Raw genomic sequence first — 55,315 nt, 5'->3', positions numbered from 1 at the left:
GCCAGTCCACCTTCGCCAGCGGGTCGAGCGACCAGCCCAGCACGACCAGCGCGGTGCCGCCGCCGGCGAGGGCGCAGCGCGCGGTCTGGGCGATGCCGGGCTGTCCGGCGGCATTGCGCCCGGCGATGCCGCTCCGCTCCTCGACCGCAGCGCAGCGCAGGCGCGCCCGGCGGTAGAGCAGGTGCTGACCCACGCCGCGCCCGCTCCACGAGACCGGCCTGGTGTCTGCATTAGCGGCGGCATAGCGCGCCATTAGCGCCTCCTTTTCGTGCAGCCGGCGCAGCTGCCACACGCCGAGCGCGAGCATGACCGCGACGGCGGCCAGCACCAGCAGCGTGGGCAGGACGGGAACGCGGCGCATCAGTCTTCCCGCAAGCGGCCTTCGCCGGCCTGCCGGCGGTACTCGGTCCCCAGCAGCCAGGCCTTGGTGACCCTCAGCCCGCCCAGCGTCAGCGCGGTCGAGATCGGCACCCACAGCAGCGCATGCACCCAGAACGGCGGCGACACCGAGAGCTGCAGCCAGATGGCGAGGATGGCGATCAACGTGCCGATCACCAGCGTCAGGAACGCGGCCGGCCCGTCGCCCACGTTGAACTGCGAGAAGTCCAGCCCGCACGACGGGCAGCGCGGCGCAAAGCGGGCCACCCCGGCGAACAGCGTGCGGGCGCCGCAGCGCGGGCAGCAACCGAAAAGGGCAGCCGAAGCGGTGCTCGGCTGCCCCTTGGTGGTCTGGTCGTCGTCCTGCGGCATCAGTGCGTCGGGTAGCCCCAGCCGCCCCAGATGTAGACCGCGACGAAGAGGAACAGCCACACCACGTCGACGAAGTGCCAGTACCACGCCGCCGCTTCGAAGCCGAAGTGCTGGCGGGGGGTGAAGTCGCCGTTGTAGGCGCGCTTGAGGCACACGATCAGCATGATCGTGCCGACGATGACGTGGAAGCCGTGGAACCCGGTGGCCATGTAGAAGGCCGAGCCATAGGTGTTGCCACCGAAGCCGAAGGGCGCGTGGAGGTACTCGTAGCCCTGGATGAACGAGAACAGCACCCCCAGCAGCACGGTCGCCCAGAGGCCCTTCTTGAGGCCGTCACGGTCGCCATGGATCAGCGAATGGTGCGCCCAGGTGACGGTGGTGCCCGAGCACAGCAGGATCAGCGTGTTGAGCAGCGGCAGCGCGAACGGATCCATGACGGCTTCGATCGCCTTGGGCGGCCACTGCCCGGCCACCGTCTCGGCCAGTTCCGAGGGGAACAGCGAGAAGTCGAAGAAAGCCCAGAACCAGCCGACGAAGAACATCACTTCCGAAGCGATGAACAGGATCATGCCGTAGCGCTGGTGCAGCTGCACGACCGGCGTGTGGTCGCCGGCATGGGCCTCCTTGACGATCTTGGAGAACCACATGAACATCGAGGCGAGCAGGATCGCGAGGCCCGCCCAGGGCACGAAGGCGCCGCCGGGCATGTCGTGCATGTACAGGACCATGCCGGACGTGAACACGAAGGCGCCGATCGTGGTCGCCAGCGGCGCGATGTCCGGCGGAAGGATGTGGTAATCGTGGTGCTTCGTGCCTGCCATGGTGCCTTCGTCCCCGTTCATCCAATCTCAATCCCGTCTGCTGCCCCAAGGGTATTATTGCGCAGACGGTTCCCGTTCGGGCCTTAACCGCCCGCCCCGTTCCGGTCCAGTGCCTTTGCGCCGGCGCTTTCCTTGCCGCCCACCGCGGTCACGTGGAAGGTGTAGCTGAGCGTGATCTGCTCCACGTCCTTGTTGTCGGGATCGTCCAGGATCGCCGGATCGACGTAGTAGAGCACCGGCATGCGCACTTCCTCGCCGGGCTTGAGCGTCTGTTCGGTGAAGCAGAAGCACTGGATCTTGTTGAAGTAGCGCGCCGCCTGCTCGGGCTCGACGTTGAAGCTGGCGGTGCCCGTCACCGTCTGGGCCGAAGTGTTCTTCGCCCAGAACAGCGCCATGTCGCGCGCGCCGATGGAGACGGTATCGGTGTGCTGGAGCGGCTTGAACTGCCAGGGCATGCCCCGCTCGACATTGGCGTCGAAGCGGATCGAGATCGTCCGGCCGCTATCGCGCACGGTGGCGGCCTTCGCCTCGTCCGCGCGCTGGGTGGTGCCGCCGAAGCCGGTCACCTGGCAGAAGATGCGGTAGAGCGGCACCGAGGCGAAGCCCAGCCCCAGCATGGCGAGCGCGGCGGCCAGCGCCGTCAGCGCGACCTTGCGGTTGCGTCCCGACGCGGTGCGCGCGGCCATCAGCTCATCTTCGCGATGGAGATGAAGAACACGAGGATCACGAAGCCGGCCAGGCTCAGCGCCAGCACGCGGTTGCGGCTGCGGCGGATCTGCTCGACGGTCCGGGGGTCGTGGGGGTTGGGCATCGTGGTTCCGGTCAAAGGGCGATGAAGCGGTCGGCGACGAGGGCGGCGAACAGCGCGAAGAGGTAGAGCACCGAGTAGGCGAAGAGCTGCTTTTCCGGCTTCATCGTGTCGTCCAGGCCGGTCCGCTCCCGCAGGCCGACGCGGATCGAGAGAGCCAGGAACACGCTCGAGAGCACCAGGGCAGAGACGCCGTAGACAAGGCCCGCGTGCTCCTCCCCCGGCAGCCACCAGGGCAGCGCGCTCAGCGGCAGCAGCAGCACCGCGTAGGCCAGGATCTGGCGGCGGGTGGAGCGCTCGCCGGCGACCACCGGCATCATCGGGATGCCGACCTTGGCGTAGTCGGTCTTCACGAACAGCGCGAGCGCCCAGAAGTGCGGCGGGGTCCAGAAGAAGATGATCGCGAACAGCACGACCGGCATCAGCGAGATCTGCCCCGTCGCCGCGACCCATCCGATCAGCGGCGGGAACGCACCGGCGCCGCCGCCGATGACGATGTTCTGCGGCGTGCGCGGCTTGAGCCAGATCGTATAGACGACCGCGTAGTAGACGATCGAGACCGCCAGGATCGCCGCCGCGAGCCAGCTGATCGCGAAGCCCATCAGGAACACCGAGGCGGCGCAGAGCACGCCGGCGAAGTCGCGCGCGGTGGTGCGGTCGAGCCGGCCCTGCGGCAGCGGGCGCTGCGCGGTGCGCTTCATTCCGGCGTCGAGATCGGCCTCCCACCACTGGTTCAGCGCGGCGGCGCCGCCGGCGCCCATGGCGATGCACAGGATCGCGGTGAAGCCGAGGACGGGGTGGATGGCGACGGGCGCGGCGAGCAGGCCGCACAGGCCGGTGAAGATCACCAGGCTCATCACGCGCGGCTTGGTCAGCGCGAACAGGTCGCGCCAGTCGGCCGGCAGGGGCGCCGCTCCCGCCTGCGGGAGGGGTCGGGGAAGAACCTGGTCCATGTCGCGATCGTCAGCCAATGCAGTGCTTCAAACAAGGAAGGGAGGGCGCACGTGCCCTCCCCCGGCCCCACCCGCAAGCGGGAAGGGAGATCGTGGAGCCCGGCCCCCGGGGGGCGGGCCCCGCCATCAGTGGTGCGCCGTCTCGCCGATGACCGGCAGCGTTTCGAACTGGTGGAACGGCGGCGGGCTGGACAGCGTCCACTCCAGCGTGGTGGCGCCTTCACCCCAGTAGTTGTCCTCGGCGCGGCGACCCGCGGCGAAGGCGTAGATGATGTTGATGAACCAGATCACCAGGCTGGCCGCCATCACCATGTAGCCGACGGTGGCGACGTGGTTCCAGTGGGCATAGGCCTCGGCATAGTCCGGGTAGCGGCGCGGCATGCCCTGCAGCCCGAGGAAGTGCATCGGGAAGAAGATCATGTTCACGCCGACGAAGAACACCCAGAAGTGCAGGTGCGCGAGCAGCTCGGAGTGCATCTTGCCGCTCATCTTCGGGAACCAGTAGTAGAACCCGGCGAAGAGCGCCGTCACCGCGCCCAGCGAGAGCACGTAGTGGAAGTGCGCCACGACGTAGTAGGTGTCGTGCAGCACGTCGTCGATGCCGCCGTTCGCCAGCACGACGCCGGTGACGCCGCCCACGGTGAACAGGAAGATGAAGCCGAGCGCCCAGATCATGGGCGACTTGAACTCCACCGAGCCGCCCCACATCGTCGCGATCCACGAGAAGATCTTGATGCCGGTCGGCACCGCGATGACCATGGTGGCGGCGGTGAAGTACATCTTGGTGTTCACCGACAGGCCGGTGGCGTACATGTGGTGCGCCCACACGATGAAGCCGACGACGCCGATCGCGACCATGGCGTAGGCCATGCCGAGGTAGCCGAACACCGGCTTCTTCGAGAAGGTCGAGACGATCTGCGAGATGATGCCGAAGCCCGGCAGGATCATGATGTAGACTTCGGGATGGCCGAAGAACCAGAACAGGTGCTGGTAGAGCACCGGGTCGCCGCCGCCCGAGGGGTCGAAGAAGGTGGTGCCGAAGTTGCGGTCGGTCAGCAGCATGGTGATCGCCGCGGCGAGGACCGGGAGCGAGAGCAGCAGCAGGAAGGCGGTGACCAGCACCGACCACACGAACAGCGGCATCTTGTGCATGGTCATGCCAGGCGCGCGCATGTTGAAGATGGTGGTGATGAAGTTGATCGCGCCCATGATCGAGCCCGCGCCCGAGAGGTGCAGCGCGAAGATGCCGAAGTCCACCGCCGGCCCGGGCGAGCCGGTGGTCGAGAGCGGGGCGTAGACGGTCCAGCCGGTGCCGGCCCCAAGCCCCGTGCCGCCCGGCACGAAGGCGGAGCACAGCAGCGAGCAGAAGCCCGCCACGGTGAGCCAGAACGAGATGTTGTTCATGCGCGGGAACGCCATGTCCGGCGCGCCGATCATGAGCGGGACGAACCAGTTGCCGAAGCCGCCGATGATGGCGGGCATGACCATGAAGAACACCATGATCAGGCCGTGCGCGGTGATCAGCACGTTCCAGACGTGCAGCGTCGAGTTGAAGTCGGGGTTCACGGCGCCGAACCAGCGCGCGAAGGTGTCGAGGTACTGGATGCCCGGCTCGTTGAGCTCGACCCGCATCATGCCCGAGAAGATGCCCCCGATGACCCCCGCGAAGATCGCGAAGATCAGGTACATCGTGCCGATGTCCTTGTGGTTGGTGGACATGAACCAGCGGGCGAAGAACGCCGGCTTGTGATCGTGGTCGTGGTGGCCGTGGTCTTCCGAGTGTGCCTGGAAGTGGTCAGCGGTGGTTGCCATGGGGAGAACCCTGTCCTCTCGTGTTCTGTCTTATTCGGCTTCGGCGACGGCGTCGACGGCGGACTCGGTGGGAGCCGCCTCCGAGGTCGCCACGGCCGGGAGGGCATCGGAGGCCGGGCCGGTTGCCGCGGCGGCCGCCTTGGTGCCGTCGATGGCGCCGCCGGGATGGGTCAGCACCCAGGCATTGTACTGCGCGCGGGGCAGCGCCTCGACCGCGATCGGCATGTAGCCGTGCTTGGCGCCGCACAGCTCGGAGCACTGGCCGTAGTAGACGCCCGGCTTCTCGATGAAGAGCACCTTCTCGTTGATGCGGCCGGGCACCGCGTCGAGCTTGAACCACAGCGAGGGCACGGCGAACGAGTGGATGACGTCGGCCGCGGTGATCTGCAGCCGGATCGGCTCCCCTGCCGGCACGACCATGCGGTTGTCCACCTCGAGGTGCGAGGGGCCGTCCCAGGGCCGCGAACCCACTTCGCGCACGCCGTTGTTGATGGTGGGCTGGCCGGGCAGGTTGAGCATGTTCGAGATCACCTCGAAGTCGCCGTTGTCCGGATAGCCGTAAGTCCAGAACCACTGGTTTCCGGTGATCTTGATGGTCAGCGCGTTCTCCGGCGCCGGCTTGTACTGCTTGGCGATCAGGTCGATCGAGGGGACCGCGATGCCGATCAGGATCAGCACGGGAAGCAGCGTCCACACCACTTCGAGGATGGTGTTGTGGCTGGTCTTCGAGGCGATCGGGTTGGCGCGGCGGTTGAACTTGAGCGCGATGACGATCAGCAGCACCAGCACCAGGAGGCAGATCAGCGCGATGAGCGGCATCAGCACGCCGTCGTGGATCCAGTGCGCGTATTCGCCCAGCTTGGAGTACTGCTGCTGCAGGCCGATGCCGCCGTCGACCGGCATGCCCACGCCGGGGGTCGGCTTCATCGGAGTGTAGCTGCCGGCGGCGGGAGCGGAAGCGGCGGCATCCTGCGCGCTGGCCGGAGCCGCCGAGATCAGGACGCTGGCGAGGGTGAGCCCCAGGGCCGTAACGGCCCAGCCCGCGCCACGGAAAGTCTTGCCGGATGTCATGGTTGTTTGCGCTTCCACTTCCTTCGAACGCGCAGGCGATTCGACCCGCCTCGCGCGCACCCCTGTTATGAAGGCGTTCCTGCCCCCTTTGGGCGTGGCTATACGCATGCTTGCCGCCCGTCTCAAGCGCCTCTAGGGGAAATTTTGACGTTGGCGCCGCCCGAACCGCGCCATGGCCACGCAAATCGCACAGAGGTTATGTTCCGAATGCTCGAAGAAGAGGTCCTCGCCGAGTTCCGCGCCAGCAAGGCCTTGTTGGAAGGGCATTTCCTGCTCTCCTCCGGCCGCCACAGCGCGCACTACCTGCAGTGCGCGCGCGTGCTGATGAACCCGGACCGTGCCGCCCGCCTCGCGGTCGCGCTCGCCGCGCGGCTCCCGCACGACATCCGCAAGCAGATCGGCAAGGTGGTGTCGCCGGCGATGGGCGGCGTCATCATCGGCCAGGAGATGGGGCGTGCGCTGCACGTCGACGCGATGTTCGTCGAGCGTCCCACCGGCACCTTCGAGCTGCGCCGCGGGTTCGCCCTGGAGCCCGGCGACAAGGTGCTGATGGTCGAGGACGTGGTGACCACCGGCCTCTCCAGCCGCGAGGCGATCAAGGCCATCGAGGAGGCCGGCGGCACGGTGATCGCCGCCGCCGCGCTGGTCGACCGCTCGGCCGGGGCGGTGGACCTGGGCGTGCCGTTCTTCCCGCTGGTGGCGCTCAACTTCCCGACTTACGCGCCCGACGAGCTGCCGCCCGAGCTGGCCGCCACGACGGCGGTCAAGCCGGGCAGCCGCGCGCAGTAGCCCCTCCCCCAAGCTCCGGATAAACGGATGAGCGTCCTCAACCCGCCCCGCCTGCGCCTCGGCGTCAACATCGACCACGTGGCGACGATCCGCAACGCGCGCGGCGGCGAGCACCCCGACCCGGCCCGCGCCGCGCGCATCGTCGCGCAGGCCGGCGGCGACGGCATCACCGTCCACTTGCGCGAGGACCGCCGCCACATCCGCGACGAGGACCTCCAGCGCGTGGCAGACGCCACCGGCCTGCCGATCAACCTGGAGATGGCGGCGACGGACGAGATGCTCGACATCGCGCTGCGCCACCGCCCCCATGCCGCCTGCATCGTGCCCGAGCGGCGCGAGGAGCGCACGACCGAGGGCGGGCTCGACGCCGCCGGGCAGCACAACCGCCTCGCGCCGATCGTCGGGCGCCTGGTCGACGCGGGCATCCGCGTCAGCCTGTTCATCGCGCCCGAGCCGCGCCAGATCGAGGCGGCGATGAAGCTCGGCGCCCCGGTGGTCGAGTTCCACACCGGCGAATATGCCCACGCCCAGGGCGAACAGGTGGCGCATGAGCTGCGCCGCATCGTCGACATGGCGGCGCTCGCGGCCAAGAACGGGATCGAGCCGCACGCCGGGCACGGCCTCACGTACGAGAACGTGCAGCCGATCGCCGCCATCCCGCAGCTGGCGGAACTCAACATCGGGCACTACCTCATCGGCGAGGCCATCTTCATCGGGCTGGAGGCCAGCGTGAAGAAGATGCGCATGCTGATGGACGAGGTGCGGTGAATGGATAAGAGCGCGTGATCATCGGCCTCGGCTCCGACCTGTGCAACATCGAGCGGATCCAGAACTCGCTCGACCGCTTCGGCGACCGCTTCCTCCACCGCGTCTTCACCGAGGTCGAACAGGCCAAGGCGGCGCGCCGCCCGCACACCGTCGCCGGCACGCTCGCCAAGCGCTTCGCCGCCAAGGAGGCGTTCTCCAAGGCGGTCGGCACCGGCTTCAAGGCGGGCGTGTTCATGAAGGACATCGGCGTCGTCAACGCGCCCTCGGGTGCGCCGACGCTCGCGCTCACCGGCGGCGCGAAGGCCCGGCTCGACGCGATGACGCCGGCCGGGCACAAGGCGGCGATCCACCTGACGCTCACCGACGACCACCCCTGGGCCCAGGCCTTCGTGATTATCGAAGCCCTCCCGCTCTCCCCCGCCTGAACCCGAGTTCCCCGCCATGATGACCGAGCAGACTGCCCAGGCGCACACCGCGCCTGCCGACCGGGGCACCCCGGAGCGCGAGGGGACGAACTGGTGGCAGGAGCTGCGCGGGCTCGCACTGATGCTGCTCGGCGTGCTGGCGTTACACTCGCTGGTGGCCAAGCCGTTCTACATCCCGTCGATCTCGATGATGCCCGGGCTGCTCGTGGGCGACCGGCTGATCGTGTCCAAGTACCCTTACGGCTGGAACTGGTCGTCGCTGAGCTTCCACCTGCTGCCGCGCTCGGAGCACCGCATCCTCGGCCGCACGCCCGAATACGGCGACATCGTCATCGTCGTGCCGCGCAATCGCAAGGCGGACCTCATCAAGCGGGTGGTCGCCCTGCCCGGCGACCGCATCGCCGTGGTGGACGGGCGCATCCGGCTCAACGGCCGGTTCATCCCGCGCGAGATCGAGCCTCCCGTGCAGATCGCCGCCGACGACGCGCTCACCTGCGAGGGGCAGGAGAGCGGGCACTGCTACGATGGCTTTGCGGCCTACCGTACCCGCCTCCCCAGCGGGCGCGAGGTCTACGAGTTGCCGACCTATCGTGAAACCCTGCCCAACGGCGCGAGTTACCAGGTGATCGACTATTTCACCCAGAGCCTCGACAACTACGGGGAGATCACCGTGCCTGAAGGCCATGTCTTCCTGATGGGCGACGACCGGGACCGTTCGGCCGACAGCCGCGCGCCGTTCTACGTCAATGCCCGTGGCGAGGGCGACGGCGGACTGGGCGGGCCGGTGCCGCTCTCCGACATCGGCGGGCGGGCCGAGTTCATCACCTTCTCGCTCGACGGCACCCAGACCTGGAACCCGCTGAGCTGGTGGAGCGCGATGCGGGCCGGGCGGGCGTTCACCAGCCTGCGCCCGCGGATCGACCGGGACCGGGCGGCGGCTGGCCACTGATGGCCTCGGAACCGGATCCGGAAGAACCCGAGGCCGCCCCGCGCCGCGCCGGTCCGACCGACATCACCGATCCGCTGATCCGGCACGAGGCGCGCAAGGCCTTCGTGTGGCTGGGAATGGCGGCCCTCTTCGCGCTGGCGGTGATGCTGTCGCAGTCGCTGCTGGTGATCTTCGGCGGCGTCGTGTTCGGCGCGCTGATCGACGGCGGCGCCCGGATGCTCGCGCGGGTCCTGCCGGTCGGGCGCGGCTGGCGCGTGGCGGTGGTGCTGATCGCCTCGATCGCCTTTGTGCTGTGGCTGGGCAAGTTCGCCGGCAGCCAGATTGCCCAGCAGGCGGCCGAGCTGCCGGCCACGATCGAGAGCCAGTACCACCGGGGCCTCGCCTGGCTCCAGCGCCATGGCATGGACGTGCGCGTGCGCGACGTGCGCAGCATCGCGCAGGAGGCGATGGGCGGCATCGGCCAGGTCACCGCGATGCTGGGCGGCCTGTTCGGGGGCCTGACCACCCTGTTCCTGATCCTGGTACTGGGGATCTACTTCGCGATGGAGCCCCGGCTCTATCGCCGCGGCGTGGCCTGGATGCTTCCGGTGGACCGGCGCGACCACTTCCAGGGCACCGTCCAGGTCATGGGCCGGGGGCTGCGCCGCCTGCTGTTCGGCCGTGTGATCGGGATGACGGTGGAGGGATTCTTCACCTGGGCCATGCTGCAGTTCTTCGGCGTGCCGATGGCGGCGCTGCTGGGGCTCATCACCGGACTGCTGGCGTTCCTGCCCAACATCGGCGCGCCCATCTCCGGCGCGATCATGGTCGTGGTCGGGTTCTCTGTCAGCGGCGAGATGGGGCTCTACACGATCCTGGTCTACCTGCTCGTCCACCTCATCGACGGCTACCTGATCGTGCCCTACATCGCGCGCAAGACGGTGGACCTGCCTCCGGCCCTGGTACTGGCCGCCCAGCTCATCATGGGCGTGCTGTTCGGCCTGCTGGGGCTGGCCCTCGCGGACCCGCTGGTGGCGATGATCAAGATCTGGCTCGAGCGCGAGGCCGCCCGCAACGGCGGCGATCCCGGCGAGGACATCGAAAAGCTGGAGAACGCCTGAGGCATGGCGCGCAAGTTCCTGTACCTGATCTGCGGCGTGACGATCCTGCTCCTGCTGCTCCTCCTGGCGCTGCGGATCTGGTCGGAGGACCTGACCGAGATGGCCTTCGTGCCCGGCGTCGCCTTCGCCCCCCAGCAGGCGCTGCCGCCCGAGGCATGGGAGAAGCCGGGCATGTGGGTCTCGCGCCCCGGCCTGCGCAGCGACCCCGCGGCGTGGCGTCCCGCGGGCATGACGCCTGCGCCGGGCAAGCTGCCGGTCGCCGTGTTCTTCATCCACCCCACCAGCTACATCGCCCGCGACGCCTGGAACGCCTCGCTCGAGGACGCGACGAGCCGCAACCGCGCCGCGCTCTTCGTGCAGGGCATGGCGAGCCCGTTCAACGTGGCGGAGGCGATCTGGGCGCCGCGCTACCGGCAGGCGGCGGTGGGCGCCTTCCTGACCGCCAAGCCCGAGGCGGCGCGGGCCATCGACCTTGCCTATGGCGACGTCCTGTCCGCCTTCGACGTGTTCCTGCGCCATGTCCCGCCGGGCAAGGCGATCGCGCTGGCCGGGCACAGCCAGGGCGCCTTCCTGCTGCGGCGTCTACTGCGCGACCGGATCGCCGGGACGCCGCTGGCCGAGCGCGTGGTGGGCGCATGGGTGATCGGCTGGCCGGTGTCCTTGCAGCACGACCTGCCGCGCATGGGTCTTCCCGCCTGCCAGCGCGCCGACCAGCCGGGCTGCGTGGCGAGCTGGCTGAGCGTGGCCGATCCGGCGGATACCGACATGCTGGTGCAGGCCTACGGGCGCCGTACCGGGCTCAACGGCGGCTCGGTGGCGGGAAGCGCGTTCCTGTGCACCAACCCGCTGACCGGCACCCCCGGCTCCAGCGTCCCTGCCGCGGCTAATCTCGGCACCCTCGTCCCCGACGTCGAGGCCCGCAGCGGCACCCTCGCGCGCGGGGTGGTCCCCGCCTCCTGCGGGCCCGACGGCTTTCTCCACATCGGTCCGCCGCCCAAGCTCGATCTCGGGCCCTACGTGCTTCCCGGGAACAACTACCACCTCTATGACGTGACCCTGTTCTGGGCCAATCTGAGGGCCGATTTCGAAAGGCGGACCACGGCATGGCAGGCAAGGGCACAGGCGCAGGCCACGGCGCAGGCGACACCGCGCTGATCACCACCGGCGCGCTGGCGTTTCGCGACGCGCTGCCCGAGGCGGGCGCGCTGCTCGGGCTCGACCTCGGCACGCAGACGATCGGGACCGCCTTCTGCGACGCCGGATGGCGCTTCGCCTCGCCGGGCAAGACGCTCAGGCGCGGGAAGTTCGGCGCCGACAAGTCCCTGATGGAAGCGCTGATCCGCGAGCGCGCGATCCGCGGGATCGTGATCGGCCTTCCGCTCAACATGGACGGCTCGGAAGGCCCGCGCGCACAGTCGAGCCGCGCCTATGCGCGCAACCTCGCGGTGCTCGGGCTGCCGATCCTGCTGTGGGACGAGCGCTGGTCCACCACCGGCGCCGAGCGCGGCCTGATCGCGCAGGACATGAGCCGCGCCAAGCGCGCCGAGCGGATCGATTCGGCGGCCGCGGCGGTGATCCTGCAAGGCGCCATCGACGCGCTCGCCGGAGGCATGTTCTAAGGCCGGGCTGCCCGCGCCAGGACTACCACCAGACCCTCTGCCCCCTCGGCCTGCTCCGCACCCCCGAGCCGCCGGACGGCATCGGCGCGCGCGCGCTCGAGCACGGCCTCGGGCACGTCGGCGGCGTGGACCACCATGTCGGCGGTGCCGAGCAGCCGCGCCTCGCGCAGGGTCAGGTCGTCCGGGTCGTCGCTGCGCAGCGCGATCGCGACCATGCCGCCCCGGGGTGCGTCGGGACTGTCGAGCCAGCTCTCCACGCGGGCGGCGCTTGCCTCCGCCAGGGGATCGAGCACGCCCCCCGCCGCCAGTGCAGCGTCGAGGGCGCGGCGGCGGTCGCCGGCCTCGGGAAAGCGCCTGCGCAGCGCCGCGCGCGCCTGTGCCAGCCCTTGCGCAAGGCGGCCCAGCGATGGCGGCAGCAGCCCCTCCAGCCGCAGCCGCAGCTGCTTGGCGAGCCCGGCCGAAGCGCCCCCCGTCCCGATCGCCACCAGTACCGGCGAGCGGTCGAGGATCGAGGGCACCGTGAAGTCGCAGAGCGCCGGGCGGTCGGTGGCGTTGACCAGCAGCCCCGCGGCGCGGGCGCGGCCGACGTCCGCTTCCGCCGCGGCGGCGTCCTCGTGCGCCACGAAGGCGAGCCGGGCGCCTCGGGCGATGCCCGCGTCGAGCTCGGTCACGACCACGCCGCCGGCACGCTCGACCAGCCGCCGCTTGGCCTCGGCCGCCTCGCCCTCGCCCAGCACCACCACCGGCTGCCCGGCGACCCGATGGAACAGCGGCAGCGTCTCGATCATGCTCTCGGCCTTCCGCGGCGGGGGTTGGGGCGGGGGTTGGGGCGGGGGTTGGGGCGGGCGTTCAGGCGGCCGGCGTCACGCCAGCCAGTCGGGCACCTGCTCGGCCGCCAGGATCGTGGCCGGCTCGATGCGGTTGGCGACGATCGCCCAGCGCTCGCCGTCGACCATCACCTCGGGGACCAGCGGGCGGCTGTTGTAGGTGTTCGCCATCGTGGCACCATAGGCGCCGGCGGTGCGGAACACGGCGAGGTCGCCGGCCTTCACCGCGTCGATCTCGCGGCCCAGCGCGAAGGTGTCGGAGCTTTCGCAGATGGGACCGACGATGTTGGCGGTCATCGTCTCGCCGCCGGGCCTGACCGCCGCGAAATCGTGCCAGGCGTCGTACATCGCCGGCCGCGCGAGATCGTTCATCGCCGCGTCGACGACCACCCAGGGGCTCCCCGTCCCCTTCTTGACCCGCACCACTTCGGTGACCAGCACGCCCGAGTTGCCGGTGATGACCCGGCCCGGCTCGAACATCAGCGTGACGCCCCAGCCCTGCGCCACCTCGCTCACCATGCGGCCGTAGTCTGCCGGCGTCGGCAGGTCGTCGCCGGCCTTGTAGGGCACGCCGAGACCGCCGCCGAGGTCCATGTGCGAGACGGTGTAGCCCTGCACCCGCAGCGCGTTCATCAGCGCGCCCATCTTGAGGAACGCCTGGCGCGAGGGTTCGAGGTCGGTGATCTGGCTGCCGATGTGGACCGCAAGCCCGCGCATCTCCAAGCCCGGCAGCGCGGAGAGCCGCGCGTAGATGCCGGACGCGCGGTCATAGGCGACGCCGAACTTGTTCTCCGCCTTGCCGGTCGAGATCTTGGCGTGGGTGCGCGCATCGACATCCGGATTGACGCGGAGCGTGCAAGTCGCCCGGGTGCGCAGGGCGGCGGCGATCTCGGACAGCTCGACGCCCTCCTCCTCGCTCTCCAGGTTGAACTGGCCGATCCCGGCGCGCACCGCGGCGATCAGCTCGGCGCGGGTCTTGCCGACGCCCGAGAAGACGACGTCCTCCGGCTTGATCCCGGCGGCGAGCGCGCGGTTCATCTCGCCTTCCGAGACGACGTCGGCACCGTAGCCCTCGCGCGCCAGCACGCGCAGCACCGCCAAGTTCGGGTTCGACTTCACGGCGAAGGCGATGTGGACCTTTGGCAGCGCCGAAAGCGCCTCGCGGAAGACCTTGGCATGGCGCACCAGCGTGGCGCGCGAATAGACGTAGACCGGCGTGCCGACCTCGCGCGCGATGGCGGACAGGGGCACCTGTTCGGCGTGGAGTTCGCCGTCGACGATTTCGAAATGATCCATGGAGACTGCGGGCCTTACTCGGGCTGGGGCGCTTCGGGCGGGGGGAGGTCGAAGGGATCGTCCTCTCGCTGCTCGGAGCGGGTGCGCAGCTCGACGCTGCGCTCGGGAATGGCGATGGTCGGCGTCGTCAGCAGCTCCGTGGGCTCGGGCCGGTCGGAGCGGCCATAGGGTGCCGGCGGCAGCTGCTGCCCCGGTTTGAGCGCCAGGGCGGCGCGCTGCCCGCATGCCGCGAGCGCCAGGAGCATGACGAGAACTGCAGCCTTCTTCATGCCTCTACTCCAGACCCAGCGCTGCGCGCGCCTCGGCCACGCGCAGGCGCACCTGCTCGGGCGCGGTGCCGCCGTGCGACTTGCGCGCGGCGACCGAAGCCTCGACCGAGAGCGCCTTGAATACGCGCTCGTCGATGCGGCTGTCGACGGCCTTGAGGTCGTCCAGCGGCAGGGCGTCGAGCGCCACCCCGCGCTGCTCGGCCAGCTTCACCGCGGCGCCGGTGATGTGGTGCGCCTCGCGGAACGGGATGTCGCCCTCGCGCACCAGCCAGTCGGCGAGGTCGGTGGCGGTGGCGAAGCCGAGCTCGGCGGCGGCGCGCATCCGCTCGGTGCGGAACCGGGTCTCGGCGACCATGCCGGTCATCGCCGCGATCGACAGGGCGAGCAGACCCGCGGCCTCGAAGACCGGCGGCTTGTCGTCCTGCATGTCCTTCGAATAGGCGAGCGGCAGCCCCTTCATCGTCATCATCAGCGCCATCAGGCAGCCCGAGATCCGGCCCGCATGACCGCGCACCAGCTCCGCCGCGTCGGGGTTCTTCTTCTGCGGCATGATCGAGCTGCCGGTCGACAGCGCATCGGGCAGCGCGACGAAGCCGAAGGGCTGGCTCGCCCAGATGATGAACTCCTCGGCCAGGCGGGAGAGGTGCAGCGCGCACTGGCTGGCCGCCATCAGGTAGTCGAGCGCGAAGTCGCGATCGGACACGGCGTCGAGGCTGTTCGCCGTCGGGCCGTAGAACCCGAGCGCCTGCGCGGTCATCTCGCGGTCGATCGGGAACCCGGTGCCGGCCAGCGCCGCGGAGCCGAGCGGGCTGCGGTTCATGCGCTTGCGGGCGTCGTGGAAGCGCGAGCGGTCGCGCGCGATCATCTCGTAGTAGGCCATCAGGTGATGGCCCAGGGTCACCGGCTGGGCGGTCTGGAGGTGGGTGAAGCCGGGCATGATGCTGTCGGCATGTTCCCCGGCGCGGGTGACGAGCGCCGCTTGCAGCGCCTGAAGCCCGGCATCCACCTGGTCGATCGCATCGCGCACCCAGAGCCGGAAGTCGGTCGCCACCTGGTCGTTGCGCGAGCGTGCGGTGTGGAGACGCCCCGCGACAGGCCCGATCAGCTGCGCGAGGCGCGATTCGGTGGTCATGTGGATGTCCTCGAGGTCCCAGTCCTCGGGAACGCCGTCCGCCTCGTACTCGGCCGCGACCGCGTCGAGGCCATCGCGGATCGCCACCGCGTCCGCGTCGGAGACGATGCCGCAGGCACCCAGCATCGCGACGTGCGCCTTGCTCGCCGCGATGTCCTGCCGCCACAGCGCCTTGTCGAAGGGAATCGAGGCGTTTATCTCGCGCATGATCGCCGACGGTCCCTGCGCGAACCGTCCGCCCCACATCTGGTTGGAGCTCCCGCCCTTGCTGTCTTCCCGATCGCTCAAGTCGCTCATCCTGTATTCGCTGGCCGGGGCCTCGGCCCTGGTGATCGCCGGCTGCGATAGGCAAAGCGGCCAGGAGGCGCAACCGCAGGCTTCGCAGGACGCAGCACAGCCGAAGGCCTCGCCGGCGAAGGCCGACGACAAGCTCGACCGCTCGCACAAGGGCGAGCCGATGCCGGTGGTCAGCCTGGTCGACAACACCGGCGAAAGCCTGGAACTCTCCTCGTTCAAGGGCAAGCCGCTGCTCATCAACCTGTGGGCCACCTGGTGCGCGCCGTGCATCGCCGAGATGCCCACGCTCAACGCGCTGATCGACCGCGAGCAGGAGCTGGGCGTGACGATCCTGCCGATCTCGCAGGACACCGGCCAGGCCGACAAGGTGGTGGAGATCCTGCGGCGGCGCGAACTGGAGCAGATCCAGCCGTGGATCGACGAGCAGGGCGACCTCGGCTTCCAGTACGGCGGCAACCTGCCGGTGACGGTGCTGTTCGACCGGCAGGGGAAGGAAGTCTGGCGCTACACCGGCGGCAACGACTGGACGAGCCCGGAGGCACTGAAGCTGATCGCCGAAGCGAAGTAGAGCGAGCGAGAAGGCTCTCTACTCGGCGCGATCGTCAGCGCGCCGGCCCCGCGAACTCCGCCAGCTTGGAGCCGGCCTGCGGATAGCCCGCCGGCTGGTGCTGGGTCAGCCAGATCAGGCGCCCGTGCGCCGCCTCCGGCGCGATGGCGAAGCGGCCCGCGACGTCGCCCACCAGCGGCAGCCCCCTGCCCTGCAGGTACGACGCCGCGGCCGCCGCATCGCGCACCTTGAAGACGAGGTGGTAGATCCCCTTCACCGCCTGCGCGTGATGGGCGAGCGCGGAGTCCTCGGTGCCCTCCAGCGCCTCGATCACGGTGTCTCCCATGGCGAAGGCGGCGCAGCGCCCCTCGGCCAGGTCGCGCACGCCCAGTTCGGGCCACTCCAGCGTGTCCGCGAAGAGCGCGCGGGCCTCGGCCAGGGACGGCGCGCTGACGCCGACCGCCTGCAGCCCTTCGATGCCGAGCGGGTCCGTGCCGGACGGGCGCCACGCCGCATCCCGGCGCGGATCGTTGGGCATGTCCTGCCGCACGATCTCCAGGCGCATGCCCAGGACCTGGCCCCGGGGGACCAGGAAGTAGTGCGCCTCCATCCCCGGATCGTAGTGCCGCTTGAACCCGCGCCCGGCGAACCACGCATCGGCGGCGCCCAGGTCGTTCGCCTTGAGCGCCAGGCCGATCCAGCGCATCGGCGCAGCCGAGCGGCGCAGCATGTCGCCCAGCGGGTTGCCGGCCTGCGCGCCCCGCCCGGCAGGAGCGATCGGGATCACCATGGTGTCGCCGATCAGCAGCAGCGATTCCTCACGGTCGAGCCCCAGCCGCTCGGTCTCGGGCGTCACGAGGATCTCGTAGGCGGTCTGCGCGCCGAAGACGTCGCGGAAGAAGGCGTCGCAGGCGGGCCGCCCGGCGTTGTCGGCCAGGGCCCAGCTGACGTGGACGAGGGGGAACTGCATGGATCGGGTCATCCTCGCTGCGCGAACGGCGGTCCGCGCCGCGGATCAATACGTCTTGGGCGCGCCGGTCCCCATGTAGCGGGACAGGTTCATGTGCAGCGAGGCCACCGACCGCTCCATGTAGGGATTGGGCTGCGCGCCGCGGAAGCCGACGTTCTTCATGCCCTGCTGGACCGCCGCCATGTTGGCGAAGTCCTGCTGCAGCACCGGCGGCCAGTCGGCCGGCTCGGTGTACTCCCACTCGGTCTCCGGCGCCTCGCCCTCGGGATAGAGTTCGTAGACCGCGGCCTCGAAGATGCACTTGTCCGGGTCGGTGCCGTAGGGCCGCGCCTGGTAGCACAGCATGTTGTTGACCGCGTGGCCGATCTGGAAGTTCGGGAAGATCTGCCATGCGGTGCCCGCCCGGGCGGTGTGCTGCGGGTCCACCTGCGCCCAGAACACCCCCCGCTCGGCGTCTTCGCGGCGGGCGGTCTGGATCCAGTAGGCGGAGACTTCGGCCGGCGGCGTGCCTTCCGGCAATTCGTCTTTCAGCCGGTTCGCCACCGCCACCAGCGTGGTCGTGGTGTTGGTGTTGGCGTTGGCCCAGGTGAAGTTCTGCATCTCCGCCGTCGTCAGGCGCGGATCCTCGCCCGCGCCAAGGCGCAGCTTGCCCGAGTCCTCCTCCTGGCCCTTGGGCGCGTCGTAGCCGATGTTGGAGTGCAGGCCCTGGTTGCGCGCCCAGCCACGGAACTGGCCGAACTCCATGAACTCCGGATGGGTGGTGGAGACGTGGTAGGTCTCGCAGAAGGCCTCCATCGCGACCTTCCAGTTGCATTCGAACACCACCCACTTGCGCCAGCGCGGGCGCATGTTCTGGAGGCCGTAGGGCTCCAGCATGGTGGCGGCAGGATCGAGGTACTCCGCCAGCGGCGCCGCCTCGGGATCGAGGTTGATCCAGATCCAGCCGCCCCAGGTGTCCACCTTGACGGTGCCCAGGTCCGCGCGGCCGCTGCACAGGTGCCCCTGCCAGTCCTCCTCGTGCTCGACGTAGGTGTTGGCGCCGTCGAGCCCGAAGGTCCATCCGTGATAGCCGCAGATGAAGGTCTTGCGGCTGCCGCGCGCGTTGCGCTGGCCGGCCGGCACGTCCACGAGCTTGCGGCCGCGGTGCGGGCAGACATTGTGGAACGCGCGGATCTCGTCCGCGGAGACGCGCACGACGATCACCGAATCGTGGACGATGTCGAAGGTGATGAAGTCGCCCACCTCGGGAATGTCCTCCAGCCGGCCGGCCTGCAGCCAGACCTTGCGCCACAGGCGGTCCACCTCCGCACGGGCGTATTCGGGAGAGACGTAGGCCTCGGCCGGGACGTTGACCGGGACGACCAGTTCCTCGGGCGCCTGAACGATCTTGCCAAATTCGCCCATGGGTATCCTCGCTTGCTTGTTCCGATTTGCGGCGATTATCTCACTATCGGCATGGCAGGGCAAATCGCCGGTGCGGTTAGGCACCCTGCGCTCAGTGCGCCGCGTAGGCCTCGCGCCCGCGCGGGAGCGTGCCGATGGCAACGCTGCTCGCGGCCATGAAGGCCAGCGCGAGCCACAGGAACCCGGCGTAGCTGCCGGTCCGGTCATAGACCTGCGCCGCGGCCAGCGGCCCGATCGCGGTGCCGATCGACAGCGCCGCGAGCAGCCCGCCGTAGAGCCCGCCAAAGTTGCGCAGGCCGAAGTGCCGGGTCAGCAGGTACACGACGACGTCGATCTCCGCCCCCAGCGTCAGGCCGATCAGCGCCGAGGCCAGCCCCATCACCACGAGCGAACCGCTGCCCAGCAGGAGCAGCAGGCAGCCGATCACCGGCAGCATGAACACCGCCGCTCCTACCAGCGAGGCGGGCAGGCGGTCGAGCAGCGCCCCCGTCCCCAGGCGCCCCGCGAGCGAGAACCAGCCCACGAAGGAGGCGATGGCGGCGGCGGTCATCGGGCTCGCGCCCGCATCGCCGAGGATGGCGGTGAAATGGACGACCAGCGCGATCACGGTGAACGTGAACAGCAGGCTGGCGACGAACAGGCGGTGGTAGACGCTGGAGGTCAGCCCTTCGCGCAAAGTAGCGCCCGGCAGGTCGGCCCGCTTCGCGCCCGCGTCCTGCGCCTTCTGCCTGCGTCCCTTGTCGTAGCGGCCGTGGAAGAAGAGGACGATCACCGGAAAGGCCACCGCTAGCCAGATGGCGGCCTGCACCGGGAAGGCCGCCCGCCAGCCGAGCTCGCCGATCAGCCAGGTCGCCATCGGCGGGAACACGCCGGCGGCGATCGACGCGCCGCACAGCGTTACGGCGAAAGCCATCCCGCGCGAGGCGGTGAAGCGCGAGGCGACCGCGCTCGTCCAGACCGAGGCCTGCACCGGCAGCGCCGCCAGCGCGACCAGGCCCCACAGCAGGTACCAGTTGAGCAGCGAGCCCTCCGTGCTGCCCAGCAGCGCGAAGGCGATGCCCAGCAGCACGAGGCCCAGCACGCCGAACCGGCGCGGGCCCCAGCGATCGACGGCCAGGCCGATGAAGACGCCGCCCACAGCCTGCACCAGCGTCGCCAGCGTCAGGCCGAAGGTGACCTCGGTGCGGCTCCAGCCGAACTCCTGCGCCACCGGGCCGTAGAACGGGCCGATGCCGTAGATGTGGATCACGCTGGTGGCATAGCCCAGCCCGGCGGCCACCGGCAGCAGCGGGCTCGCCCGCCACTCGTCACGCGCGGTGGGCGGGGGAGCCGAGAGCGGCGCGGGCGCGTGCATGCTCAGATCAGCCCCGGCGTCGTGGTCTCACGCCCCATAGCGCAGCTCCACGTGCGTCGCCTCGCCGTTCGGCCCCATCGGCGAATCGTATTCGATGCAGGTGGCGACCGGATTGTCGTGGCTGGCGAAGAGCCGCTCCTCGTCCGCCTTGGTCATCGGCAGGCGCTCGGGCGAGGCGATGATCGCCTGCGAGCGCTCGAAGTCCTCGCGGCTGTTCCACCAGATCTCCATGATGCAGTCGTAGCCGCAATCGTGGACCTGCCCGGTCACCGGGTTCTTCTCCGGCACGAGATAGCGCCGCACGTAGCGCACCGCGCCCGGGATCGCCGGCGACGCGCCCATCTTCTTGGCCAGCTGCGAATGCTGGTTCTCGTAGTAGTCCATGAACGCGTCCATGGTCATGTCCGGGCGCTTCCTGAAGAAGCAGATCTGCTTGAGCATCGCGGGAGCTTTCCTGTCAGAGTCGGCGCAGGGCGAGGACGGAGCCCTCGGCGTCGGCGGAAAGGTAGACGGTGCCGTCGGGCGCGACGGCGACCCCGGTGAAGGTGTTCATCGGGCCGCACATGTCGCCCACCCCGCCCAGCTGGACCGGCTGGAGCCCACCGGGCCCGCCCATCGGCAGGTCGCTGGCGACCGTCTCGCGCGCGCCGCTCGCCAGGTCGCAGGCGACCAGCGCGTTGGCACCCGGGTCGGCGACGAACAGCGTGCCCTCGGAAATCGCCAGACCCTCCGGCCGCGCCATGCCGTCGAGCACGGTCTCCTTGCGCCCGCCGGCGAGCCGGACGATGCGCCCGGCGCCGCTCTCCGCCACGTAGACGGGGCCGTCCGCGGCGACCGCGACCCCCGTCGGCCGGTCGAGCCCGGACGCGAGCTGCGTGGGGCCTGCGCCCTCGATCGCGTGGACCTTGCCGGTGCCGAACTCGGCGAAGACGACGCCCCCGCTCGTCGCGGCGACGCCCATCAGCCGGTCGTAGCCGCTCGCCAGCACCTCGCTCTCGGCGGCGGCGGGCTTCCAGCGGGCGACATCGCCGTTGGCGGTGGTGACGATCCATTCGTCCGGTCCGCTCGCGGCGACGTCGCGGATCCAGCCGGGGAAGCCGGGCGAGAACAGCATGCCCGCCAGCTGCAGCGCTTCGCCGGGACGCAGCAGGTAGGAGAACCCGCCGTCCGCGACGAGGACGTGGCCGTTCGCGTCGACCGCCAGGCCCAGCGGCCACTGCAGCCCCTTGTCGACCAGCGGACGGGTCTGCCCCGGCGCGACGATCTCCGTGATCGAGCCGTTGATATGGCTGACGAACGTGCGCCCGTTCACGAAGGCGACGTTGTCGAGCCCCGGGCCGATGTCGGCGAGCACCGACTTTTCCCCGGTGCGCGGGTCGATCCGGAGCACCTGCCCGGAATAGACCTGCGTCGAGACGATGTAGCCGTCGGGGTGGAACTTGACCGAATCCGGCACGCCGAGGTCCTTGGCCACCACTTCCGGCTCCCCGCCGTCGAGGGCGATGCGCCAGATCTCGTTCGCACCCTGCGCCGGGAAGTAGAGCTTGCCGTCGGGGCCCACCTCGAAGGCGTTGGCCATCGGCACGCCTTCGTAGATCACGCGGGGGGCGCCGCCGTCGCGGTCCAGTTCCAGGATGCGCCCGCCGATGCGCAGCTCGCCCGCGATCAGCCGTCCCTGGTGATAGGTGATGGGGTTGGCGACGGGCATGTCGCCGTGGATCACGCGGTACGCGCCGGACGGCGTCATCATCGACACCCGGCCTTCGGTGATCTCGGTGCAGTAGAGGTTGCCCGCCTCGTCGAAGGCAAGGTCGTCGGGCCCGACGATGCCGCCGCCGTTGGGGCTAATCGTTGCGATCGCGCCGCTCTCGACGTCGATGGCGCTGACCTTGCTGCCCGCCACCTGCGCCACGTAGATGCGCCCGTCGGCGCCGGTGCGGATGCCGTTGGCGCCGTTGAGACGGCTGGCCGGCGTCATCCGGTGGAGGGCCCAGCCTTCTCCCGGCTTGGCGGTTACGGCATTGGCGTTCCGGCCTGCGGCTTCGAGCATGTATACATCCCTCTCCCCGACGGCGCCGGGCCTTTTGCCCGTGGTATCGTCGCGAGGGAGCAGGTGCAACGGCATGCGCGGCATCCGCAGCCACCCCCCGCCCGCCATCGCCCCGGCGACGGGCCCGGCGTTGCCAAGCGGGTCGGCGTGCGGATATCCGTGCGCCAGACGAATAAGCAATCCAGCAGCGCCGAAGGCCGGACGTTCGGAGGCGGCAAGCCGCCGATTTCCGGCAGGCCGGGCGCTCGCCTGCAAGAGGATGCCTGCCCATGTCAGACCCTGAGATGCGTTTCGACGGCCGCGTGGCCGTGATTACCGGCGCCGGCCGGGGCCTGGGGCGCTCCTATGCCCTGCTGCTGGCCTCGCGCGGGTGCAAGGTGGTCGTCAACGATCTCGGCGGGGCGATCCGGGGCGACGGACCGGATACAAGCGTGGCGCAGGGCGTGGTGGACGAGATCGTCGCCGCCGGGGGCGAGGCGATCGCCAATGCCGACAGCGTCGCGACGCCCGAGGGCGGGCGCGCCATCGTCCAGGCCGCGCTCGACACCTGGGGCCGCATCGACGTGCTGGTCCACAACGCCGGAAACGTGCGCTACGGCGCGATCCGCGAGCTTTCCTACGAGGATTTCCGCGCGGTGGTGGACGTCCACCTGCTCGGCGCCTTCCACGTCGTCCAGGCCGCCTTCGGGCCGATGTGCGACGCCGGCTACGGCCGCATCGTGCTGACCAGCTCGGTCGGCGGGCTCTACGGCAACGCGCAATGCGTCAACTACGGCATGTCCAAGGCGGGCATGGTCGGCCTCAACAACATCGCCGCGCTCGAGGGCGAGGCGTTCGACGTCAAGTGCAACACCATCGTCCCCGGCGCGGTGACCCGCATGGCCGAGGGGCTGGACATCTCGCGGTACCCGCCGATGGAGCCCGAGCTGGTCGCGCCCGTGGTCGGCTGGCTGGCGCACGAGAGCTGCGCGGTGACCGGAGAGCTGATCGCGTCGATGGCGGGCCGCGTGGCGCGCATGTTCGTGGCCGAGACCCGCGGCGTCTATCGCCCCGAGTGGACGATCGAGGACGTCGCTGCCGCCAGCGCCGCCTTCCACGACAAGGGTCCGGAGAACCCGCAGGTGCTCGACTTCGGCCTTCACGGCCACGTCGACCACATCGGCTACAGCTTCGCCATGGCGCGATCGGACTCCTTAATCAACAACACTGTTGACAACTAATCCGGTGCGATCCAGAGCCGCTCACAAGATCAGCGCTGCCGAAACGCGTCGCTTGCGCGACAGAAAGTGGGATAGGAAATGACCTGCCTTAAGACCGACGTCCCCGCGCCCGAGGAACTCGACATCCCGGCGCTCAAGGCCAAGTACCTGGCCGAGCGCGACAAGCGCCTGCGCCGCGAGGGCGGCGAGCAGTACGTGCGCCCGACGGGCGACTTCTCGGACAACTACGCCCACGATCCCTTCACCCCCGTCGCCGCGCGCGACGCCCTGGTGGAGGAGATCGACGTCGCCATCCTGGGTGCCGGCTTCTCCGGCATCCTCGCGGGCTATCACCTGCGCGAGCAGGGCGTGACGGACGTGCGCAACATCGACCACGCGGGCGGCTTCGGCGGCGTGTGGTACTGGAACCGCTACCCTGGCGTGCAGTGCGACAACGACGCCTACTGCTACCTTCCGCTGCTGGAGCAGACCGGCTTCATGCCGAGCAAGAAGTTCTCCGACGGCTGGGAGATCCAGGCCTATTGCCAGAAGATGGCGGAAGACTTCGGGCTGGCCGACAAGGCGCTGTTCCACACCCTCGTCGAAAGCATCACCTGGGACGAGGGGATCAAGCGCTGGCACGTGAAGACGAACCGCGGCGACGACATCCGCGCGCGCTTCGTGGTCATGGCGGGCGGCGTGATGAACATGCCCAAGCTGCCCGGCATCCCGGGCATCCACGACTTCAAGGGCAAGATGTTCCACACCAGCCGCTGGGAGCATGACTATACCGGCGGTTCGTGGACCGATCCCGTGCTCGACAAGCTGAAGGACAAGCGCGTCGCCATCGTCGGCACCGGCGCCACCTCGGTGCAGGCCGTGCCCTTCCTCGGCAAGTACGCCAAGCAGCTCTACGTCCTGCAGCGCACGCCTTCCAACATCGACGAGCGGCCGAACCCGCCCACCGATCCCGACTGGGCGGCGTCGCTCCAGCCCGGCTGGCAGCAGGAGCGCATGGCCAACTTCCACCGCGGCGCGCAGCAGTTCTTCCTGCCCGGCGAGCCCGACCTCATCTGCGACATCTGGACCGAGATCAGCCGCAACCTCAACCTCGAACTGGAGGCCGACGGCTTCCCGCAGCTCGGCATCGAGGAGCTCATGGCGCGCCGCGAGGTGGTCGATTTCCAGGTGATGGAGCGCCTGCGCCGCCGCGTCGATTCGATCGTCGAGGACAAGCGGACGGCCGAGATCCTGAAGCCGTGGTTCCGCTTCATGTGCAAGCGGCCGCTCTCGAACAACGACTACTATCCCACCTTCAACCAGCCCAACGTCAAGGTCATCGACGTCTCCCCCACCCAGGGGGTCGAGCGCATGACCGAGAAGGGCTTCATCGCCGACGGCGTCGAGTACGAGGTCGATCTGATGATCTTCGCCTCGGGCTTCGAGGTGACCTCGGATCTCAAGCGCCGCTGGGGCATCGACACGGTCGAGGGCGAGAACGGCCTGTCGATCTACGCGCACTGGGCCAACGGCCCCTCGACGCTCCATGGCGTGACCACCGACCAGTTCCCCGGCATGTTCTACATGGGCTACATCCAGGGCGCCACGAACTCGAGCACCACCGAGCAGTTCTCCCGCCAGGCCGAGCACCTCGCGTTCATGATCGGCGAGACCCTGCGCCGCGGCGCCGACAAGTTCTCCGCCACCCGCGAGGGGGTGGAGGCCTATGTCCGCCACTGCCGCGAGAACGAGGTCGACATGTCGGAGTTCCAGCAGGGCTGCACGCCCAGCTACTTCAACAACGAGGGCGACAAGGAACTCAAGTGGGCCCTGTTCAAGGGCTACCTGCCCGGCTGGGACGCCTGGCGCGACATGCTGGCGGACTGGCGCCGGTCGCCCGAGCTGCCGGGCGTGGCGTTCGAGACGCGCGAAACGGTGAGCTGACCGACGCCATCCTCCCCGTTGGCCAAGCCGATGGGGAGGATCGCGGCCTCAGCCGCCGCCGAAGCGCTCCGCCTGCTCCGCGGTCAGGTTTTCCGAGAAGGCGGGAGAGAGCTTGCGCTCGATCTTGCGGCAGCGATCGGCGTGGTCGATCAGCGCGCGGGCGATGTCGCGCAGGATCGTGCTGTCGAGCGCCTCCTCCCCCGCCAGCCGCCTGCGCAGCGCCGATTCCTCGATGCCGAGGATGCGGGCAGTGCCGCGCTGCCCACCCAGCGCCTCGACCGCCTGGGTGAAGAGGGTGAGCTGGACCATCGGATCTTGCGGCATCGTAGCGGGGGCTTTCAGGAGATCGGGAGCCGCATAGGACCCGGTGGGGATGCGCCGTCAAGGGGCGCGCGGGTTCCGTCCCCGGCCGGTTGCGCCCCGGAACTTTTCCCTGCACCGCTCATCCTGAGCTTGTCGAACCATCCCGCCCCACGGCGCCACGCCGCCGGGCCTTCGACAAGTTCAGGCTGAGCCGCGTGGCCTACCGCCCCTGCCACTCCGGCTTGCGCTTTTCCGCGAAGGCGCGGGGGCCTTCCTGCGCGTCGTGCGAGTTGTAGGCGTGCTCGTGCGCCGCGCGGGCCGCCGCGAGCGCGGCGGTGCGGCCCATCTCGGTGGAGAGCATCACCGTCTCGCGCGCGGCCTTGACCGACAGCGGGGCGCCTTCCAGCACCTCGTGCGCCAGCGCGATGGCGGCGTCCAGCACCGTGCCCGGCTCGGCAAGGCGGTTGACCAGGCCGATCTCGTAGGCGCGGCTCGCGGTGATCGGCTTGCCGGTGAGCACGATTTCCATGAACACGCGCTGGGGGATCATGTGGATCAGCGGCGCGGCCCAGGGGCTGCCGCGCCCCACCTTGACCTCGGTGATGGCGAACTTGGCCTCGGTGGAGGCGACGCACAGATCGCAGGCCTGTGCGATCATCCAGCCGCCCGCGAAGGCGACGCCGTTGACCGCCGCGATCGTCGGCTTGGACAGCTCGATCGTGTCGTACGGCAGCGCGTACATGTCGCGCGGCGGCACGGCCATGCCGGTCTCGACCATCTCCTTGAGGTCGCCGCCGGCGCAGAACGCCTTGTCGCCGCTGCCCGTCAGGATCGCGATGCGCAGGGCCGGGTCGCCCTCGAACCGCGCCCACGCGGCGCGCAGGCCTTCGCGCACCTCCCGCGTCAGCGCGTTGCGCTGCTCCGGGCGGTCGATGGTGATGACGGCGATCCCGTCCTCGCGGGCGTCGAAGCGGACGGCGGTCATGGTCAGAACCCTCTCCTGGCGATCTCGAACGCGGCGCGGTCGAGCTCCTCGCGGAAATCCGGATGCGCGATGGCGACGAGGCGGCGGGCGCGCTCGGCGAGCGTCTGGCCCTTGAGGCGGGCGGCGCCGAACTCGGTCACCACCACGTCCACCTCGCTGCGCGCGCTGGTGACGGGGCCGGAGAGCGCGGGCACGATCTTGCTGACCGCCCCGCCCTTGGCCGTCGAGGCAAGCACCATCAGCGAGGCCCCGCCCGGCGAGCGGGCGCCGGCGCGCACGAAGTCCACCTGCCCGCCGGTCCCGCCGAGATAGGCGGCGCCCGACTGCTCGGCATTGACCTGCCCGGTCAGGTCCACTTCCAGCGCCGAGTTGATCGTCACGAGCCGCGAGAGCCGCTCCAGCACGCCCGCGTGGTGGGTGTAGTGGGTCGGCGTCATGCGGATCGCCGGGTTCCGGTCCGCCCATGCGTAGAGCCGCCGCGTGCCGATCAGCGCGCCGTTGATCGAGACGCCCCGGTCGATCTCCTTGCGCGCGTTGGTGAGCACGCCCGCTTCGGCGAGGTCCACGAGGCCATCGCCCAGCATGCCCGAGTGGACGCCGAGGTCGCGGCGGTCGTGCAGCAGGCGCAGGATCGCGTCCGGAACGGCGCCGACGCCGGTCTGGATCACCGATCCGTCCTCGATGAATTCGGCGCAGAGGCGGGCGATGGCCTCGTCGGTGGGTCCGATCGCGGCGGGCGCGACCTCCACCGGCGGGCGCGAGACCTGCACGGCCACGTCGATGGCGCTCGCCGGGATCATCTCTCCAGGCACGTAGGGCACCTGGTCGTTGACCTCGGCGATCACGACGCGGGCCTTGTCCACGGCGGCGCGCACGTAGTCGGAGATGAGGCCGCAGGAATGGTTGCCCTCTGCGTCCGGAGGGCTGACCTGGATCATCGCGACGTCGCAGGGCATCACGCCCGCAGTGATGAGCGGCGCCACCTGGCTGACGTGGACCGGGATCACGTCGAGCAGGTTGGCCTTGGTCATCGAGCGCAGCGCTCCGATCGCGCCCATGGAGGAGAGCCGGAAGGCCGGCGCGCTCTGCGGCGTGAACAGGCCCGAGAAGCTGGTGGCGATGAAGGCGCGCAGATCGCCGATGGCCGCCCCTTGCGCGACCAGCGCCGCGACCAGCGTGGTCGGCTCGCCGCAGGCCTGGCCGAACACGACGTGGTCGCCGGGGCGCAGGCAGGCGGTGAGGTCGAGCGCTTCGGGAGTGGTGTGGATCATGGGGTGGCGCCTGCGTGCTTCGACAGGCTCAGGACGAGCGGACTGGGTGCTGCTTCCATGGAGGAACAGCATGCTGCGCTCCCCTTCCGCGCATCCCGAGCCCGTCGAAGGATGACCGCCACCGCCCCCTCCACCTAGAGCTTCCCGGCCTGCCGCAGCAGCCGCTGCGCTCGCGCCAGGTAGGGCCGGTCGAGCATGCCGCCCTTCCAGCCGATGGCGCCGACGCCCGGGTTGGCGGCGAAGACGTCGACGATCTCCTGCGCCTCCGCGATTTCGTCCTCCGTCGGCGTGAACGCCGCGTTGATGACCGGCACTTGCGCGGGATGGATCGCCATCATGCCGCGGAAGCCGTCGCGGCGGACCTTCTCGGCGCGGGTGCGCAGCGCTTCCAGGTCCTTGAAGTCGGCGCTGATCGTCTCGATCGCGGTCACGCCCGCGGTCGCCGCGCCGAGCACGGTAAGGCTGCGCGCGAGCTCATAGGTGAACGAATAGGAGCCGTCCGGATTGCGGTTGGACGACGCGCCGATCGAATCGGCCAGGTCCTCCGCTCCCCAGGTCAGCGCCACCACGCGCGGGGCGCCCTTGTAGGTGCCGGTGTGGAACATGCCCTCGGCCGTCTCGGTGATGAGCACGATGACGGGGGTGGAGCCCTCCTCGATGCCGTTGGCCACCTCCAGCGCCGAGAGGCAGTGGTCGAGCTTCTCGACCTCGGCGCGGCTGTAAACCTTGGGCAGCATGATCCCGCCGGGATGCGCCGGCATCACCGCGGCAAGGTCGTGCAGGGTGTGCGGGCCGTCGAACGGGTTGATGCGCACCCAGAGGCGTTGGCGCTGACCGGGGTTGGCGTTGATGAAGTCATGCACCAGCGGGCGCGCGGCGGCCTTGGCGTCCGGCGCCACGGCGTCTTCCAGGTCGATGAGCACGATGTCGGCCTCGCCCTCCATCGCCTTGGTCATCTTCTTCTCGCTGTCGCCCGGAGCGAAGAGCCAGGAGCGGGCGGCGATGGCTTCGTGCTGGAACGGCATTGTCTCTCCAATCGTCGTCCCGGACCTGATCCGGGACCACTGGCCGTGAAGGGCCAAGCTATCTTCATGCCCCAAAGGCCGAAAAACCACCTAATCCAGAAACCTCCTCAATAGGATCGCGGCAGCTCCAATACCCTCTCGGCGATGTAGTTCATGATCTGGTGCGGGCTGACCGGTGCGATGCGCGGGATCATCACTTCGCGCAGGTAGCGCTCGACATGGTATTCCTGCGCGTAGCCCATGCCGCCCATCGACATGACGGCGGTCTGGCACGCCTCGAACCCGGCCTCCGCGGCCAGGTACTTGGCCGCGTTCGCCTCGGTGCCGCAGTCCAGGCCCTGGTCGAACATGGTCGCGGCCTTGAACACCATGAGGCTCGCCGCCTCCACCTGCATCCAGGCCTTGGCGAGCGGATGCTGGATGCCCTGGTTCTGCCCGATCGGCCGCCCGAACACCACGCGCTCCTGCGCGTACTTCGAGGCCTTCTTGATCGCCACGCGCCCCAGCCCCGTCGCTTCGGCGCCGAGCAGCACGCGCTCGGGATTGAGGCCCTGGAGCAGGATCTTGAAGCCCTGCCCCTCGGCACCGATGCGGTCCTCCTCGGGAATGAACAGGTCGGTGATGAACAGCATGTTCGAGCCCACCGCGTGCCGGCCCATCTTGGGAATCAGCTGATGCTCGATATGGGCCCGGTCGAGCCGGGTGTAGAACAGCGTCAGCCCCTCGGTCTTCTTCCTCACCGCCTCCAGCGGCGTGGTGCGCGCGATCAGGAGCATGCGGTCGGCGACATGGGCGTTGGTGATCCAGATCTTCTCGCCGTTGACGCGGTAGCCGCCCGGCACCTTGTCCGCGCGGGTCTTGAGGCTGGTGGTGTCGAGCCCGGTGTTCGGCTCCGTCACCGCGAAGCACATCTTCTCCTCGCCCGAGAGGATCGGCGGGATCATCCGCTGCTGCTGCTCCGCGGTGCCGAAGAGGTGGACCGGCTCCAGCCCGAAGACCGGGCCGTGGATGGCGGACGCCGCCGTCATGCCGCCGCCGCTCTCGGCCACGGCCTGCATCATCACCGCGGCCTCGGTGATGCCGAGTCCGGCACCGCCCACCGCTTCGGGCATGGCGACGCCCAGCCAGCCGGCCTGCGCCATCGACCGGTGGAACTCGAACGGAAATTCGCCGCTGCGATCCTTTTCGAGCCAGTACTCGTCCGAGAACTGCGAGCAGTGCTTGAGGACCGCCTCGCGGATGTCCTGCTGGTCTTGGCTGAGTGCGAAGTCCACCTGAGTGTCGAGTCCTCTTCCCGTCCCGGCGCCGTGCCGGGCACCGGGCGGAACTAGCAGCCGGCGCGGGTGGAGACAACGGCGCCGTGCCGATATCGGACCAGCGAACGTAAATCCGCATGGCTTTGCCCGTCCCCTTGCGCTAACGCTGGTGCAGAGAAGCGAGAGGGAACGGAGAGCATGTCGCACGAGACATCCCACGCGGCACCCCGGGCGGAGCCCCCACCCAGCGCGGGTCCGCTGGCAGGCGTGCGCGTGATCGACCTGACCAGCGTGGTCTTCGGCCCCTACGCCACGCAGATCATGGCGGACATGGGCGCCGAGGTCATCAAGGTGGAGCCGCCGGAAGGCGACAACACCCGCTGGATCACCGCCGGCCCGGTGCCGGGCATGGGCGGCATCTACGTCAACGTGAACCGCGGCAAGCGGGGGTTGATGCTCGATCTGCGGCAGGACGCCGACCGCGAAAGCCTGCGCCGCCTGATCGCCACCGCCGACGTCTTCATCCACTCCATGCGCGGCAGCGCGATCCGCAAGCTGGGCTTCGACTACCAGGCGGTGCGGGCGATCCGCCCCGACATCGTCTATACCAGTTGCTACGGCTATTCGCGCCGCGGGCCCGAGGCGGACAAGCCCGCCTACGACGACACCATCCAGGCCGAGTGCGGCATCCCCCACGTCCAGGGTCTGATGAACGGCGAGCCGGGCTACGTCGCCACGATCATGGCCGACAAGGTGGCGGGCCTCCACGCGCTCTACGCCACGATGATGGCGCTGTTCCACCGCGAGCGGACCGGAGAGGGCCAGGAGGTCGAGGTCACCATGTTCGAGGCGATGTCCTCGTTCATGCTCGTCGAGCACGCCAACGGCGCGATGTTCTCGCCCCCGACGACGCCGGCGCACTACCACCGCGCGGTCGAGCCGAACCGGCGCCCTTACCGCACCCGCGACGGCCACGTCGCCGCGCTGGTCTACAACGACAAGCACTGGAACGCCTTCGTCGCGGCGGTGAACCCGCCCTGGGCGAGCGAGGAGTTCTCCACGCTGGAGAAGCGGGCCCGGCAGATCGGCCGCGTCTACGGCCTGCTGGGCGAGACCTTCCTCACCCGCACCACGCAGGAATGGCTCGACACGCTGTCGGCGCTGAACATCCCCTGCGCGCCGCTCCGCTCCACCGACGAGCTGTTCGACAACGCCCACCTCGATGCCATCGGCTTCTTCGAGGAGGTCGAGACGCCGCAGGGCCCGGTGCGCTTCCCGGGCGTGCCGACCTGGTTCTCCGCCACTCCCGGCCGCGTGCGCGGACCGGCGCCGATGCTCGGGCAGCACAACGAGGAGGTGCTCGCCAGCGTCGCCCCGGCGATGGCAGGCGAGTCGAAGTGAACAGCGCTGTTGATTTCACCTGACAGCGCCGGAAGGCTTGGGCTAACCACCTGCCCAAGCCGAACCTGGGGAGGGTGACCGGCGAGAGAGCGACCGCCCTCCCTCGCAGAATTCGCGAACGCAACGGATCGAGAAGAAAGGCACTACGATGTACGACGACCAGCCGCAGGCTGAAGCGCCGGCGACCGCCAGGAAGGGCACGCCCGTTTACAAGCGCATCCTCGACCTGTTCGAGGCCGAGGGCATCCGCACCCTGTTCGGCATCCCCGATCCGAACTTCGTGCATCTGTTCCTGGAGGCGGAGACGCGCGGCTGGACCGTCGTCTCGCCGCACCACGAGGCCTCTGCCGGCCACATGGCCGCCGCCGCCGCGCGCATCACCGGCAAGCCGGCGCTGTGCATCGGCACGCTCGGGCCGGGCATGGCGAACATGATGCCCGCGATCCAGTGCGCCAAGGTCGAGAACGACCCGGTCATCTTCATGGGCGGCCAGCGCGCCCGCATCACCGAGCGCCGCGTGCGCCGGGGCCGCATCCAGTTCGTCCGGCAGGAGCCGATGATCGAGGATTCGGTGAAGTTCTCCAGCTCGATCGAGTACGCCGACCAGACCGACGAGATCGTGCGCGAGGCGATCCGCGTCGCCATGTCGGGTACGCCCGGGCCGGCCTACATCGAGTACCCGGCGCACGTCATCCTCGAAGAGCTCGACCTGCCGCCGGTGCTGCCGCCGCACCGCTATCGCCTGACCAACCAGGGCGCCGACGGCGACCGCATCGCCGAAGCGGCCGAGATCATCCGCAACGCCAAGAACCCGGTGCTGCTGGTCGGCCACGGCGTCCACACCTCGAAGTCGGGCGCGGCGGTCAAGGAACTGGCCGACCTCATGCAGTGCCCGGTGATCCAGACCTCGGGCGGCACCTCGTTCATCGAGGGGCTGGAGGACCGCACCTTCCCCTACGGCTTCTCCGAAGCCTCGATCGACGCCGTGGTCGAGAGCGACTGCTGCGTGGCGCTCGCCACCGAGCTGGGCGAGCCGAGCCACTACGGCCGCTGGCGCCACTGGGTCGACAACGAGGCGAACCGCAAGTGGATCTACGTGCAACAGGACCCGACCGCCATCGGCGTCAACCGCCCGATCGACGTGCCGCTGGTCGGCGACGTGCGCGCGGTGGTGCCGCAGCTGGTCCGCGCGCTCAAGGACACGCCGCGCAAGGCTTCGCAGTCGCTGTCCGAGTACATCCAGCGCGACGCCCAGCAGCTTGAGGAGCTGGCCGAGGAGGCCGCCTCCAAGTCCGACGGCTCGAGCGCCAAGATGCACACTAGCCAGTTCGTCACCGAGGCGACCAAGGCCTTCCCCAAGGACGGCATCCTGATCCGCGACGGCGGCGCCACGGTGATCTTCCAGTGGACGTACTCGCAGGCCAAGCCCCGCGACGTCATCTGGAACCAGAACTACGGCCACATCGGCACCGGCCTGCCCTACGCCACCGGCGCCATGCTCGCCGACCAGGCCGAGACCGGCAAGCAGCGCCCCGGCATGCTCATCACCTCCGACTCCTCGTTCCTGTTCCACGTGGGCGAGCTGGAAGTGGCGGTGCGCAAGAACCTGCCGCTGGTGGTGATCGTCGGCGTCGATTTCCAGTGGGGCCTCGAAGTGGGCGTCTACAAGCGCACCTTCGGCCACGGCACCAAGGAGACCGGCGTCCACTGGTCCGACAAGGTCCGCTTCGACAAGATCGCCGAGGGCTTCGGCGCCGCCGGCGAATACGTCGAGAAGGCGGCCGACATTGGCCCGGCCATCGCCCGCGCCTACGAGCGTGGCGGCTGCACCGTCATCCACGTGCCGATCGACCCCGCCGCCAACTCGGAGGAGATGCCCAACTACTCCGAATTCCGCACCTGGTACGCCGAGGGCACGCAGTAACACGAAGCATTCCTCCCCCAGCTTGCTGGGGGAGGGGGACCGGCGAAGCTGGTGGAGGGGCACCCTCCCGATACCGTGACATCTCGTCATGCGAGAGTGCCCCCTCCACCACCCTGCGGGTGGTCCCCCTCCCCGCCATGGGGAGGAATTGGGAGAGGCATCATGCGCAACTACACGCAGTTCTACATCGACGGCCGCTGGGTCGATCCCGTCTCGCCGAAGACCGCCGAGGTCATCAACCCCGCCACCGAGGCGGTCTCGGGAGAGATTTCGCTCGGCTCCCCGGCCGACGTCGACAAGGCGGTCACCGCCGCCCGCCGCGCCTTCGCCACCTACGGCGAGAGCAGCGTGCAGGAGCGCGTGGACCTGCTCGAATCGATCCAGGCCGAGTACCTCCGGCGCGAGACCGAGCTGGGCGAGGCGGTGATGGAGGAGATGGGCGCGCCGCGTTCGCTCGCCTGCGGCTTCCACACCCTGCTCGGCAAGGGCCACCTCGGCACCGCGATCGAGGTGCTCAAGGCCTTCCCGTTCGAGGAACAGCGCGGCCCCACCCTGATCCGCAAGGAGCCGATCGGCGTCTGCGGGCTCATCACGCCGTGGAACTGGCCGATGAACCAGACCTGCGTGAAGATCTTCCCCGCGCTCGCGGCGGGCTGCACGATGATCCTCAAGCCGCCGCAACTGGCCCCGTATTCGGCCCAGATCCTGGCCGAGATCCTGCACGAGGCGGGCGTTCCCGCCGGCGTGTTCAACATGGTGCAGGGCCAGGGATCGGTGATCGGCGCGGCGCTGTCCAAGCACGAGGACGTCGACATGATCTCGTTCACCGGGTCCGAGACGGTGGGCGTGCAGATCCAGAAGGACGCCGCCGACACCGTCAAGCGCGTCGGGCTGGAACTGGGCGGCAAGAGCGCCTGGATCGTGCTCGACGACGCCTCGCTGCCCGCCAACGTGGCCGGCGCCACGGCGGGCATGATGGGCAACTCGGGCCAGACCTGCTCGGCCGGCTCGCGCCTGCTGGTGCCCTCCTCGCGCATGGACGAGGTCAAGGCGATCGCCGCCGAGGCGGCCAACGGCGTCACCGTGGGCGACCCGACCGGCAACTTCGCGATGGGCCCGGTGGTCTCCAAGAGCCAGTACGACGTGATCCAGGACTACATCGAGAAGGGCCTTGCCGAAGGCGCCGAGCTCGTGGCCGGCGGCGCCGGTCGTCCCGAGGGGCTGGACAAGGGCTGGTACGTGAAGCCGACCGTGTTCGTGGGCACCAACGACATGGTCATCGCGCGCGAGGAGATCTTCGGCCCGGTGCTCGTCATCATCGGCTACGACGACGTCGACGATGCGGTCCGGATCGCCAACGATTCGAACTTCGGCCTCGGCGGCTACGTCTCGGGCGAGGACGTGGAGCAATGCCGCGCCGTCGCGCGCAAGATGCGCACCGGCGCGATCTGGGTCAACGGCGGGTTCGACTTCCACGCGCCCTTCGGCGGCTACAAGCGCTCGGGCAACGGGCGGGAGTGGGGCGAGTACGGGTTCCACGAGTACCTGGAGGTCAAGTCGATCATCGGCTGAGCGACCTCCGCCACGTCCCGTCGCCTGCCCCTGTCGAACGCCGGGGGAGGCGACAGGGACGCGATCGGACAGACCGTGACACGCCCTTCCCGACGCGCTAAGCCCCCCTGCGTGGGCACGATCAGGCACTTCTTCCGGGACCGCCCGGCGCTGGCGGCGCTGCTGCTGGCGGCGGTGCTGTGCCTCAAGGCGCTGGTGCCGCAGGGCACCATGCCCGCCGCTCCGGAGACCGGGCTGATCGTCGCGCTGTGCTCGGGCACGATGCCCGCCGGGACGGCGATGACGATCGTCATTCCGACCAAGGGCGGCCACCAGGAGCACGGCGCCGCGACCGCCGACCACCCCTGCGCCTTCGCCCCGCTGGGCGCGGCGATGACGGGAGCGGACCTGGCGCCGCTGCTGGTCGTGGCGCTGGCCTTCGTCTTCGTCGCGGCGATCCTGCGCCGACCGCTGGCGCTTCCGGCCACCGGCGCGCAGATCCGACCGCCCAGCCAGGGCCCGCCCCCCTTCTCCTGAACTCTCGGCAACGCCGCGGAACAAAGTTCCCGCGGCACCCTTGTGCTTGCTCGCCAGGAGGCCGCCACGGCCGCCGCGGGCCGTTCAGGTGTTCTCCATGACCCGTATCCTGCTTGCGATCGGCGCAGCCCCGATCGCCCTGTTCCCCCTTCATGCCTGGGCCGATGAGGCCCCCGACCGCACCGTCTCCGACCCGACCATCCTCGTCGTCGGCCAGCGCGACCGCGACATCAGCCTCGATGCCCGGGGCCTGTCGGTCAGCCTGGGTGACGAGCAGTTCGAAGGCGTCAACGCACGCAACGTCGAAGACCTGATGAAGTACGCGCCCGACTTCTTCGTGCGCACCCGCTTCGCCGGCGATTCGAACGGCGTGCCGGGCTTTCGCGGCACCCACTCGACCCAGAGCGCCCGCACGCTGGTGATGGTGGACGGCTTCCCGGTTTCCAACTTCCTCGGCAACTCCTTCGCCTACGCCCCGAAGTGGGGCGTCGTCGGCCCGGGCGAGGTCGCGCAGTTCGACATCGTCTACGGCCCCTACTCGGCCCGCTACGCCGGGAACTCGATGGGCGGCGTGGTCAACGTCACCACCCGTTCGCCCGAGCGCACCGAGGCCTTCGCGACCGTGCAGGGCATGGTTCAGCCCTACGACCAGTACGACACCCAGGACAGCTACTGGGGCTATTCGGCCGAGGCGGGGTTCGGGCTGCGCCAGAAGGAGGGGCCCTGGTCGCTGCGCCTCTCGGGCCGCCACTTCCGCAACACCGGGCATCCGCAGATGGTCTTCGGCCTCTCCCCCGTGACCGGCGGCGCGGCGGGACTGGCGGTGACCGGCGGCGTGGTCGATCCGAAGCAGGCCATCGCCAATGCTCCCGGCACCGCCGGCAACCCGATCTTCGCGGCGCAGAGCCCGGCCGAGATCACGCAGGACCAGGCCAAGCTGCGCCTAGGCTACGACGGCGCCTCGGGCGTCAGCGGGGAACTGCTCGTCGCCTACTGGCACAATCTCGACAGCCAGACCGCGCCGGACTGCTACTTGCGCGACGGCGCCGGCAATCGGGTGTGCGACGGCCGCGTCTCGCTGGGCGGACGCACCTATACCGCCAGCGGGGCCAACTGGTCGCGCACCGTGCGCGACGAGCTGCTGGCCGGCCTCAAGCTGGCCGCGCCGTTGTCCGATGTGGCGACGGTGCAGGCGAACGTCTCGACCTACCAGATCCTGCGTGCGGACGGCTTCACCTCCACCGGCTACGCCCATGGCCGCGACCGGGGCCCGGGCACACTGGCACGGCAGGGCCCCACCTCGTGGTGGACGGGGGAGCTGGCGCTGACCGCCGCGCTGGGCGGCATCACGCTGGCGGGAGGCGGCAGCGCCAATCTCTACCGCACCGATCTCACCAACTCCGCGCTGCCGAGCTGGCGCAGCGACGAGGGCCTTACCTTCTCCAGCCGCACCTTCGGCAAGACCCGCAATCTCGCCGCCTGGGCCGAGCTGCGCGTGCCCCTCGATCCGGTCACGCTGACGCTGGGCGCCCGCTACGAGGACTGGCGCGCGTTTGACGGCGGCCTCGCCCGCGTGGGCAACGCGGGAACGCCGGTCGAGAACCGCTACGCGAGCCGCCAGGCCGACGGTTTCCAGCCGAAGGCCTCGCTGGAGTGGGCCGTCGATCCCGACACCCGCGTCCAGCTCAGCCTGGCCAAGGCGACCCGCTTCCCGACGGTGGGAGAGCTGTTCCAGGGCAGCCTCGACGGGAACGGCAGCTTCAACCCGAACAGCTTCGATCCCGACCTCAGGCCGGAGCGCTCCACCGACGCCAACCTGCTCGTGGCGCACGACTTCGGCCCGGTGAAGCTGACCGCCTCCGCCTTCTGGCAGCGCGTGCGCGACACGATCTTCTCGTTCACCGGGTTCAACCAGAACGGGGTGAGCACCTCCAGCTTCAAGAACATCGACGTGACGCGCCAGTACGGCTTCGAGCTGATCGCCGAGGCGCGCGACGTGCTGGTGCCGGGGCTGGACCTCGATGCCAACGCCGCCTGGATCGATTCGGTCACCGTGCGCAACGATGCCGCGCCCGCAGCCGAAGGCGTGCAGTTCCCGCGCATCCCGCGCTGGCGGCTCAACGCGAACCTGCGCTACCGCGTCGCGGAGCCGGTGCTGCTGTCGGTCGGCGTGCGCTATGCCAGCCGGCCCAACACCGATCTCTTCGGGCTCCAGCGCGGCGACACCTATGGCTACACCTCCGAGCTGTTCGCCCTCGACGCGCGGGTGAGCTGGGAGGTGACGGAGCAGCTGCGCCTCAGCGCCGGGGTGGACAACATCACCAACGACAGGGCCTGGGTCTACCACCCCTACCCGCAGCGCAGCGTCCTGGTGGAAGCGGGGTGGCGGCTGTGAGCGCGCCGCGCGCGGAGCGCTGGTATCGCGCGGTGTGGCGCTGGCACTTCTACGCCGGGCTGCTGTGCGTGCCCTTCGTGCTGTGGCTGTCGGTGACGGGAGGGCTGTACCTGTTCAAGCCGCAGATCGAGGCGGCGCTATATGCCCCTTATCGCGGCGTTAGCACGGCGCTAATGCCGCGTCTGGCGCCCGACGCGATCGCCGCGCGGGCCGTGGCGGCGGTGCCGGGCGCGGTGCTGCACAAGTACGTCCTGCCGCAAGACCCCGGCGATGCCGTGGAAGTCCTGGTCGGCCAGGGCAGCCGGGACGTTCGCGTCTGGGTCCACCCGGGAACCGGCGCGGTGCTCCACCAGGTGCCCGAGGAAGACCGCCTGATGCGCCTCGTCTTCCGCCTCCACGGCGAACTGCTGGCCGGGCGCTGGGGCTCGGCCCTCGTCGAGACGGCGGCCTGCTGGACCGTGGTCATGCTGCTGACCGGCCTGTTCCTGTGGTGGCCGCGCGGCTCCCTGCGGCTTGCGGGCGTGCTCTATCCGCGGCTGCGCCGGGGCCGCGCGCTGTTCTGGCGCGACATCCACGCGGTCACCGGCCTGTGGATCGCGCTGGCGGCGCTGTTCCTCATCGCAACCGGATTGCCCTGGGCCGTCGCCTGGGGCGACTACTTCCGCGAAGTGCGCGCGGTGACAGGGACCGCCTCGCCCCGCCAGGACTGGTCGGCCGGCGCCGGCGCCGATGCGGCGCTGCGCGCCCGCGAGGACGCCGGCATGCGCGCGATGATGTCCGAGCATGCCGAGCACCACGGCATGGCGATGGCGCATACCGCGCCCCCGGCGGCCGCGCTCGACGCCGTGGTCGCCCGGGCGGCGCAGCTGGGATTTGCCGGCCCGGTGGAGGTCAGCCCTCCGACCGCGGCAAACGGGCCATGGCAGGTCCGCAGCCAGGCCGACAACCGCCCCCGCCGCGACAGTGCCGAGATCGCCGCCGACGGCCGGCTGGTGGGCGTGCAGCGCTTCGCGGACCGCCACTGGATCGACCGCGTGGTGGGCACCGGCGTCGCCATCCACGAAGGCGCGTGGATGGGGCTGGCGAACCAGCTGGTCAACCTGGCGGTCCTGCTCGGGCTGGTGCTGCTGTGCCTCTCCAGCGTGGTGCTGTGGTGGCGAAGGCGCCCGACCGACGCGCTGGGCGCCCCGCCGAGCCTGGCGCCGCTGCGACACTCCTGGGCGCTCGTCCTCCTGGTGCTCGTCCTCGCGCTCGCCATGCCGCTGTTCGGCGTGTCGCTGGCGGCGGCGGTGGCGACCGAAGCCGCCCTCAAGCGCCTTTCGCCCCGCCTGCGCCGTTGGGCCGGCTGGCGCGCTCGGTCGCAGGAGGCGTGACCCCAAGCGGGCAGGTAGCAGCGCGTCGGACGGTCAGACCCCGGCGCGCATGTCTGCGGCGAGCGCTCAGTTCGGTGGAGCGAGGAACGCGCCGACGAGATCCAGGACGGCCTCATGACCGGCAGAGACCCCCAGCTGACGCTCGCGGCTCAGCGCCAGGGCGACGCTGCTGGCAAGCACCGCCAGCGCCGGAGCCGGAACGCTGCCCGACACGTCCCGTCGTGCGATCGCGGCCTCGATCGCCGCGATCTCGAGGGCGCGCGAATCCTCGATGAAGCGGATGACTTCGGACCGGAGGTCATCCATGCGGTTGGCCAGCGCCATGAATTCGGAGATCAGGCGCGCGTCGGTGCTGCCGACGTGGGCATCCCAAATCTCGCGAAGCGGATGCGGAGACTGCAGCGCCGCGCGCAGCCGGTTCATTTCACGTTCCGACAGGCGCTTGAACAACGCGACGACGAGGTCGTCCATCGTGTGGAAGTAGTAGTAGACGAGCCGCTGCTTGACGCCGATCCGCTCGGCGATGCGGCGCGAGGTCAATGCGGCGTGGCCCTCTTCGCGCAGAATCTCTTCCGCGCCGTCGAGCATCGTGTGCCAGACTTCCGACCCTGGCGGCCCCATGCGTCTGGCTGGTCCCGGCTTTGTCGTCGTCACGCGGCCCTCATCCTTACCCCTCCGCCTATCGTGCCGACAACCGCGCGTAAAGGCCACGGCGATCACCGCTCTTGACTTCACGCGGGGCTTGCTAACATCAAGACGAACACGTTGGGAGAGTGCAATGGGCAGTGAGTCGCAGCGCCTTGCGGGCAAGGTCGCGATCGTCACCGGCGCGGGCCAGGGCATCGGCGAGGCGATTGCGACCGGCTATGCAGCGGAAGGCGCAAGGGTGCTCATAACCGGCCGCACCCGGAGCAAGCTGGACGAGGTGGTCAGCAAGATCGAGGCAGCCGGCGGCACCGCCATCGCCCTCGAGGCGTTGGCCGGCAACCGGGAACACGCCGTCGCCACGGTCGGCCGCGCGATCACCGAATGGGGCCGCGTCGACGTGCTGGTGAACAACGCGCATACCTTTACCGACTACCTCCCCATCGAAGACCCGAAGATGGAGGAGAACTGCATGATCGACATGCAATCGGCCTTCTTCGGGTCGCTTCATCTCATGCAGCTTTGCCAGCCGCACATGGTGAGGCAGGGCGGCGGCTCGATCATCAACATGGGCACCGGCTTCTCGATCCGCTGCGAGCCGGGCTTCCTCGCCTATGCGGCCACCAAGGAAGCGATCCGCGTGCTGACCAAGACTGCGGCCAAGGAGTGGGGCCAGCACAAGATCCGCGTGAACACCATCCTGCCTTCGGCACTGACGCCCAAGTCGATCTGGTACCTGGAAGACAGCGGCACCTACGACCAGGAGCTGGCCAAGGTGGCGATGGGCCGCTTCGGCGAGCCCAAGGACATCGCGCCGACTGCGGTGTTCCTCGCCAGCGACGATTCCGACTTCGTCACCGGTCAGACGATCGGCGTCGAAGGCGGGACGACGATGCTGTGATGCGCCCCGACTCCAGAACCGCCATCATCACCGGAGGCGCCTCCGGCATGGGCAAGGCGACGGCGCTGCGTTTCGCGCGCGACGGGCACACCATTGGCGTGCTCGACATCGACGGCGCCGGGGCCGAAGCGGTCGCGGCGGACATCGTAGCCGGCGGCGGCAAGGCCATCGCGCTGAAGGCCGACCTGGGCGTTCGTGCCCAGATCGAGGCCGCCGTCGCCAAGGCCCGCGCCGATCTCGGCCCGGTGACCATCGTCGTCAACAACGCGGCGCTGGAAAGCTTCGCCCCGGTGGCCGAAGTGACCGAGGCGGACTGGGACCGGCTGATGGACGTCAACGTCAAGGGCGCCTTCGTGCTGATCCAGGCTGCCCTGCCCGACATGGTCGCGGCGGGCTGGGGCCGGATCGTCAACATCTCGTCCTTCGGCGCGCAGACCGGCGCGCCCAACATGGCGCTGTACACCGCGAGCAAGGGCGGCGTGATCTCCATGACGCGCTCGATGGCGGTCGAGCTGGGCCGCCACGGGATCACGGTCAATTCGGTCTCGCCCGGCTTCATCGACACGCCGATGGCGCGCCGCGCGATCGACGGTGACCTGTTCCCCGTGCCCTGGGAGCAGATCATCGCCAGCTACCCGATCCCCCGCCTCGGCCGCCCCGAGGAAATCGCGGCGGCCTGCGCCTACTTCGCCTCCGAAGACGCCGGCTACGTCACCGGCCAGCTGCTCGGCGTGAACGGCGGCACGGCCTTCTGAGAGGATATTCCGTGCCGAACGTCATCGGTCATGTCGCCTGGAACGGATCGTAGACCGCACCCCAGGGAGTATCGATCTACGCCGACAGTTCGCGAGCGCGCGGCGCAAGGCGGGACCAGGGGTCTCCGCCGACCAGGTTGATGTGCCGCCACCCGGAAGAGGTTCGTTTCACTCCAGGTAGGTCGAGCGCAGGCTGGCGAGGTCGGCGTCGTTGAGGCCGATCTCCTGCTTCAGATAACCCTCGGCCGAGCCGTAGCGGCTGTCGATCTCGGCGAAGGCATTCGCCAGGAACGGCGTGCCGTCCGCGGTCACCAGCGGATTGGGCTTGGCGTGCGCGGGATCGTTCTGGAAGCGCGCGAACATGCCGGCAATGGGGTTGCCCTTCGCCTGCGCCTCGGTAATCGGCGGCAGCTCCCACTGCGGGCGGCGCGACGGGGTGGAGAGGAGGTAATCCGCGTAGATCGTCTCCCGCTGCACGCCGAGCGCGCTCAGCACCATGGCCGAGACGAAGCCGGTGCGGTCCTGCCCGGCCGAGCAGTTGTAGAGCACCGGGCCCTCCTTGCCGAGCAGGCGGTCGAACACGAGCCGGACCTGCGGCGCAAGCTGGACGGGGAAGCGGCGATAGCCTTCCGCCAGGCCCTTCAGGGCGTCGCTCGGGGCTGCCTTGGCGGCGGGAGCTTGGCTGACGCCCTGCCCTATCCCCGCGAGCATCGGCGCCATCGAATAACCCACGGCGTTGTAGCGAATGCCGTCTAGCCTGGTCGGCGCGAGCACGCGCTCCTCGTCCGACCGCAGGTCGATCAGGTTGACGATGCCCAGCGCCTTGATCTCGGACACATCGGCCTCGGTCAGCATCGGTTGGCCGCCCGAGCGAAAGATCACGCCCCAGCGCACGTGCTTGCCGCCCGCTGCGGGGTAGCCGCCGATGTCGCGAAAGTTGGAGCCCTGCTCCAGCGGCAGGACGCGCTCGGCGACGCGCGAGACGGTTCCGGTGCGGCTGTCGCGCAGCAGGAAGTAGGGCCGCGTGCCGGGCGTGACGGTCGCCTCGAAGCGGCCGTCGGCGTCCTTGCCGGAGACCAGGCGCGCCTCGCCGGGGGCGGCATCGGGCCGATCCGCCTGCAACACGTCGACCGGGTCGGCGTCGCTCCAGCGCACGACCAGCTTGTCGGGCGCGGCGCGCTCCACCTTCATGTCCGTCACGGTGCCCGCCCAGGCGCTGACCGAGGTCAGTGCCGCCAGGGGAAGCCCGGCCAGCAATCGATAGTGCTTCATTGTGCTCTCTCCTCTTTGTCTTGTCGTCAGAACTGGACGGTGGCTTCGACGCCGTACGTGCGCGGCTCGTTGAAGATACCGCTGATCAGGGTCTCGGGCGTACCGGTCTTGAAGAAGGTATGCGCCTCGTTGAACAGGTTGCGCGACCACAGCGAGACCTGCAGCGCCGCCTTCGAGGCAAGGTCGATGTCGGCAAGCGAGAGCCGCGCGTTCACCAGGAAGGCGCTGTCGGTCAGGATCGTGTCGCTCGATTGCGAATGGTAGCCGTCGCCGCCATTGGCGTCGACGTGCGCGCGCAAGGTCGCGCCGGCGAAGGTCGCTTCGGGCAGCGGCAGGCTGTAGTCGATCGCGCCGCTGAAGGCGTTCTTCGGGGTATAGACCAGGAACACGTTCTGCGGCGGGGCGCTCGGGTTGAACGGATTGACCGCCTTTTCTAGGTCACCCTTGGTATAGGCGTAGGCGGCGGTGAGGGTCAGGCCGGCCACCGGAGCGATCGTCAGGTCCGCCTCGAAGCCCTTGATGGTGCCGTTGCCCTCTGCGTTCACGGTCTCGATCGTCGTGCGCGTCGGCCCGCCGGGCACCGCCGAAAGCCGTGCGTTGAAGTCGATCTGCTGGTTCTTGTAGATCGTGCGATAGGCGGCCAGGTTCAGGCGGACGTGGCGGTCCAGAAACTCGCCCTTGAAGCCCGCTTCCGCCGTCTCGACTTCCTCCGGATCGTAGGCGCGGTACGTCACCGATCGCGAATTGGCGCCACCTGCGCGATAGGCCGTGCCCCACTTGGCGTAGAGATGGACGGTGTCGCTGGCGTCGAAGGCGAGCGTGAAGGTCGGATCGACACGGCTGCTCGAGAAGCGGAAGCTGAAGTCGGTGTCGGCGCCGTTCACCTTGAACAGGTCGCCGTGCTTCTTGTCGCGGGTGTAGCGCGCGCCGGCGGTCAGGTGAAGCGCGTCGGCCAGCAGCGGAGGAGTCCAGGTCGCCTGACCGTAGAGCGCGAAGCTCTCCGCCACGGCGTCACTGGCGCGGTCGGGGAACGGCGTGACCTGCCCGGCCTCCAGCGAGGGCAACCGCGTCGGCAGCGCCGCGGCATTCGCCCCCCAGCGCATGGTATAGGGCGCCCAGGCCCAGTCGTCGCCCTTTTCGTGATAGTAGTAGGCGCCGGCCACGAACTCGATCCGCGGCAACGAGCCGACCGCCTGCAGTTCCTGGCTGTACTGCTCCTGGTGCATGTCGGCGAGGCTGTAGCGGCCGAAGTTGGTGTTGGGGGCGTAGGAGCCCTGGTGCGCGCCGCCGTTGTCGTACTGGCTCTGGCTGAGCTTGCGGTAGGAGGAGATCGAGCGCAGCACCACGCCGTCCACGACCGTCCAGTCCAGGTGCAGCGCATGGCCGTGCGTCTTGCCGATGCTCTCCTGCTCGGGCACGCCGACGTCGGCGGTTCCCACGCGGTCGGGCTGGACCTTGGTCACGTCGGCGAAGACGATGCTGGCCGACTTGGTCAGCACCTGCATGTAGTACGGCGTGCTCGCATCGCGCGAGATGTCGAAGTCGTAGCGCGCGCTGAAGCTGCCGCTCGGCTCCCACAGAACGCCGGCGTGCAGGCCCCGCTGGTCGAGCTGGTTGTAGTCCTCCTCGCCGTCGAGCGGATTGTCGAGCGTGCCGCCGCGCTTCACGACGATTCCGTCCAGCTTGACGCTGACGTTGGCGAAGCTGGGCAGGTCGAGGTGTGTCTCGGACTTGTAGCCACCGAAATTGCTGATCCCGCCGGTCTGGGCGAGGTGGAACTCGCCGCTGGGCTTGCGGGTGACGATGCTGACGGCGCCGCCCGTCGCGTTGCGGCCGAAGAGCGTTCCTTGCGGGCCCTTCAGCACCTCGATGCGCTCCACGTCATAGAGCGCGGCGCCCAGCCCTTGCGAGCGACCGAGATAGATGCCGTCGATATAGATGCCCACGCCCGCATCACGGCTGGGCTGGTTGGAATCGAACGGCACGATGCCGCGAATGCCGACCGCCAGCGCCGAGTTGCGCGAGGCGAACGGAGCGATCCGCAGCGACGGCACGGCCCCGTCCTGCAGGTCCTTGAGGCTGACGACGCCGCGGTTCTTGAGGTCGGTTGCATCGAGCACGGAAATCGCCACCGGGGTCTTCTGCAGATCGGTCTCCCGCTTCTGCGCGGTGACGGTGATCTCCCCCAGGCCGGCGCCTGCATCCTCGGCCTCCTCCGCATGGGCCAAAGAGGGCCAGGCGAGCAGGCTCAAGAGCGATGACCCGGCAAGGGCGATGGTACGCGCACGGCGCAGCGAATTGGTCGACATGAAACCCCCAAGTGATGGAATGGGGGCGAACTAGAACGGTTGTATGTACATTGAGTGGCGTTTGTATCTCACTTTGGTGACATTGCGAATGCCCTGGAACAGGCTCCGGAATTGAGAGCAAAGTCCCACTTGCCTTAAGCCGCGCGCTGCGCCATCGCGAAACGCGATGCCGCGCACACGCAAGACGCAAGACGGACCCGGGATTTCCACCAGCGATCGGCTGATCGAGGCGGTGATCGAAGCCTGCTGGACATGCGGGAGCAGCAACGCTTCGGTGCGTTCGCTGGCGGCACGGGCGGATGCCCCCATCTCCAGCATCTATCATCACTTCGGAAGCATGGAACAGTTGTATGTGAGCGCGCAAGAGCATGCGCTGGCTCTCGCCCGAGCGTGGTGCGATCAGCAGCGCACCGCTCTGGCGGCCCTGCCCCGATTCTCTGCGCACGCTTTCGCGCCGCTGATGGCCGCCCTCATCGACGACTTCTGCGAAGCGCAGCGCGCCGTCGCGTTCGCCTGGCGCGATTGCGAACTGATGGCCGCGCGTTCGCCGCGCCACGCCCCCCTGGCGCGCCGCTGGGCGATGCTCTGGACCGAGTTCTGGAGCGACCTCAGCGCGCGGGCGGGACTGGGCGACCATTCCGCCCTGACGACGCACTTCTTCCAGGGCGAAAGCCTGCTGCACCTCATGCAGTGGCAGCGTACCATCGACCGCCCTTGCCTTGAGGAGACCTGCGCCGGATGGGTGCTTTGGCTTGAGGGCCGACTGGCACCGGGCGGTGAGTGGCGCCGCTTCGGTGCCGAGCAGGCGCACCGGGAGATGCCACCGCTCACCGCGTTCAGCGGGACGATGGAACGGATCGCCGACACCGCCGCCGACATCGTCGCCGAACAGGGCATCAGCGGCCTGACCCATCGCGCGGTGGCGGCACGGGCGAACCTGACGCTCGGCGTGATCTCGCACAACTGCCACTCCAGCGCCGACCTCGTGCGCGCAGCCTTCGAGACGATCTACCGCCGAACGGTGGCGTCGAGCGCACCGGGCGATCTCGCGCAGGAAGGGCCGGACCAGCCCTCCGAGTTCGACCCACTGCCGCCCCATAGTCCCGAGGCGCTCCTCTGTGCGATGGACGAACTGCTGCTCGCGGTCGCGCGCAACCCATCGCTGCGCCCCTTCGCGCCGCAGCTGCGCTACTGGCGCGGACGCACCAGCGGAAAGGTGCTCGAAGCCATGCTCGCACCGGACCGGGTCGTATCGCCACGCGACGCAGCGCTGTTCTCGGCCATGGTCGCGGGCATGCGCAAGTGGTCCCTGGGCCTGGACGAAGGAGCAGCGACGGATCACCGCAAGCGCTGCATGGCACAAGTCGCGGCACTGCTGAGGGACGGCAAGGATCGCATGTAGAGCCTCGCACGGGACGCAGGGATCGATTCCGATAGGCTTGGACTGCTATGCGCGGGTCGAGCACCCGCACCAGCTCAAACGCGCTTCAGCCTTGACCCAAGCGCTTCCCACGCTGGAAAGCCTGTCCCGTGGGAAACCGCCGATGTGTGGGTGGAAGTGCCTTAAGGTAGGTGGTGCCCCATAGAGGCAAAAGACGGGCACTCAGAACATTGGGAAATTCTGGTGCCACGGACATGAGCAGCCGAATGTCAGAGGCGTTCCAGCCGTGAATTTCAAATCTCAAGCCTTTCAGAATCCCCTTTGAGCCATTCGGCAATCAATGCGGCCACGCCACGTCCTCCAAGCCGTTTGATCGAGCATTTCCAAGCGATTGCGACCCGCCATGATGCAGCTTTCAATTCCATGAGACTGAGACTGTCGCGCTCCTTGCTGCAAGGCTTCCATCGAGAAGACGTGACTCAAAGCTCTTCCTCTTGGTCCCGAGGCGCTTCTGTGCCACCGCGATCGAACATCTTCAGCCAAGCCCTTACGCGCAGATCGCCGTCGGCCGCCAGGCGGCGCAGTTCGATCCGCGCCTTGATGCGGCCGCGCCGACTGTCGGGCCAGTCGGCGAATTCCGGCGCAGCACCGATTTCGATCATGGAACGAACCGCGTTCGCCGTGCGCCGATCTTCGTCCAGTCCGAAACGTTCCAGCAGCGGGGCGAAGGCACGGTCGAGCGCAGCGTCGAACGGCTTGCGCTCGCCCAGCGGCGTACGCCATGGCGAGGCGGGATGGACGTTCAGCGCCGATTGCCAGCCTTCAGGGATGGGCACGTTCGCCGAATGTCCGCGATCCTGGGAAATCAGCTTTGGCAGCAGATGGGTATGCGGGCCTTCGGGCGACTTGCCGTCCGGCGGCGGGATCGGCTGAAACACCTCTACCCGGCCCGCCGGAGACAGCAGCACGCGATGCGGCTGTGCGCGCAGCACTTCCGCCATGACCGTCCCATCGCTAAACACCGACTGACCCTGCGTTGCTTCCATCGCGGCGATCAGGCCCGCGTCCTGCGTGCGAAGGCACATGGTAACGACACCCGACCCGACACCCAGATCGAACAGGCGGTCACTCCGCTCGGTGATCCGGATTGCCTGTTCGTCTATCCCAAGGTCGCGGACGACGCGCGGGCCGCTTGGCTTGCACGGTACGCAGAAGGCCAGTGCGTGCCCCCAGCTTTCCCCATCTGCCGAGAGACTGTCCCAGGCGATCGGGGTCAACGCCGCACCACGCTGGACCCGGATGGCGCCGCGCGCCGTGCAGGCTTCCAGCCGATCCGATGTGTGGACCAAATCCACGGGCTCATCGGGGTCTCGGATGAACTCGCCGATGGCGCCGAAACTGCCGATGCTCCAGCCATGCGCGGGATCACCCAGCAGATCAGCTATCAGGTCGAAGGGATCGTGCGGCAGGCTCATCCAGATCTCCGGTCATCAAGGAAGCGGACGGCCACTCCATCGGCGTCGCGCAGGATACGAATGCGCACATCATAGAGCGTGGCCAGCAGGTCTTCGGTCACCACCTCCGCTACGGGCCCTTGCGTCAGCAGGCGGCCGTCCCTGATGGCGACGATGTTGTCCGCGTGATTCAGCGCCAGATCGAGGTCGTGGATGGCGACGATTACCGTCCGCCCAGCGTCGGCTCGTGCCCGCAGCCGCCGCATGGCATCGATTGCGTGACGGGGATCGAGGCCGGCAGTGGGTTCGTCCACGATGAGCAATTCGGGATCGCCGACGATCGCGCGCGCGAGCATGGTCCGCGCGAGTTCACCACCCGAGAGCGCCGTGGCGGGGCGATCGCGCAAGGCAAGCAAGTCGCAGGCGGCCAGTGCCTCCTCCACTGCAGGGACAAGTCTATCCGGCAACACTCCGAAAGCTGGAAGGCTGGGCGTCAGGCCAAGCGCCACGACCCGCTCGACGCTGATTGGCCACTCCACGCCTGCCCGCTGTGGAAGATAGGCGCGGCGCTGCGCCAGCAGCTTGCGACCGATCGTTGCCAGGGCGATATCGCCCAGTCGAACCGTACCCGCATCAGGCACGAGCAGACCTGCCGCTAGGTCCAGCATCGTGCTCTTGCCTGCGCCGTTGGGGCCGATGACGGCGGTCAGCCCCCCGGCGGTGAATCGCAGTGAAATGTCATGGAGGATGGTCCGTTCGCCGCGCCGCACGCGGATATGATCGAGAATGAGATCGCTCATGCCGTCATCCTCCGCACATGCAGGATCAGCCAGAGGAAGAAAGGCGTACCCAAAAGGCTGGTGAACACGCCGATGTTGAGCGGCGCACCACCCAGCACTATCGTCCGCGTCGCCACGTCGGCAAGGGTCACAAGCAGTGCGCCAGCCAGCATCGCCGGCAGCAGCACCCGGCCCGGTTGATGGCCGACGAGCGGGCGGACCAGATGGGGCGCGATCAGGCCGACGAAGCCGATCGATCCAGCGATCGACGTCGCCGCCCCGACGCTGAGTGCCGTCCCCGCGAGCGCCAGCAGACGAATGCGAGCAACCGGGATGCCCAGACTTTCGGCCTGAACATCGCCGAGCGTCAGCGCATCGAGCGCCCGCCCGGTGAGCAGCAGCATGAGAAGACCAGGCACCACGAACGGCAGGGCGAGCGTGACGTGGTCCCAGCTACGATCGCTGAGCGATCCCATCAGCCAGGTCATGATCTCATAGGCGGCATAGGGATTGGGGGCGAGGTTGAGAGCCAGCATGACCAGCGCCATGGTGATGCTGCTGATCGCAACGCCGGTCAGGATCAGGGCCAAGGTACCGCCGCTCCGCGCGAGCATGAGCGCGATGCCCGCCGTTACGAAAGCACCCGTTAGCGCGAACAGCGGAGTCGCCAAACCGAAGCTGGAGGCAAATCCGAAATAGATGGCGATGACCGCACCCAATGAGGCCCCCGACGTCACGCCCAGCAGCCCCGGTTCGGCGAGCGGATTGCGCAGCAGCCCCTGAAGCGTAGCGCCGGACAAGCCCAGGCTCGCACCGATTGCCATTGCAAGGATGATACGTGGCAGGCGAATCTCCCGCACGATCAAGCCGGGCAGATCGGGCGTCGCGGAAAACAGCGCGTTCGACGCCTGCCCCGGCGTCAGCCACACCGTACCGGCAAGAATCGAGAGCAATGCGGCTCCGACAAGCAGCAGCGTCAGGACGGGCGTGAGCCAGCGGTTCATAACGATCTCGCGGGTGCGAAGGGCAAAGGCGTCTTCACCCGCGCTGCGGCGTTCCGCAGTTCGGTGCGCAAGGCCATTGCGGCGTCACCGACCATTGGTGTGCCGCACTGATAATAGGCCTGCCGGATCGTCAGCGTGCGCGCGCCGTCCCAAAAGCGGCGTACCAATGGATGCCGCTCGGTATTGTCGCGCAGCCCGGGCTTGCGGCCGAGCCCAGCGCCCTTCACCAACAGGGCTGGCGCGGTTGCCAGCAGCACTTCCACATCCGGACGTCCATAGCTGGTCGCCGGCGGTCTGTTGGCAACGTTGACCGCGCCCGCCGCTTCAAGCACCGCGTTGTAGAGCGAGCCATCGCTGGCGTTGAAACCGGCGCCGTCCCAGGCGGCGATGCGCAGGCGCGGCCCGGGATCGCGGGCGAGGTGGGCAAGCTGCAGGTCCATCCGGGCGATCCGCGCCTCGCCCTTCGCTTCCTCTCCCACGGCCCGAGCGACCTGCCGGGTGATGCGCCTTATGTCGTCGAAGCTCTCGGCATGATCGACCTCGATCATCGGGTATCCCATGCGTTTCAGCAGCGAACGAGTGGCGGGCGTGGTGAAACTGCCCGCGACCACGAGGTCCGGCTTCTGCCGCACGACTTCCTCGGACAGGCCATGATTGACGCCGACCCGCATCGCCTCCCTATGCATCAGCGAACCATCCGGGTCACGTGACAGCCATGTGACCGACGCGATCCGCTCAGGCGGAAGCAGGGCAAGGACCAGCTGGTCCACGCACTGGTTCATCGACATGACCCGCACGGGTTTGGCCGGTCGGCCCTGTCCCTCCGCGCTGCCGACCGGAATCGGCAGCGCGGATAGCAGGAGCGCCGCTAGAAGTGCCGCGGCCCGCATCAGAAGCGGACGCGTACGCCGCCATAGCCAGCCCGGCCGGGCGTGGCGAAGCTGAACACTTCCTCATAGTCTTCGTTCAGCAGATTTTCGATCCGGCCAAACAGGGCGATGCCTTCGCTGATCTTGTATTCGGCGCTGAAGTTCACCAGCACATAGTCCTTCAGCGAGACACGCACCGGAACGTAGCTGGGGTCGGTATAGGCCACGTCGCTCTGACGGCCGTTATAGCGCATGGTCAGCGTGCCCGAGAACCGTTCGTCTTCACTGAAGACGGTCGCGTTGAAACTGGCGACATGTTTCGGGCGACGTACTTCCTCCGTGCCGTTCTCCCGAGCCTTGAGCCAGGTATAGGTCGCGTCGAGCCGGATCTGCGGGATCGGCCGGGCGCTGACGAAGACTTCGACACCATGCTGCTTGGACCGCGTGGAGCGATTGGACGGTGTCGCAACGAAATCCGGCGCGGGATAGGTGGTGTAGATTTCGTCCTTCAACCTGCTGTCGAAATACGTGGCCCCGATCGTCGCCAGATTGCCGCCAAAGCTCTGCTCGATGCCGGCCTCCCAGCCTTCCGACTTTTCCGGCTTCAGGTTCGGGTTGCCGATGTAGCGACCGTCCGCATAGCCATAGAGTTCGAAGTAACCGGGGTTCTTCACGCCCGTGCCATAAGCGCCGCGGATGCGGGTGCCCGTTGCGAAGCTGTAGCTGCCCTGCGCGCGCCAGGTGGTGACATCGTCGAACCGGTCATTCTCGTCCCGGCGGATCGACGCGCCGAGCGAAAGGGCGTCGTTCATGAGCAACTCGTACTGACCGACGATGCCGACATTGTCGGTATGCCGCTTGCCTTGGAAGGCGAAGGCAGACGGCGTCGTGTTCTGGAACTCCTCGCGCTCGACGTCTACGGCAGCGGTGAGGCGGTGGACGACCGTCTCGGTTCCGAACCGCAGGCTGGACTCGAAGCTACCCTTGTAGCGCTGGCCCTTGTCGCCGTAATCGAAACCCTCTGCGTTGTAGCCTTTGCGCGTCGTGTCGGCCAATTGCGCCGAGATGGCATTGGTCCATCGGCCGTCAAGCGCCGTAAGCTCCGCCCGCAGGAGGCCATAAAAGGCTTCGTTCTTGAAGTGCACGCCGGGGCTGTCGACGGTGTAGCCGAACAGCGGGCTGGTCGGATCGTCCTCGCTGTTGTTGGTGTCGGCATCTGTGTAGCTGTACCGGCCGACGCCGGTGACCGTGAAGTTGTCGGTGGGCGACCAAATCAGCTTGGCCGAAAGGCCGGCGCTGTCCGATCCGACGTCGCGCGTGCCGAACCGCGCAGTCGGTGTCCCATCGGTGTGGTAGTAAGAGCCGGACACGGCATAATCGAGCGTGCCAGTCACGCCAGCAGCGCGGGCACTTCCTGTATACGTCCCGAAAGACCCGCCTTCCGCCCTTGCGGAAAAGCCCGGGGCTTCTGCCCCGGTCAGCGTGATATACTGGATCACGCCGCCAATTGCGTCCGACCCATAGAGCGAGGATTGCTGGCCGCGCAGCACTTCGACCTTGGCGGCATCATCGGCGATCAGCGTACCGAAATCATATTCGCCATTATACGGATCAGAGGCCTTGATCCCGTCGATCAGGACGAGGACATGATTGCCCTCCGATCCACGAATACGAATCTGCGTCAGGCCGCCGATCGCGCCGGTCCGGCTGACCGCAACGCCCGGTACGTCCCGCAGGATGTCCGACACGATCCGGGTCTGGCGTGTTTCCAGTGCCTGCGCATCGAGCACCGTGACCGAAGCACCAAGCTGGTTGATCGGCACGGCATCACCCGAACGCGATGCGGTGACGACGATGGTGTCGCCCTTCGCGTCGGTCGTGGGCTGGGTCGGATTGGATTGCGCCAAGACAGGCGCTGCCGTCGCTGCCAGAGCCAACACAGAAGCATGAGCCACAAATTTCATCATCATTATCATTCCCCCCGCGCCCAAGCATTTGGCAGCGGGGCAGACCGGCACTCGGCCGTCAACCTGCCGCATCCGGCAGGCATCAGGCGAACGAACGGCGGGCCAGCGCCGGCAGACGGGCGCATGTCGCCCACCAACGCAGACCCCTGCGGCCCCAACCGCACAGGTTCGTCGCTCAGACGGAGAGTTACCGTGCCCTGACCATCCCCTGGACCAAAGCAAGAGCGACCTAGCGCCGGCAGGTCTCCTGGCTCGCGGGTCGTCGCTTGATGCACGGCCTTCCCAGGCCTCGCAGGACTTAGCGTCCGGCCCAGTGGCTGGCGAACCGGGACTTTTCCCGTCCGCACATGTGCATCTCGCTCACCGCTTACAGTTGCAGGGACAGCCTCGGATTGGGATGACTCTCGCCGTCCGCACCGCGTTCCCTATTAAGTCCCTTCCGGGACACCGGCGCGATCTATGTCAGGCACCATGGCACCCGACGCCACGTGCGATACAACGACATCCTGCTGGCGACAAGTGCCGAACGACGCTTCAATAGGCCGGCAGGGACTAGGCCGCGTGGACAAATTCCGTGTCGACGGAATGACCGAAATGGGGTGGTCAACTGCTTTTCCGATTGTTCGCGCATACGTGCTAAGACGGTGCCGCCGGCGTGACGGAATAGGTTAGACGTATCGCTAGAGCGACCCCGGCGACGGGGTGCGGGTTCGATCATTGACGTGACATATCGTGGTTTGAGGCGTCCGCAACGGGGCGATGTCGCGGCATCGCTATTCTTTGAGCTTGGAGGCCATTGCCTCGCGGTACTTCCTCAGAGCGAAATCCTTAGCGACCTCGCGCTGCGCAAAAGCAACGCTGTCGGGTCTGGCCTGCCGTTCGACAGGGGAAATTTGCTGAACGACCTTCGCTTTCCGCTTGGCGCTGCTCGTTCGCGATCGACTGGCTGAAACAACGCTGGACATGGTGCAAGACTACCTCACCTCCTATCCGGTTGGAAGGTCCTCCATTGGGCGGAAGCCGTCGTAGCCATCCTCCCCGGAACGGGGAGGGGGACCACCCGCAGGGTGGTGGAGGGGCACCCTCGGTGTGCGTGCCATCGCGTTGGCCCGCAGCAGAACCTCCTGCCGATCAAGGTCACGCAAACCGCTCGTGCCCCTCCACCATGCTTCGCATGGTTCCCCTCCCCCAAAGGGGGAGGATGGGGCGAAACCGGAAGTCTCAATTTGTCCACGCCGCCTAGGAAACCATTTGATGGCGGTTTCTGTCTAAAGCCATTTTTCGACCGGTCGCTTCTGAACAGCAGGATTGTCCCAGACGCGCAAGTCCGGCTCACCACCGAAATTGGGCGCCATCGGGTTCAGATCTCCTTATTCCCCGCGAGGGCGAGAGCATCCTCTCCTTCCATTCCAAGGTAGCGAACCATATTTTCGATCTACCCATGGCCACCTTGGCCACCTTCAGAACGATTGCGGGCGAGTTCGCGGGCGAATGGCTCTGTGGGCTTGCGACCAGATCAAGCCGTCTCGGCCAACTCAAAACGAGCATCAGATTTTGACGAAAACCGCCGTGAATCCGTCGGCCGGCCAGCGACCCGGCGGCGGGCGGCAATGTCAGCGATGCTTGGAGATGGCCGCTAAACTGCATGATTATGCTCGCCCCTCAAAGAGACCAATCACGCTGTGCGGCGCGTCTTCGCCGAAAAAGCGCGCGAGATTGTCGGCCGACGCCATCGCGACCGCTTCCGCTCGCGGAAACAGGTCGTGCTCATAGGCAGCTAGTGCCGCCTCCACGTTGTTGGGACACCGGAGGATCGCCTCGGCCAGTCTTGCGCCGTCTTCCATCGCGAGGTTGGCGCCCTCGCCGGCGAATGGCGACATGAGATGGGCGGCATCCCCGATCAGGGTCACACCTGGCACGCGAGGCCACGACATGCCGACCGGAAGTGCGAAGATTGGACGGGGAACGGGATTGATGCAGCTGTCGCGAATAAACGCGGTCAGCGTCGGCGACCAACCGTCGAACTCTTGCGCGATGCGGCCAAGTCCGGCTGCAACGTCGGTAAAATCGATCGCCCCTATCCAGTTCTCGGGCCTATTGAGCGCGGCATAGCCGCGGGCAGTCCCGTCCGGGTAGCGGTGCACCATGATCCCTTTGCCCGGCGCGACCGCCATCAGGGTGCCGCTGCCGATCGCGTCGATCGACGCTGCATACTTCACGGGGTCGAGCAGTGCTATTTCGATAAAGCAGGTGCCGGAGTAACGCGGCGTCGGGGAAGAGAGGAGCGGCCGTACCTTTGACCAGGCGCCATCAGCGCCGACCAGCAGGTCGACCGTTGTGCCAGTCCCATCGCTGAAAGCGATCGCGTGTCGTCCCTCGCCGAGAGGAGTCATCGCGGTCGCTTTGCAACCCCAGCGGATCGTCCCGTCGGGCAACGATTTGATAAGCATCGTGCGAAGCTCGCCGCGATCGACTTCCGGACGCATCGAAGACGGATCTCCCACCTTGTCAAACAAGAGCCGGCCGTCTGAGGCGACGACGCGCTTGGCATCCTCGCCTGGACGCACAAGGTGCAGGAAGGAATCGAACAAGCCCGCCGCCTTCAGCGCGCGCTGGCCGGAATGCTCGTGGATGTCGAGCAAGCCGCCCTGTGTGCGCGCCGAAGGAGAGGCTTCCCCTTCGAAGATAGTCGTCGAGACCCCGTGCCGATGAAGGACGCGAGCTAACGTCAAGCCGCCAAGGCCTGCGCCGATGATGCCAATGGTATGATTCATGTGTGGACGACCCCCGTTGGGCAAGATCGA

The 55,315-nt window shown here is 68.6% G+C and carries 51 protein-coding genes and 1 riboswitch (1 of these 52 cut by a window edge); of the genes, 19 read left to right on the top strand and 32 right to left on the bottom strand.

All coding sequences use genetic code 11. The features are described 5' to 3' along the window. The 8 genes from ACFFJC_RS14965 to coxB all read right to left on the bottom strand — a co-directional run. Positions 1 to 361: the 5' portion of an SURF1 family protein gene (locus ACFFJC_RS14965; RefSeq protein WP_379488286.1), read on the bottom strand. Its footprint begins 197 nt before the window's first position; the window shows 361 of its 558 coding nt (coding positions 1-361); its start codon is at positions 359 to 361; the stop codon falls past the left edge of the window. Further along, complete coding sequence (locus ACFFJC_RS14960) at positions 361 to 750, bottom strand: DUF983 domain-containing protein (protein WP_379488285.1); 390 nt, start codon at positions 748 to 750, stop codon at positions 361 to 363. Before ACFFJC_RS14960 ends, ACFFJC_RS14965 begins: the two co-directional genes overlap by 1 nt. Further along, a complete protein-coding gene (locus ACFFJC_RS14955; protein WP_379488421.1) occupies positions 750 to 1,571 on the bottom strand; it encodes a cytochrome c oxidase subunit 3 in 822 nt (273 codons plus the stop codon). Before ACFFJC_RS14955 ends, ACFFJC_RS14960 begins: the two co-directional genes overlap by 1 nt. Before the next feature lie 83 nt (positions 1,572 to 1,654). Continuing rightward, positions 1,655 to 2,257, bottom strand: a complete 603-nt coding sequence (locus tag ACFFJC_RS14950; protein WP_379488284.1) for a cytochrome c oxidase assembly protein — start codon at positions 2,255 to 2,257, stop codon at positions 1,655 to 1,657. Continuing rightward, on the bottom strand, positions 2,257 to 2,382 hold the full coding sequence (locus ACFFJC_RS14945; RefSeq protein WP_379488283.1) for a cytochrome c oxidase system small membrane protein: 126 nt from the start codon (positions 2,380 to 2,382) through the stop codon (positions 2,257 to 2,259). The genes ACFFJC_RS14950 and ACFFJC_RS14945 overlap by 1 nt, the downstream gene beginning before the upstream one ends. Positions 2,383 to 2,393: 11 nt before the next feature. Beyond that, positions 2,394 to 3,332: a heme o synthase gene (locus tag ACFFJC_RS14940; protein WP_379488282.1), complete on the bottom strand. Its 939-nt coding sequence runs from the start codon at positions 3,330 to 3,332 to the stop codon at positions 2,394 to 2,396. Between the two features lie 126 nt (positions 3,333 to 3,458). Further along, on the bottom strand, positions 3,459 to 5,144 hold the full coding sequence (gene ctaD, locus ACFFJC_RS14935) for a cytochrome c oxidase subunit I (protein WP_379488281.1): 1,686 nt from the start codon (positions 5,142 to 5,144) through the stop codon (positions 3,459 to 3,461). A 30-nt stretch (positions 5,145 to 5,174) separates the two neighbouring features. After that, on the bottom strand, positions 5,175 to 6,215 hold the full coding sequence (gene coxB, locus ACFFJC_RS14930) for a cytochrome c oxidase subunit II (RefSeq protein WP_379488280.1): 1,041 nt from the start codon (positions 6,213 to 6,215) through the stop codon (positions 5,175 to 5,177). A gap of 207 nt (positions 6,216 to 6,422) precedes the next feature. On the opposite strand from coxB, the gene pyrE reads away from it, so the two are divergent. Genes pyrE through ruvX form a run of 7 tightly spaced genes read left to right on the top strand, consistent with a single transcriptional unit; the run spans position 6,423 to position 11,865 of the window. Next, a complete protein-coding gene (gene pyrE / locus ACFFJC_RS14925) occupies positions 6,423 to 7,004 on the top strand; it encodes an orotate phosphoribosyltransferase (RefSeq protein WP_379488279.1) in 582 nt (193 codons plus the stop codon). A 27-nt stretch (positions 7,005 to 7,031) separates the two neighbouring features. Further along, on the top strand, positions 7,032 to 7,772 hold the full coding sequence (locus tag ACFFJC_RS14920; RefSeq protein WP_379488278.1) for a pyridoxine 5'-phosphate synthase: 741 nt from the start codon (positions 7,032 to 7,034) through the stop codon (positions 7,770 to 7,772). Positions 7,773 to 7,786: 14 nt separating this feature from the next. Next, positions 7,787 to 8,197, top strand: a complete 411-nt coding sequence (gene acpS, locus ACFFJC_RS14915; protein WP_379488277.1) for a holo-ACP synthase — start codon at positions 7,787 to 7,789, stop codon at positions 8,195 to 8,197. Between the two features lie 19 nt (positions 8,198 to 8,216). Further along, complete coding sequence (gene lepB, locus ACFFJC_RS14910) at positions 8,217 to 9,146, top strand: signal peptidase I (protein ID WP_379488276.1); 930 nt, start codon at positions 8,217 to 8,219, stop codon at positions 9,144 to 9,146. After that, positions 9,146 to 10,246, top strand: a complete 1,101-nt coding sequence (locus ACFFJC_RS14905; RefSeq protein ID WP_379488275.1) for an AI-2E family transporter — start codon at positions 9,146 to 9,148, stop codon at positions 10,244 to 10,246. Before lepB ends, ACFFJC_RS14905 begins: the two co-directional genes overlap by 1 nt. 3 nt (positions 10,247 to 10,249) lie before the next feature. Next, complete coding sequence (locus tag ACFFJC_RS14900; protein WP_379488274.1) at positions 10,250 to 11,401, top strand: DUF3089 domain-containing protein; 1,152 nt, start codon at positions 10,250 to 10,252, stop codon at positions 11,399 to 11,401. Beyond that, positions 11,350 to 11,865 (top strand): Holliday junction resolvase RuvX, encoded by a 516-nt coding sequence (gene ruvX, locus ACFFJC_RS14895; RefSeq protein WP_379488273.1) that lies wholly within the window; start codon positions 11,350 to 11,352, stop codon positions 11,863 to 11,865. Before ACFFJC_RS14900 ends, ruvX begins: the two co-directional genes overlap by 52 nt. On the opposite strand, the gene ACFFJC_RS14890 is transcribed toward ruvX, so the two are convergent. From ACFFJC_RS14890 to argH, 4 genes are all read right to left on the bottom strand, one after another. Continuing rightward, positions 11,862 to 12,653, bottom strand: a complete 792-nt coding sequence (locus ACFFJC_RS14890) for a precorrin-2 dehydrogenase/sirohydrochlorin ferrochelatase family protein (protein ID WP_379488272.1) — start codon at positions 12,651 to 12,653, stop codon at positions 11,862 to 11,864. The genes ruvX and ACFFJC_RS14890 overlap by 4 nt on opposite strands. Before the next feature lie 75 nt (positions 12,654 to 12,728). Further along, the gene (gene lysA / locus ACFFJC_RS14885) at positions 12,729 to 13,988 is read right to left on the bottom strand and encodes a diaminopimelate decarboxylase (RefSeq protein ID WP_379488271.1); all 1,260 of its coding nucleotides are present in this window, start codon (positions 13,986 to 13,988) and stop codon (positions 12,729 to 12,731) included. A gap of 14 nt (positions 13,989 to 14,002) precedes the next feature. Next, positions 14,003 to 14,257 carry a hypothetical protein gene (locus ACFFJC_RS14880; RefSeq protein ID WP_379488270.1) on the bottom strand — a complete coding sequence of 85 codons (255 nt, stop codon included), beginning with the start codon at positions 14,255 to 14,257 and terminating at the stop codon, positions 14,003 to 14,005. A gap of 4 nt (positions 14,258 to 14,261) precedes the next feature. Then, a complete protein-coding gene (argH, locus tag ACFFJC_RS14875) occupies positions 14,262 to 15,635 on the bottom strand; it encodes an argininosuccinate lyase (protein WP_379488420.1) in 1,374 nt (457 codons plus the stop codon). A 19-nt stretch (positions 15,636 to 15,654) separates the two neighbouring features. On the opposite strand from argH, the gene ACFFJC_RS14870 reads away from it, so the two are divergent. Then, positions 15,655 to 16,254: a TlpA family protein disulfide reductase gene (locus ACFFJC_RS14870; RefSeq protein WP_379488269.1), complete on the top strand. Its 600-nt coding sequence runs from the start codon at positions 15,655 to 15,657 to the stop codon at positions 16,252 to 16,254. Between the two features lie 34 nt (positions 16,255 to 16,288). On the opposite strand, the gene ACFFJC_RS14865 is transcribed toward ACFFJC_RS14870, so the two are convergent. The 5 genes from ACFFJC_RS14865 to ACFFJC_RS14845 all read right to left on the bottom strand — a co-directional run bounded on the left by ACFFJC_RS14865 (position 16,289) and on the right by ACFFJC_RS14845 (position 22,011). Then, complete coding sequence (locus ACFFJC_RS14865; protein ID WP_379488268.1) at positions 16,289 to 17,203, bottom strand: VOC family protein; 915 nt, start codon at positions 17,201 to 17,203, stop codon at positions 16,289 to 16,291. Positions 17,204 to 17,248: 45 nt separating this feature from the next. Next, positions 17,249 to 18,607, bottom strand: coding sequence for an aromatic ring-hydroxylating oxygenase subunit alpha (locus ACFFJC_RS14860; RefSeq protein ID WP_379488267.1), 1,359 nt, complete (start codon positions 18,605 to 18,607; stop codon positions 17,249 to 17,251). Between the two features lie 91 nt (positions 18,608 to 18,698). After that, complete coding sequence (locus ACFFJC_RS14855) at positions 18,699 to 19,961, bottom strand: MFS transporter (protein ID WP_379488266.1); 1,263 nt, start codon at positions 19,959 to 19,961, stop codon at positions 18,699 to 18,701. 27 nt (positions 19,962 to 19,988) lie between these two features. Then, complete coding sequence (locus tag ACFFJC_RS14850) at positions 19,989 to 20,402, bottom strand: EthD domain-containing protein (RefSeq protein WP_379488265.1); 414 nt, start codon at positions 20,400 to 20,402, stop codon at positions 19,989 to 19,991. 16 nt (positions 20,403 to 20,418) lie between these two features. After that, complete coding sequence (locus ACFFJC_RS14845; protein ID WP_379488264.1) at positions 20,419 to 22,011, bottom strand: gluconolaconase; 1,593 nt, start codon at positions 22,009 to 22,011, stop codon at positions 20,419 to 20,421. A 269-nt stretch (positions 22,012 to 22,280) separates the two neighbouring features. On the opposite strand from ACFFJC_RS14845, the gene ACFFJC_RS14840 reads away from it, so the two are divergent. Together ACFFJC_RS14840 and ACFFJC_RS14835 are read left to right on the top strand one after the other, a co-directional pair. Then, the gene (locus ACFFJC_RS14840; protein ID WP_379488263.1) at positions 22,281 to 23,231 is read left to right on the top strand and encodes an SDR family NAD(P)-dependent oxidoreductase; all 951 of its coding nucleotides are present in this window, start codon (positions 22,281 to 22,283) and stop codon (positions 23,229 to 23,231) included. A 78-nt stretch (positions 23,232 to 23,309) separates the two neighbouring features. Continuing rightward, the gene (locus ACFFJC_RS14835) at positions 23,310 to 25,154 is read left to right on the top strand and encodes a flavin-containing monooxygenase (RefSeq protein ID WP_379488262.1); all 1,845 of its coding nucleotides are present in this window, start codon (positions 23,310 to 23,312) and stop codon (positions 25,152 to 25,154) included. Between the two features lie 48 nt (positions 25,155 to 25,202). Here the strand turns inward: ACFFJC_RS14835 and ACFFJC_RS14830 are convergent, their stop codons facing one another. From ACFFJC_RS14830 to ACFFJC_RS14810, 5 genes are all read right to left on the bottom strand, one after another. Continuing rightward, positions 25,203 to 25,478, bottom strand: a complete 276-nt coding sequence (locus ACFFJC_RS14830; RefSeq protein ID WP_379488261.1) for a hypothetical protein — start codon at positions 25,476 to 25,478, stop codon at positions 25,203 to 25,205. Positions 25,479 to 25,677: 199 nt separating this feature from the next. Then, on the bottom strand, positions 25,678 to 26,442 hold the full coding sequence (locus ACFFJC_RS14825) for an enoyl-CoA hydratase/isomerase family protein (RefSeq protein WP_379488260.1): 765 nt from the start codon (positions 26,440 to 26,442) through the stop codon (positions 25,678 to 25,680). Between the two features lie 2 nt (positions 26,443 to 26,444). Next, positions 26,445 to 27,713, bottom strand: coding sequence for an acetyl-CoA hydrolase/transferase family protein (locus ACFFJC_RS14820; protein WP_379488259.1), 1,269 nt, complete (start codon positions 27,711 to 27,713; stop codon positions 26,445 to 26,447). Positions 27,714 to 27,847: 134 nt separating this feature from the next. Further along, positions 27,848 to 28,738: an HpcH/HpaI aldolase/citrate lyase family protein gene (locus ACFFJC_RS14815; RefSeq protein WP_379488258.1), complete on the bottom strand. Its 891-nt coding sequence runs from the start codon at positions 28,736 to 28,738 to the stop codon at positions 27,848 to 27,850. A gap of 107 nt (positions 28,739 to 28,845) precedes the next feature. Continuing rightward, positions 28,846 to 30,012 (bottom strand): acyl-CoA dehydrogenase family protein, encoded by a 1,167-nt coding sequence (locus ACFFJC_RS14810; RefSeq protein ID WP_379488257.1) that lies wholly within the window; start codon positions 30,010 to 30,012, stop codon positions 28,846 to 28,848. A 180-nt stretch (positions 30,013 to 30,192) separates the two neighbouring features. Here ACFFJC_RS14810 and ACFFJC_RS14805 point away from each other — a divergent pair, with 180 nt between their 5' ends. The 6 genes from ACFFJC_RS14805 (at position 30,193) to ACFFJC_RS14780 (ending at position 39,175) form a co-directional block, all read left to right on the top strand. Next, a complete protein-coding gene (locus ACFFJC_RS14805) occupies positions 30,193 to 31,395 on the top strand; it encodes a CaiB/BaiF CoA transferase family protein (RefSeq protein WP_379488256.1) in 1,203 nt (400 codons plus the stop codon). Between the two features lie 148 nt (positions 31,396 to 31,543). Continuing rightward, a complete protein-coding gene (locus ACFFJC_RS14800) occupies positions 31,544 to 33,319 on the top strand; it encodes a thiamine pyrophosphate-binding protein (protein ID WP_379488255.1) in 1,776 nt (591 codons plus the stop codon). A gap of 162 nt (positions 33,320 to 33,481) precedes the next feature. After that, on the top strand, positions 33,482 to 34,891 hold the full coding sequence (locus ACFFJC_RS14795; RefSeq protein WP_379488254.1) for an aldehyde dehydrogenase family protein: 1,410 nt from the start codon (positions 33,482 to 33,484) through the stop codon (positions 34,889 to 34,891). 111 nt (positions 34,892 to 35,002) lie between these two features. Next, positions 35,003 to 35,407 (top strand): hypothetical protein, encoded by a 405-nt coding sequence (locus ACFFJC_RS14790; RefSeq protein ID WP_379488253.1) that lies wholly within the window; start codon positions 35,003 to 35,005, stop codon positions 35,405 to 35,407. Between the two features lie 97 nt (positions 35,408 to 35,504). Continuing rightward, positions 35,505 to 37,802: a TonB-dependent receptor gene (locus ACFFJC_RS14785; RefSeq protein WP_379488252.1), complete on the top strand. Its 2,298-nt coding sequence runs from the start codon at positions 35,505 to 35,507 to the stop codon at positions 37,800 to 37,802. Further along, a complete protein-coding gene (locus ACFFJC_RS14780) occupies positions 37,799 to 39,175 on the top strand; it encodes a PepSY-associated TM helix domain-containing protein (protein WP_379488251.1) in 1,377 nt (458 codons plus the stop codon). Before ACFFJC_RS14785 ends, ACFFJC_RS14780 begins: the two co-directional genes overlap by 4 nt. A gap of 66 nt (positions 39,176 to 39,241) precedes the next feature. Here the strand turns inward: ACFFJC_RS14780 and ACFFJC_RS14775 are convergent, their stop codons facing one another. After that, positions 39,242 to 39,763, bottom strand: coding sequence for a TetR/AcrR family transcriptional regulator (locus ACFFJC_RS14775; protein ID WP_379488250.1), 522 nt, complete (start codon positions 39,761 to 39,763; stop codon positions 39,242 to 39,244). 190 nt (positions 39,764 to 39,953) lie between these two features. Here ACFFJC_RS14775 and ACFFJC_RS14770 point away from each other — a divergent pair, with 190 nt between their 5' ends. Both ACFFJC_RS14770 and ACFFJC_RS14765 read left to right on the top strand, forming a co-directional pair. After that, on the top strand, positions 39,954 to 40,721 hold the full coding sequence (locus ACFFJC_RS14770) for an SDR family NAD(P)-dependent oxidoreductase (RefSeq protein ID WP_379488249.1): 768 nt from the start codon (positions 39,954 to 39,956) through the stop codon (positions 40,719 to 40,721). Next, positions 40,721 to 41,476, top strand: coding sequence for an SDR family NAD(P)-dependent oxidoreductase (locus tag ACFFJC_RS14765; protein ID WP_379488248.1), 756 nt, complete (start codon positions 40,721 to 40,723; stop codon positions 41,474 to 41,476). Before ACFFJC_RS14770 ends, ACFFJC_RS14765 begins: the two co-directional genes overlap by 1 nt. Before the next feature lie 168 nt (positions 41,477 to 41,644). On the opposite strand, the gene ACFFJC_RS14760 is transcribed toward ACFFJC_RS14765, so the two are convergent. Both ACFFJC_RS14760 and ACFFJC_RS14755 read right to left on the bottom strand, forming a co-directional pair. After that, entirely contained in the window at positions 41,645 to 42,748 is a 1,104-nt protein-coding gene (locus tag ACFFJC_RS14760; RefSeq protein ID WP_379488247.1) for a tyrosine-protein phosphatase, read from the bottom strand. 26 nt (positions 42,749 to 42,774) lie between these two features. Beyond that, positions 42,775 to 45,057, bottom strand: a complete 2,283-nt coding sequence (locus ACFFJC_RS14755) for a TonB-dependent receptor (protein ID WP_379488246.1) — start codon at positions 45,055 to 45,057, stop codon at positions 42,775 to 42,777. A 166-nt stretch (positions 45,058 to 45,223) separates the two neighbouring features. Between ACFFJC_RS14755 and ACFFJC_RS14750 the strand changes: the two genes are divergently transcribed. Further along, a complete protein-coding gene (locus ACFFJC_RS14750; RefSeq protein WP_379488245.1) occupies positions 45,224 to 46,459 on the top strand; it encodes a TetR/AcrR family transcriptional regulator in 1,236 nt (411 codons plus the stop codon). Positions 46,460 to 46,917: 458 nt separating this feature from the next. Here ACFFJC_RS14750 and ACFFJC_RS14745 read toward each other — a convergent pair whose 3' ends face one another. From ACFFJC_RS14745 to ACFFJC_RS14715, 7 genes are all read right to left on the bottom strand, one after another. Continuing rightward, entirely contained in the window at positions 46,918 to 47,913 is a 996-nt protein-coding gene (locus ACFFJC_RS14745) for a DUF6925 family protein (protein ID WP_379488244.1), read from the bottom strand. After that, positions 47,910 to 48,692 carry an ABC transporter ATP-binding protein gene (locus tag ACFFJC_RS14740; RefSeq protein ID WP_379488243.1) on the bottom strand — a complete coding sequence of 261 codons (783 nt, stop codon included), beginning with the start codon at positions 48,690 to 48,692 and terminating at the stop codon, positions 47,910 to 47,912. Before ACFFJC_RS14740 ends, ACFFJC_RS14745 begins: the two co-directional genes overlap by 4 nt. Next, positions 48,689 to 49,675, bottom strand: a complete 987-nt coding sequence (locus ACFFJC_RS14735) for a FecCD family ABC transporter permease (RefSeq protein WP_379488242.1) — start codon at positions 49,673 to 49,675, stop codon at positions 48,689 to 48,691. The genes ACFFJC_RS14740 and ACFFJC_RS14735 overlap by 4 nt, the downstream gene beginning before the upstream one ends. Next, complete coding sequence (locus ACFFJC_RS14730) at positions 49,672 to 50,463, bottom strand: ABC transporter substrate-binding protein (RefSeq protein WP_379488241.1); 792 nt, start codon at positions 50,461 to 50,463, stop codon at positions 49,672 to 49,674. The genes ACFFJC_RS14735 and ACFFJC_RS14730 overlap by 4 nt, the downstream gene beginning before the upstream one ends. Before the next feature lie 101 nt (positions 50,464 to 50,564). Continuing rightward, complete coding sequence (locus ACFFJC_RS14725) at positions 50,565 to 52,514, bottom strand: TonB-dependent receptor plug domain-containing protein (RefSeq protein WP_379488240.1); 1,950 nt, start codon at positions 52,512 to 52,514, stop codon at positions 50,565 to 50,567. A gap of 217 nt (positions 52,515 to 52,731) precedes the next feature. Further along, a riboswitch (cobalamin riboswitch) is annotated at positions 52,732 to 52,978 on the bottom strand. 306 nt (positions 52,979 to 53,284) lie between these two features. Then, positions 53,285 to 53,476, bottom strand: a complete 192-nt coding sequence (locus tag ACFFJC_RS14720) for a hypothetical protein (RefSeq protein ID WP_379488239.1) — start codon at positions 53,474 to 53,476, stop codon at positions 53,285 to 53,287. A gap of 684 nt (positions 53,477 to 54,160) precedes the next feature. Continuing rightward, positions 54,161 to 55,285 (bottom strand): FAD-dependent oxidoreductase, encoded by a 1,125-nt coding sequence (locus ACFFJC_RS14715; RefSeq protein ID WP_379488238.1) that lies wholly within the window; start codon positions 55,283 to 55,285, stop codon positions 54,161 to 54,163. Positions 55,286 to 55,315 lie beyond the last annotated feature (30 nt).

Source organism: Novosphingobium soli (genome assembly GCF_042432915.1).
GTDB lineage: Bacteria > Pseudomonadota > Alphaproteobacteria > Sphingomonadales > Sphingomonadaceae > Novosphingobium > Novosphingobium soli.
This window is presented reverse-complemented; position numbering and strand designations above follow the sequence as displayed.

What these genes read in the sequence shown, in the direction of transcription:
- ACFFJC_RS14960 (WP_379488285.1), bottom strand. Translation starts at nt 750, where the DNA reads ATGCCGCAGGACGACGACCAGACCACCAAGGGGCAGCCGAGCACCGCT.
- ACFFJC_RS14955 (WP_379488421.1), bottom strand. Translation starts at nt 1,571, where the DNA reads ATGGCAGGCACGAAGCACCACGATTACCACATCCTTCCGCCGGACATC.
- ACFFJC_RS14950 (WP_379488284.1), bottom strand. Translation starts at nt 2,257, where the DNA reads ATGGCCGCGCGCACCGCGTCGGGACGCAACCGCAAGGTCGCGCTGACG.
- ACFFJC_RS14945 (WP_379488283.1), bottom strand. Translation starts at nt 2,382, where the DNA reads ATGCCCAACCCCCACGACCCCCGGACCGTCGAGCAGATCCGCCGCAGC.
- ACFFJC_RS14940 (WP_379488282.1), bottom strand. Translation starts at nt 3,332, where the DNA reads ATGGACCAGGTTCTTCCCCGACCCCTCCCGCAGGCGGGAGCGGCGCCC.
- ctaD (WP_379488281.1), bottom strand. Translation starts at nt 5,144, where the DNA reads ATGGCAACCACCGCTGACCACTTCCAGGCACACTCGGAAGACCACGGC.
- coxB (WP_379488280.1), bottom strand. Translation starts at nt 6,215, where the DNA reads ATGACATCCGGCAAGACTTTCCGTGGCGCGGGCTGGGCCGTTACGGCC.
- pyrE (WP_379488279.1), top strand. Translation starts at nt 6,423, where the DNA reads ATGCTCGAAGAAGAGGTCCTCGCCGAGTTCCGCGCCAGCAAGGCCTTG.
- ACFFJC_RS14920 (WP_379488278.1), top strand. Translation starts at nt 7,032, where the DNA reads ATGAGCGTCCTCAACCCGCCCCGCCTGCGCCTCGGCGTCAACATCGAC.
- lepB (WP_379488276.1), top strand. Translation starts at nt 8,217, where the DNA reads ATGACCGAGCAGACTGCCCAGGCGCACACCGCGCCTGCCGACCGGGGC.
- ACFFJC_RS14905 (WP_379488275.1), top strand. Translation starts at nt 9,146, where the DNA reads ATGGCCTCGGAACCGGATCCGGAAGAACCCGAGGCCGCCCCGCGCCGC.
- ACFFJC_RS14900 (WP_379488274.1), top strand. Translation starts at nt 10,250, where the DNA reads ATGGCGCGCAAGTTCCTGTACCTGATCTGCGGCGTGACGATCCTGCTC.
- ruvX (WP_379488273.1), top strand. Translation starts at nt 11,350, where the DNA reads ATGGCAGGCAAGGGCACAGGCGCAGGCCACGGCGCAGGCGACACCGCG.
- ACFFJC_RS14890 (WP_379488272.1), bottom strand. Translation starts at nt 12,653, where the DNA reads ATGATCGAGACGCTGCCGCTGTTCCATCGGGTCGCCGGGCAGCCGGTG.
- lysA (WP_379488271.1), bottom strand. Translation starts at nt 13,988, where the DNA reads ATGGATCATTTCGAAATCGTCGACGGCGAACTCCACGCCGAACAGGTG.
- ACFFJC_RS14880 (WP_379488270.1), bottom strand. Translation starts at nt 14,257, where the DNA reads ATGAAGAAGGCTGCAGTTCTCGTCATGCTCCTGGCGCTCGCGGCATGC.
- argH (WP_379488420.1), bottom strand. Translation starts at nt 15,635, where the DNA reads ATGTGGGGCGGACGGTTCGCGCAGGGACCGTCGGCGATCATGCGCGAG.
- ACFFJC_RS14865 (WP_379488268.1), bottom strand. Translation starts at nt 17,203, where the DNA reads ATGCAGTTCCCCCTCGTCCACGTCAGCTGGGCCCTGGCCGACAACGCC.
- ACFFJC_RS14860 (WP_379488267.1), bottom strand. Translation starts at nt 18,607, where the DNA reads ATGGGCGAATTTGGCAAGATCGTTCAGGCGCCCGAGGAACTGGTCGTC.
- ACFFJC_RS14855 (WP_379488266.1), bottom strand. Translation starts at nt 19,961, where the DNA reads ATGCACGCGCCCGCGCCGCTCTCGGCTCCCCCGCCCACCGCGCGTGAC.
- ACFFJC_RS14850 (WP_379488265.1), bottom strand. Translation starts at nt 20,402, where the DNA reads ATGCTCAAGCAGATCTGCTTCTTCAGGAAGCGCCCGGACATGACCATG.
- ACFFJC_RS14845 (WP_379488264.1), bottom strand. Translation starts at nt 22,011, where the DNA reads ATGCTCGAAGCCGCAGGCCGGAACGCCAATGCCGTAACCGCCAAGCCG.
- ACFFJC_RS14840 (WP_379488263.1), top strand. Translation starts at nt 22,281, where the DNA reads ATGTCAGACCCTGAGATGCGTTTCGACGGCCGCGTGGCCGTGATTACC.
- ACFFJC_RS14835 (WP_379488262.1), top strand. Translation starts at nt 23,310, where the DNA reads ATGACCTGCCTTAAGACCGACGTCCCCGCGCCCGAGGAACTCGACATC.
- ACFFJC_RS14830 (WP_379488261.1), bottom strand. Translation starts at nt 25,478, where the DNA reads ATGCCGCAAGATCCGATGGTCCAGCTCACCCTCTTCACCCAGGCGGTC.
- ACFFJC_RS14825 (WP_379488260.1), bottom strand. Translation starts at nt 26,442, where the DNA reads ATGACCGCCGTCCGCTTCGACGCCCGCGAGGACGGGATCGCCGTCATC.
- ACFFJC_RS14820 (WP_379488259.1), bottom strand. Translation starts at nt 27,713, where the DNA reads ATGATCCACACCACTCCCGAAGCGCTCGACCTCACCGCCTGCCTGCGC.
- ACFFJC_RS14815 (WP_379488258.1), bottom strand. Translation starts at nt 28,738, where the DNA reads ATGCCGTTCCAGCACGAAGCCATCGCCGCCCGCTCCTGGCTCTTCGCT.
- ACFFJC_RS14805 (WP_379488256.1), top strand. Translation starts at nt 30,193, where the DNA reads ATGTCGCACGAGACATCCCACGCGGCACCCCGGGCGGAGCCCCCACCC.
- ACFFJC_RS14800 (WP_379488255.1), top strand. Translation starts at nt 31,544, where the DNA reads ATGTACGACGACCAGCCGCAGGCTGAAGCGCCGGCGACCGCCAGGAAG.
- ACFFJC_RS14795 (WP_379488254.1), top strand. Translation starts at nt 33,482, where the DNA reads ATGCGCAACTACACGCAGTTCTACATCGACGGCCGCTGGGTCGATCCC.
- ACFFJC_RS14785 (WP_379488252.1), top strand. Translation starts at nt 35,505, where the DNA reads ATGACCCGTATCCTGCTTGCGATCGGCGCAGCCCCGATCGCCCTGTTC.
- ACFFJC_RS14775 (WP_379488250.1), bottom strand. Translation starts at nt 39,763, where the DNA reads ATGCTCGACGGCGCGGAAGAGATTCTGCGCGAAGAGGGCCACGCCGCA.
- ACFFJC_RS14770 (WP_379488249.1), top strand. Translation starts at nt 39,954, where the DNA reads ATGGGCAGTGAGTCGCAGCGCCTTGCGGGCAAGGTCGCGATCGTCACC.
- ACFFJC_RS14765 (WP_379488248.1), top strand. Translation starts at nt 40,721, where the DNA reads ATGCGCCCCGACTCCAGAACCGCCATCATCACCGGAGGCGCCTCCGGC.
- ACFFJC_RS14760 (WP_379488247.1), bottom strand. Translation starts at nt 42,748, where the DNA reads ATGAAGCACTATCGATTGCTGGCCGGGCTTCCCCTGGCGGCACTGACC.
- ACFFJC_RS14755 (WP_379488246.1), bottom strand. Translation starts at nt 45,057, where the DNA reads ATGTCGACCAATTCGCTGCGCCGTGCGCGTACCATCGCCCTTGCCGGG.
- ACFFJC_RS14750 (WP_379488245.1), top strand. Translation starts at nt 45,224, where the DNA reads ATGCCGCGCACACGCAAGACGCAAGACGGACCCGGGATTTCCACCAGC.
- ACFFJC_RS14745 (WP_379488244.1), bottom strand. Translation starts at nt 47,913, where the DNA reads ATGAGCCTGCCGCACGATCCCTTCGACCTGATAGCTGATCTGCTGGGT.
- ACFFJC_RS14740 (WP_379488243.1), bottom strand. Translation starts at nt 48,692, where the DNA reads ATGAGCGATCTCATTCTCGATCATATCCGCGTGCGGCGCGGCGAACGG.
- ACFFJC_RS14735 (WP_379488242.1), bottom strand. Translation starts at nt 49,675, where the DNA reads ATGAACCGCTGGCTCACGCCCGTCCTGACGCTGCTGCTTGTCGGAGCC.
- ACFFJC_RS14730 (WP_379488241.1), bottom strand. Translation starts at nt 50,463, where the DNA reads ATGTCGATGAACCAGTGCGTGGACCAGCTGGTCCTTGCCCTGCTTCCG.
- ACFFJC_RS14725 (WP_379488240.1), bottom strand. Translation starts at nt 52,514, where the DNA reads ATGATGATGAAATTTGTGGCTCATGCTTCTGTGTTGGCTCTGGCAGCG.
- ACFFJC_RS14720 (WP_379488239.1), bottom strand. Translation starts at nt 53,476, where the DNA reads ATGTCCAGCGTTGTTTCAGCCAGTCGATCGCGAACGAGCAGCGCCAAG.
- ACFFJC_RS14715 (WP_379488238.1), bottom strand. Translation starts at nt 55,285, where the DNA reads ATGAATCATACCATTGGCATCATCGGCGCAGGCCTTGGCGGCTTGACG.